Annotated in this window: 53 protein-coding genes and 3 pseudogenes (2 of these 56 only partly in view); 29 read left to right on the top strand and 27 right to left on the bottom strand. The window is 72.5% G+C overall.

The window, feature by feature from the left end:
• A protein-coding gene (locus KIF24_RS07615; protein WP_221083429.1) for a hypothetical protein crosses the window boundary here: on the bottom strand, positions 1–92 show its 5' end (the start). Its footprint begins 364 nt before the window's first position; the window shows 92 of its 456 coding nt (coding positions 1–92); the start codon lies at positions 90–92; its stop codon lies beyond the left edge, outside the window.
• 152 nt (positions 93–244) lie between these two features.
• Here KIF24_RS07615 and KIF24_RS07620 point away from each other — a divergent pair, with 152 nt between their 5' ends.
• The 9 genes from KIF24_RS07620 (at position 245) to KIF24_RS07660 (ending at position 7,061) form a co-directional block, all read left to right on the top strand.
• Positions 245–646: a transcriptional regulator gene (locus KIF24_RS07620; protein ID WP_221083430.1), complete on the top strand. Its 402-nt coding sequence runs from the start codon at positions 245–247 to the stop codon at positions 644–646.
• A 275-nt stretch (positions 647–921) separates the two neighbouring features.
• Positions 922–2,544 (top strand): cell division protein FtsK, encoded by a 1,623-nt coding sequence (locus KIF24_RS07625; RefSeq protein ID WP_407939897.1) that lies wholly within the window; start codon positions 922–924, stop codon positions 2,542–2,544.
• Positions 2,541–2,795, top strand: a complete 255-nt coding sequence (locus KIF24_RS07630; protein ID WP_221083431.1) for a hypothetical protein — start codon at positions 2,541–2,543, stop codon at positions 2,793–2,795. The genes KIF24_RS07625 and KIF24_RS07630 overlap by 4 nt, the downstream gene beginning before the upstream one ends.
• Before the next feature lie 5 nt (positions 2,796–2,800).
• Entirely contained in the window at positions 2,801–2,992 is a 192-nt protein-coding gene (locus KIF24_RS07635) for a hypothetical protein (RefSeq protein ID WP_221083432.1), read from the top strand.
• Positions 2,989–3,525, top strand: a complete 537-nt coding sequence (locus tag KIF24_RS07640) for a DUF2637 domain-containing protein (protein ID WP_221083433.1) — start codon at positions 2,989–2,991, stop codon at positions 3,523–3,525. The genes KIF24_RS07635 and KIF24_RS07640 overlap by 4 nt, the downstream gene beginning before the upstream one ends.
• Entirely contained in the window at positions 3,522–5,273 is a 1,752-nt protein-coding gene (locus KIF24_RS07645; RefSeq protein ID WP_221083434.1) for a replication initiator, read from the top strand. The genes KIF24_RS07640 and KIF24_RS07645 overlap by 4 nt, the downstream gene beginning before the upstream one ends.
• A complete protein-coding gene (locus KIF24_RS07650) occupies positions 5,273–5,455 on the top strand; it encodes a helix-turn-helix domain-containing protein (RefSeq protein WP_221083435.1) in 183 nt (60 codons plus the stop codon). The genes KIF24_RS07645 and KIF24_RS07650 overlap by 1 nt, the downstream gene beginning before the upstream one ends.
• Positions 5,455–6,672 carry a tyrosine-type recombinase/integrase gene (locus KIF24_RS07655; protein WP_221083436.1) on the top strand — a complete coding sequence of 406 codons (1,218 nt, stop codon included), beginning with the start codon at positions 5,455–5,457 and terminating at the stop codon, positions 6,670–6,672. Before KIF24_RS07650 ends, KIF24_RS07655 begins: the two co-directional genes overlap by 1 nt.
• A gap of 50 nt (positions 6,673–6,722) precedes the next feature.
• Positions 6,723–7,061 (top strand): immunity 51 family protein, encoded by a 339-nt coding sequence (locus KIF24_RS07660; RefSeq protein WP_221083437.1) that lies wholly within the window; start codon positions 6,723–6,725, stop codon positions 7,059–7,061.
• A 1,058-nt stretch (positions 7,062–8,119) separates the two neighbouring features.
• Here the strand turns inward: KIF24_RS07660 and KIF24_RS07665 are convergent.
• Complete coding sequence (locus KIF24_RS07665; RefSeq protein WP_221083438.1) at positions 8,120–8,491, bottom strand: hypothetical protein; 372 nt, start codon at positions 8,489–8,491, stop codon at positions 8,120–8,122.
• A gap of 155 nt (positions 8,492–8,646) precedes the next feature.
• Between KIF24_RS07665 and KIF24_RS07670 the strand changes: the two genes are divergently transcribed.
• On the top strand, positions 8,647–9,132 hold the full coding sequence (locus KIF24_RS07670; protein ID WP_221087238.1) for a DinB family protein: 486 nt from the start codon (positions 8,647–8,649) through the stop codon (positions 9,130–9,132).
• Between the two features lie 23 nt (positions 9,133–9,155).
• Here KIF24_RS07670 and KIF24_RS07675 read toward each other — a convergent pair whose 3' ends face one another.
• The 3 genes from KIF24_RS07675 to KIF24_RS07685 form a co-directional block, all read right to left on the bottom strand.
• Positions 9,156–9,626, bottom strand: a complete 471-nt coding sequence (locus KIF24_RS07675; protein ID WP_221083439.1) for a roadblock/LC7 domain-containing protein — start codon at positions 9,624–9,626, stop codon at positions 9,156–9,158.
• On the bottom strand, positions 9,623–9,994 hold the full coding sequence (locus KIF24_RS07680) for a hypothetical protein (protein WP_221083440.1): 372 nt from the start codon (positions 9,992–9,994) through the stop codon (positions 9,623–9,625). Before KIF24_RS07680 ends, KIF24_RS07675 begins: the two co-directional genes overlap by 4 nt.
• A 293-nt stretch (positions 9,995–10,287) precedes the next feature.
• Positions 10,288–10,797, bottom strand: a complete 510-nt coding sequence (locus KIF24_RS07685; RefSeq protein WP_221083441.1) for an NUDIX hydrolase — start codon at positions 10,795–10,797, stop codon at positions 10,288–10,290.
• Positions 10,798–10,959: 162 nt separating this feature from the next.
• Here KIF24_RS07685 and KIF24_RS07690 point away from each other — a divergent pair, with 162 nt between their 5' ends.
• The 4 genes and pseudogenes from KIF24_RS07690 to npdG all read left to right on the top strand — a co-directional run bounded on the left by KIF24_RS07690 (position 10,960) and on the right by npdG (position 13,409).
• A complete protein-coding gene (locus KIF24_RS07690) occupies positions 10,960–11,160 on the top strand; it encodes a hypothetical protein (RefSeq protein ID WP_230415366.1) in 201 nt (66 codons plus the stop codon).
• 79 nt (positions 11,161–11,239) lie between these two features.
• Positions 11,240–12,088 (top strand): histone, encoded by an 849-nt coding sequence (locus tag KIF24_RS07695; RefSeq protein WP_221083442.1) that lies wholly within the window; start codon positions 11,240–11,242, stop codon positions 12,086–12,088.
• Between the two features lie 69 nt (positions 12,089–12,157).
• Positions 12,158–12,604: pseudogene (locus tag KIF24_RS07700) on the top strand (RNB domain-containing ribonuclease); the annotation flags it as partial.
• A gap of 106 nt (positions 12,605–12,710) precedes the next feature.
• Entirely contained in the window at positions 12,711–13,409 is a 699-nt protein-coding gene (gene npdG / locus KIF24_RS07705) for an NADPH-dependent F420 reductase (protein WP_221083443.1), read from the top strand.
• A 140-nt stretch (positions 13,410–13,549) separates the two neighbouring features.
• On the opposite strand, the gene KIF24_RS07710 is transcribed toward npdG, so the two are convergent.
• The 3 genes from KIF24_RS07710 to KIF24_RS07720 all read right to left on the bottom strand — a co-directional run bounded on the left by KIF24_RS07710 (position 13,550) and on the right by KIF24_RS07720 (position 17,426).
• Positions 13,550–14,062 carry a hypothetical protein gene (locus tag KIF24_RS07710; RefSeq protein ID WP_221083444.1) on the bottom strand — a complete coding sequence of 171 codons (513 nt, stop codon included), beginning with the start codon at positions 14,060–14,062 and terminating at the stop codon, positions 13,550–13,552.
• Between the two features lie 571 nt (positions 14,063–14,633).
• Positions 14,634–15,479: a 3-methyl-2-oxobutanoate hydroxymethyltransferase gene (gene panB / locus KIF24_RS07715; protein ID WP_221083445.1), complete on the bottom strand. Its 846-nt coding sequence runs from the start codon at positions 15,477–15,479 to the stop codon at positions 14,634–14,636.
• 126 nt (positions 15,480–15,605) lie between these two features.
• Positions 15,606–17,426, bottom strand: a complete 1,821-nt coding sequence (locus KIF24_RS07720; RefSeq protein ID WP_221083446.1) for an NAD+ synthase — start codon at positions 17,424–17,426, stop codon at positions 15,606–15,608.
• A 255-nt stretch (positions 17,427–17,681) separates the two neighbouring features.
• On the opposite strand from KIF24_RS07720, the gene glnA (KIF24_RS07725) reads away from it, so the two are divergent.
• A complete protein-coding gene (glnA, locus tag KIF24_RS07725; RefSeq protein ID WP_221083447.1) occupies positions 17,682–19,031 on the top strand; it encodes a type I glutamate--ammonia ligase in 1,350 nt (449 codons plus the stop codon).
• Positions 19,032–19,134: 103 nt separating this feature from the next.
• Positions 19,135–19,560 (top strand): DUF350 domain-containing protein, encoded by a 426-nt coding sequence (locus tag KIF24_RS07730; protein WP_221083448.1) that lies wholly within the window; start codon positions 19,135–19,137, stop codon positions 19,558–19,560.
• Positions 19,561–19,693: 133 nt separating this feature from the next.
• Here the strand turns inward: KIF24_RS07730 and KIF24_RS07735 are convergent, their stop codons facing one another.
• Positions 19,694–20,218 (bottom strand): hypothetical protein, encoded by a 525-nt coding sequence (locus KIF24_RS07735; RefSeq protein ID WP_221083449.1) that lies wholly within the window; start codon positions 20,216–20,218, stop codon positions 19,694–19,696.
• Positions 20,219–20,391: 173 nt separating this feature from the next.
• Positions 20,392–21,267 carry a S66 peptidase family protein gene (locus KIF24_RS07740; protein WP_221087240.1) on the bottom strand — a complete coding sequence of 292 codons (876 nt, stop codon included), beginning with the start codon at positions 21,265–21,267 and terminating at the stop codon, positions 20,392–20,394.
• Positions 21,268–21,402: 135 nt separating this feature from the next.
• On the opposite strand from KIF24_RS07740, the gene KIF24_RS07745 reads away from it, so the two are divergent.
• From KIF24_RS07745 to mptB (KIF24_RS07765), 5 genes and pseudogenes are all read left to right on the top strand, one after another.
• Positions 21,403–22,173 carry a type 1 glutamine amidotransferase gene (locus KIF24_RS07745; protein WP_221083450.1) on the top strand — a complete coding sequence of 257 codons (771 nt, stop codon included), beginning with the start codon at positions 21,403–21,405 and terminating at the stop codon, positions 22,171–22,173.
• Positions 22,173–25,312, top strand: a pseudogene (locus KIF24_RS07750) (bifunctional [glutamine synthetase] adenylyltransferase/[glutamine synthetase]-adenylyl-L-tyrosine phosphorylase). Before KIF24_RS07745 ends, KIF24_RS07750 begins: the two are co-directional and overlap by 1 nt.
• A 143-nt stretch (positions 25,313–25,455) precedes the next feature.
• Positions 25,456–26,994, top strand: coding sequence for a hypothetical protein (locus tag KIF24_RS07755; protein ID WP_221083451.1), 1,539 nt, complete (start codon positions 25,456–25,458; stop codon positions 26,992–26,994).
• A gap of 107 nt (positions 26,995–27,101) precedes the next feature.
• Positions 27,102–28,511, top strand: a complete 1,410-nt coding sequence (mptB, locus tag KIF24_RS07760; protein WP_221083452.1) for a polyprenol phosphomannose-dependent alpha 1,6 mannosyltransferase MptB — start codon at positions 27,102–27,104, stop codon at positions 28,509–28,511.
• A 149-nt stretch (positions 28,512–28,660) separates the two neighbouring features.
• A complete protein-coding gene (gene mptB, locus KIF24_RS07765) occupies positions 28,661–30,097 on the top strand; it encodes a polyprenol phosphomannose-dependent alpha 1,6 mannosyltransferase MptB (RefSeq protein ID WP_331461353.1) in 1,437 nt (478 codons plus the stop codon).
• A 185-nt stretch (positions 30,098–30,282) separates the two neighbouring features.
• Here mptB (KIF24_RS07765) and KIF24_RS07770 read toward each other — a convergent pair whose 3' ends face one another.
• The 3 genes from KIF24_RS07770 to glnA (KIF24_RS07780) all read right to left on the bottom strand — a co-directional run bounded on the left by KIF24_RS07770 (position 30,283) and on the right by glnA (KIF24_RS07780) (position 33,178).
• Positions 30,283–31,293 (bottom strand): hypothetical protein, encoded by a 1,011-nt coding sequence (locus tag KIF24_RS07770; protein WP_221083454.1) that lies wholly within the window; start codon positions 31,291–31,293, stop codon positions 30,283–30,285.
• Positions 31,220–31,648 carry a PadR family transcriptional regulator gene (locus tag KIF24_RS07775; protein WP_221083455.1) on the bottom strand — a complete coding sequence of 143 codons (429 nt, stop codon included), beginning with the start codon at positions 31,646–31,648 and terminating at the stop codon, positions 31,220–31,222. Before KIF24_RS07775 ends, KIF24_RS07770 begins: the two co-directional genes overlap by 74 nt.
• Positions 31,649–31,753: 105 nt before the next feature.
• A complete protein-coding gene (gene glnA, locus KIF24_RS07780; RefSeq protein WP_221083456.1) occupies positions 31,754–33,178 on the bottom strand; it encodes a type I glutamate--ammonia ligase in 1,425 nt (474 codons plus the stop codon).
• 382 nt (positions 33,179–33,560) lie between these two features.
• Here glnA (KIF24_RS07780) and KIF24_RS07785 point away from each other — a divergent pair, with 382 nt between their 5' ends.
• Entirely contained in the window at positions 33,561–33,953 is a 393-nt protein-coding gene (locus KIF24_RS07785; protein ID WP_221083457.1) for an RDD family protein, read from the top strand.
• A 16-nt stretch (positions 33,954–33,969) separates the two neighbouring features.
• Here the strand turns inward: KIF24_RS07785 and KIF24_RS07790 are convergent, their stop codons facing one another.
• The gene (locus KIF24_RS07790) at positions 33,970–34,659 is read right to left on the bottom strand and encodes a DUF4191 domain-containing protein (RefSeq protein WP_221083458.1); all 690 of its coding nucleotides are present in this window, start codon (positions 34,657–34,659) and stop codon (positions 33,970–33,972) included.
• Between the two features lie 206 nt (positions 34,660–34,865).
• Here KIF24_RS07790 and KIF24_RS07795 point away from each other — a divergent pair, with 206 nt between their 5' ends.
• The 3 genes from KIF24_RS07795 to KIF24_RS32335 all read left to right on the top strand — a co-directional run bounded on the left by KIF24_RS07795 (position 34,866) and on the right by KIF24_RS32335 (position 38,080).
• Positions 34,866–35,012 carry a hypothetical protein gene (locus KIF24_RS07795; RefSeq protein WP_221083459.1) on the top strand — a complete coding sequence of 49 codons (147 nt, stop codon included), beginning with the start codon at positions 34,866–34,868 and terminating at the stop codon, positions 35,010–35,012.
• 147 nt (positions 35,013–35,159) lie between these two features.
• Positions 35,160–37,271: an ATP-binding protein gene (locus tag KIF24_RS07800; protein WP_331461035.1), complete on the top strand. Its 2,112-nt coding sequence runs from the start codon at positions 35,160–35,162 to the stop codon at positions 37,269–37,271.
• Positions 37,181–38,080 carry a helix-turn-helix transcriptional regulator gene (locus KIF24_RS32335; protein ID WP_331461036.1) on the top strand — a complete coding sequence of 300 codons (900 nt, stop codon included), beginning with the start codon at positions 37,181–37,183 and terminating at the stop codon, positions 38,078–38,080. The genes KIF24_RS07800 and KIF24_RS32335 overlap by 91 nt, the downstream gene beginning before the upstream one ends.
• Here KIF24_RS32335 and lipA read toward each other — a convergent pair.
• Positions 38,066–39,115, bottom strand: a complete 1,050-nt coding sequence (gene lipA, locus KIF24_RS07805; RefSeq protein WP_221083460.1) for a lipoyl synthase — start codon at positions 39,113–39,115, stop codon at positions 38,066–38,068. The genes KIF24_RS32335 and lipA overlap by 15 nt on opposite strands.
• A gap of 427 nt (positions 39,116–39,542) precedes the next feature.
• On the opposite strand from lipA, the gene aspS reads away from it, so the two are divergent.
• Positions 39,543–40,829, top strand: coding sequence for an aspartate--tRNA(Asn) ligase (gene aspS / locus KIF24_RS07810; protein WP_221083461.1), 1,287 nt, complete (start codon positions 39,543–39,545; stop codon positions 40,827–40,829).
• A gap of 11 nt (positions 40,830–40,840) precedes the next feature.
• Here aspS and KIF24_RS07815 read toward each other — a convergent pair whose 3' ends face one another.
• From KIF24_RS07815 to KIF24_RS07835, 5 genes are all read right to left on the bottom strand, one after another.
• The gene (locus KIF24_RS07815) at positions 40,841–41,476 is read right to left on the bottom strand and encodes a TetR/AcrR family transcriptional regulator (RefSeq protein ID WP_221083462.1); all 636 of its coding nucleotides are present in this window, start codon (positions 41,474–41,476) and stop codon (positions 40,841–40,843) included.
• A gap of 17 nt (positions 41,477–41,493) precedes the next feature.
• Positions 41,494–42,168, bottom strand: coding sequence for a DUF4166 domain-containing protein (locus KIF24_RS07820; protein ID WP_221083463.1), 675 nt, complete (start codon positions 42,166–42,168; stop codon positions 41,494–41,496).
• Positions 42,165–42,869: an SRPBCC family protein gene (locus KIF24_RS07825; RefSeq protein ID WP_221083464.1), complete on the bottom strand. Its 705-nt coding sequence runs from the start codon at positions 42,867–42,869 to the stop codon at positions 42,165–42,167. Before KIF24_RS07825 ends, KIF24_RS07820 begins: the two co-directional genes overlap by 4 nt.
• 80 nt (positions 42,870–42,949) lie before the next feature.
• Positions 42,950–43,591, bottom strand: coding sequence for a lipoyl(octanoyl) transferase LipB (gene lipB, locus KIF24_RS07830; RefSeq protein WP_221083465.1), 642 nt, complete (start codon positions 43,589–43,591; stop codon positions 42,950–42,952).
• A gap of 106 nt (positions 43,592–43,697) precedes the next feature.
• The gene (locus KIF24_RS07835) at positions 43,698–45,515 is read right to left on the bottom strand and encodes a DUF2079 domain-containing protein (RefSeq protein ID WP_221083466.1); all 1,818 of its coding nucleotides are present in this window, start codon (positions 45,513–45,515) and stop codon (positions 43,698–43,700) included.
• 183 nt (positions 45,516–45,698) lie between these two features.
• On the opposite strand from KIF24_RS07835, the gene KIF24_RS07840 reads away from it, so the two are divergent.
• Complete coding sequence (locus KIF24_RS07840) at positions 45,699–46,943, top strand: extracellular catalytic domain type 1 short-chain-length polyhydroxyalkanoate depolymerase (protein WP_221083467.1); 1,245 nt, start codon at positions 45,699–45,701, stop codon at positions 46,941–46,943.
• Positions 46,944–47,068: 125 nt separating this feature from the next.
• Here KIF24_RS07840 and KIF24_RS07845 read toward each other — a convergent pair whose 3' ends face one another.
• Genes KIF24_RS07845 through KIF24_RS07860 form a run of 4 tightly spaced genes read right to left on the bottom strand, consistent with a single transcriptional unit; the run spans position 47,069 to position 50,398 of the window.
• A complete protein-coding gene (locus tag KIF24_RS07845; RefSeq protein ID WP_221083468.1) occupies positions 47,069–47,968 on the bottom strand; it encodes a TIGR01777 family oxidoreductase in 900 nt (299 codons plus the stop codon).
• Between the two features lie 47 nt (positions 47,969–48,015).
• Positions 48,016–48,447: a PIN domain-containing protein gene (locus KIF24_RS07850; RefSeq protein ID WP_221083469.1), complete on the bottom strand. Its 432-nt coding sequence runs from the start codon at positions 48,445–48,447 to the stop codon at positions 48,016–48,018.
• Positions 48,448–48,450: 3 nt separating this feature from the next.
• On the bottom strand, positions 48,451–49,773 hold the full coding sequence (locus KIF24_RS07855; RefSeq protein WP_221083470.1) for a low temperature requirement protein A: 1,323 nt from the start codon (positions 49,771–49,773) through the stop codon (positions 48,451–48,453).
• Between the two features lie 46 nt (positions 49,774–49,819).
• The gene (locus KIF24_RS07860; RefSeq protein ID WP_331461037.1) at positions 49,820–50,398 is read right to left on the bottom strand and encodes a TetR/AcrR family transcriptional regulator; all 579 of its coding nucleotides are present in this window, start codon (positions 50,396–50,398) and stop codon (positions 49,820–49,822) included.
• Positions 50,399–50,534: 136 nt separating this feature from the next.
• Here KIF24_RS07860 and KIF24_RS07865 point away from each other — a divergent pair, with 136 nt between their 5' ends.
• A complete protein-coding gene (locus tag KIF24_RS07865) occupies positions 50,535–51,479 on the top strand; it encodes an SDR family NAD(P)-dependent oxidoreductase (RefSeq protein ID WP_221083472.1) in 945 nt (314 codons plus the stop codon).
• Positions 51,480–51,600: 121 nt separating this feature from the next.
• Here the strand turns inward: KIF24_RS07865 and sucB are convergent.
• Positions 51,601–53,420 (bottom strand): annotated as a pseudogene (gene sucB / locus KIF24_RS07870) (2-oxoglutarate dehydrogenase, E2 component, dihydrolipoamide succinyltransferase).
• A 72-nt stretch (positions 53,421–53,492) separates the two neighbouring features.
• The gene (lpdA, locus tag KIF24_RS07875; protein ID WP_221083473.1) at positions 53,493–54,884 is read right to left on the bottom strand and encodes a dihydrolipoyl dehydrogenase; all 1,392 of its coding nucleotides are present in this window, start codon (positions 54,882–54,884) and stop codon (positions 53,493–53,495) included.
• A gap of 179 nt (positions 54,885–55,063) precedes the next feature.
• Here lpdA and KIF24_RS07880 point away from each other — a divergent pair, with 179 nt between their 5' ends.
• Positions 55,064–55,393, top strand: a complete 330-nt coding sequence (locus tag KIF24_RS07880; protein ID WP_221087241.1) for a hypothetical protein — start codon at positions 55,064–55,066, stop codon at positions 55,391–55,393.
• 120 nt (positions 55,394–55,513) lie between these two features.
• On the opposite strand, the gene KIF24_RS07885 is transcribed toward KIF24_RS07880, so the two are convergent.
• A protein-coding gene (locus KIF24_RS07885) for a leucyl aminopeptidase (RefSeq protein ID WP_221083474.1) crosses the window boundary here: on the bottom strand, positions 55,514–56,169 show its 3' portion. It continues 916 nt past the right edge of the window; the window shows 656 of its 1,572 coding nt (coding positions 917–1,572); the start codon falls outside the window, past its right edge; its stop codon occupies positions 55,514–55,516.

Consider the following 56,169-nt stretch of genomic DNA (forward strand, 5'->3'; position numbering starts at 1 on the left):
CCCAGCGCTTCGACGGTGGCGTCATCGACCCCCGCCGGCCGGGAGTGTTCCTCGTCAGTTGATGCGTCATGACCTGGCATAGCTGCCGACATACCCCCAAACCGGGGCCATAACAAGTCGCGCCGCATCGCCGACTTCCCGGTCCATGCCGCCGGTGCTCGCCGAAACTTGTTGACTTGTCTGCCAAGTGCCGTCTACCTTGGACGCAGCTTGGCAGACAAGTCAACAACCTGGAGGGTGAGCTATGGCTCTGCGTGGCGGTACGAGGTTCGCCGTGCGTTGTGAGGACGTGTTCCCGGCGGGGTGCGCGTTGGTGCCCGAGTCGCTGGGTGAGGTGGAGGACTACGACGAGAAGACGGGTCGACGTAGCCCGGCCAAGGACAAGCTGACCGGTCAGCGGGTGTGGCAGGTCCGGGTAATGGACCTTGACCCTGAGCTGGGGAAACGGTCCCGGGAGACGACGGTGAAGATTTCGGCTGACTACCAGCCGGTGCCGCCGACGGGTGCGCCGTTCGAGGCGGTGGAGTTCGAGGGCATGACGGTCACGCCGTACGTGGCGAACAACGGCCGGATGGCGTACTCGCTGCGGGCGACCGCGCTGCGGGCTCCGGCGGGTGTGGCTGGCAACAAGAAGGCGGCGGCGTAGTCGCTGTGAAGGTGGGCGGGGCTGTCTGATCTTGGCGGACGGCAGCCCCGCCCTTCTCTGTCTCTTCCCCCTGCTCGTAGCGAGAGAGGTAGTGACGTGTCCAAGGGTAGGCGTCGGGCCGGCCATGGCTGGCCCCGGTGTGGCGTGTGTCAGGTCCGGTTCGATCCGGGCACGGGTGCCGACGGTCGATGTGACGGCTGTGTCGGGCAACTCGTGCTTCCGTTCCCTCCGGTCCGTGATGCGGCGGGCCGGTTCGTGTCGCTGCGGGGTGCCAAATGATTCGGCGGCCTCGCGGTGAGGTGGTGATGACCTCGGCCGGGGATCTGTTGGTGGTCCGGCCGAAGCGGTTCGTGTTGCCGGTCTGGGCGGTGGTGCTCGGGCTGGTGCTGCGCTGGTCCGGGCGGGCTATCTGGTGGTGCCTGCGGCATCCGGTGGCCACCGGCTCGGCGCTGCTGGCGCTGTGGCTGTACGTCGAGTTCGGCTTGTTCGGGCTGGTGGTGCCGCTGGTGCTGGGGTCGGCGGCCTCGGCGGTGTGGCGGTGGCGGGACGAGTCGTCCTGGTGGACCTGGTTGGCGGGTCCGCTGCTCGGGTCGTTCCGGCGGGTGTTCGTCTACCGGCGGGTGTGGCGTGAGGCCATGACGCTGTGCGGGCTCGCCGAGACGTACGACCATCGGCCGGTTCTGCCGCAGCTGCTGCGGGTGCGCTCGGATCAGGCGCTAGACGTGCTGACCGTCCGCATGGTGCGGGGCCAGACGCCGGAGCAGTTCCAGGCGGTCAGCGCCAACCTGGCGTATGCGTTCGGCCGGCGGCACGTCCGGGTCTACTCCGAGCGTCCCGGTGATCCGCCGATCCGGACCGGTCACGCTGCCTGGCTGCTGCGGCTCGTTGACCGGCTGCGCTACCGGGACCGGCCGACGGTGGTCTACCTGGCCCTGGTGCGTACTGATGCGCTGCGTACCGTGGTGCCGCCGTTCCCGGTGCCGGCGGTGCCGGACTTCACCGCGCTGCCCCTGGCTCGGCGGGAGGACCTGCGGACCTGGTCGCTGCACCTGCTCGCCACGCACGTCCTCGTCGGTGGCGCCACCCGCTCCGGCAAGGGCTCGGTGCTCTGGTCGCTCGTCCGGGTCCTCGGCGGCGGGATCGCCTCCGGTCTGGTGCGGCTCTGGGTGATCGACCCCAAGGGCGGGATGGAGTTCGCGCTCGGGCGTCCGATGTTCGCCCGGTTCGCCTGCAAGTCGTTCGAGGCCATGGCCGACCTCCTCGACGAGGCCGTCACCGTCCTGCGCGAGCGTCAGACCCGGCTTGCCGGCACGGTGCGGGTGCACACGCCGACTGAGGCTGACCCGTTGGTCGTGGTCGTCGTCGACGAGATGGCCGCGCTGACGGCGTATCTGCAAGATGTCGAGCTGCGCAAGCGCATCGCGTCCTCGCTGGGGCTGCTGCTGTCTCAGGGTGCCGGCGTCGGCGTCCTGGTGGTGGCCGCGTTGCAGGACCCGCGTAAGGAGGTGCTGCCGTTCCGGGACCTCTTCCCGACCCGCATCGCGCTCGGCCTGACCGAGGCGTCACAGGTCGACATGGTGCTTGGTGACGGTGCCCGCAACCGGGGCGCTCTTGCCGACCAGATGCCCCGATGGGCCAAGGGCGTCGGGTACGTGATCCTCGACGGCACTCCCGACCCGATGCGGGTCCGGTTCTCGTACGTCAGCGACGACGACATTCGCGACATGGCGCGGCAGTACCCGGCTCCGGCCGACGCGGCGGACATCCTCGCCCAGGTCGGCCGGGAAACCGCCACCGAACCGGCCCGGCCTCCGCTGCCGCGTAAGCCGTCCGGCCCGCTGCTGCCCGAATCGCTGCGCAATCTGCTCGACCGAGACAGCGGGGGTGGGGCGCGGTGACCGCCACTCCGACCGGCCGGCGCTTCTACCGGCTGCGTACCCCCGAACCGGTCACCGCCGTCTCCGTGCGCGTCGACCCGGACCGACCCGACCCGTACCCGGTCTATCTCGCCGTCGGAGCGGGCCGGCGCCGCATGTCCCTGACCCCCGACGAGGCGTGGGCGCTGTGGCGCTGCCTCTCCGAAGCCGTCGCCTCCCTCGGAACCCCGCCCGACTACATCCGCACCGACATCCGACCGGCCAGGAGGTAACCGCCGTGACCCCCCTCACCCGCATCATCAACCGGCTCCGGCGTCCACTGCGCATCCGGCTCGTCGGCCCCTCCGACCAGACCGCCGCCGCCCTGCACGGCGTGGCGCACATGGTCAACCGCCGCCTCGACATGGACGGCCGGCGCATCCGCATCGACCTGACCATCCGCGAGAAGCCGTTGGAGGAGTGGCGATGACTCACCGCACCGAATCCGCGGTACGCCTGGTGATCCTGCTCGCCATCGGCACCATGGCCGGCGCTGCGGCCTTCACCCACGTGCATGACCTGTCTGTTGCCCACGGCCAGCCGCACTGGATCGGCTGGGCCAACGCCGTAGCGGTAGAGCTGATGGCGATCTACCTCGGCCTGGAGCTACGCGCCCGCCGTCGCACCGGCCGCCCCGTCGGCCTGGTCGGCGCGCTCCTGGTGGCGTTCGCGCTGCTGTCCCTCGCGGCCCAGGTAGCGGGAGCCGAACCGTCGGTGTGGGGCTGGATCGTGGCGGCGGTGCCCTCGCTGGCGTTCCTCGCGCTGGTCAAGGTCGTCCTCTCCAACGCCCCGGTCACCCGGCCCGCCGTCGACCAGCCGACCGCGCACCAGACCGAGGAACCGGAGCCGGCCATCGATGTCGAACCGGTCCACCCGGTTGAGCCGGCGGCTGTCGTCCCGGCGGTGGTGCCGCCCCGTGTCGTTCAGCCCAACCGGCCGCACGTCGTCGGGATCATCCGATGACCGCTGCCACCCTGCCCGGCCTCGAACCCGCCCCGACCCCGGCTGCACCACCTCGGCCGGGGTCGCGGGCGGCCCGCATGGCGTTGCCCCGCTCGGTTGACGTGCTCAAAGAGATCGCGGCCGAGTACGGCGTCTGCGTGCGTCCGCTCGCCATGCGCCGCACCGATCTGAACACCGGGCTGACCGAGGTCATCGACCTGCCCTGCGGCGCGACGCGGGAAGACAAGTGTGGGCCGTGCGCGAAGAAGAACCGCCGGCTGCGGCAGGCGCAGATTCGGGAGGGCTGGCACCGCGACGACGAGCCGCTACCGCCACCGGAGCCGGCGACCGAGGAACAGAAGGCGTTGGTCCTGCTGCGCGGGCATCTGGAGTTCTCCCGTGACGAGGCGTCCCGGGAGAGCCAGTGGGACCAGGTCACCGACCTCGACGAGGCGATCCTGGAAGTGGAAGAGGCGATCGCGGCCGAAGGGCTCCGGGGCCGCGTCGCACCGCCGCACTCGACCGGCGACGACGACCAGGACGACGACGACACCGGCCGGCGCCGCAAGCGTTCCACCCGGCGGCGACAGGATGCCCCGGAACTGCCTCGGCGCACGGTCGAGCGGCGCACGGTCGGCAAGACCTACACCGCGCCGGACGGGTCGATCTACCGGCCGTCGATGTGGCTGACCCTCACCCTGGACTCCTACGGCCCGGTCCGCCCTGACGGCACCCCGGTCAACCCGGATCGGTACGACTACCGCCGCGCCGCCTGGGACGCCGTCCACTTCCCCCGGCTCCTCGATCGGTTCTGGCAGAACCTGCGCCGCTGTGAGGGCTGGAACGTCCAGTACGCGGGCTGCGTCGAGCCGCAACGACGTCTCGCCCCACACGCGCACTTCGCCATCCGGGGCACCATCCCACGGGACGTGCTGCGCACCGTGGCGGCGGCGACCTATCACCAGGTGTGGTGGCCCTCGGTCGATGTCCAGCGGTACACCCTCGACCGGCTGCCGGTCTGGGACGAGCAGGCTTCGGCGTGGGTCGACCCGGACACCTGCGAGCCGCTGACCACCTGGACGGAAGCCCTCGACGACATCGACGAAGACCCGGACTCGGAACCGGCGCACGTGGTGCGTTTCGGCTCCCAGGTCGACGCCCGGGGTGTCATGCCCGGCACCGAGGACGCCGAGCGGACCATCCGCTACGTCACGAAGTACATCACCAAGCACACCGGCGACTGCCACAAGGCGACCACCGACCGGCAGCGCAAGCACCTCGACCGGCTCTGGCAGCAACTCCAGGTGACCCCGTGTACCGAACGCTGCGCGAACTGGCTGCTCTATGGGGTCCAGCCGCGTAAGGCGAACGCGAAGCTCAAGCCGGGCCGGTGCAAGGGCAAGGTCCACCAGCGGGACACCCTCGGCATCGGCGGCCGGCGCATCCTCATCTCCCGCGACTGGTCCGGGAAGACGCTCTCCGACCACAAGCACGACGTGCGGGCCTGGGTGCGGGCGTTGCTCGGCGTGACCGTCGGCCTGGATGGCGTCGACGACCAGGGCGCCACCGTCGAACCGCTCCGGCACGCCTGGGAACTCGCCCGACCCGACGACCCCGACGTGGGGCCGCTGTCCCATCGGCTGCTGCGGGCGATCGGCGAACGTGCCCGCTGGCGCTCCGAACTCCTCGCCGCGAAGGACCGGGCCGCGCAGCTCGCCGAGACCGAGTCGATGACGGGACCGGACGGCACGACGGGGGAGGGGCTGTGATGGCGGGCAACGATGGGCTCTGGACGATCCGGGACGTGGCGGCGTACCTGCGGGTGCCGACCGAGACGCTGTACCGCTGGCGCAAGGTCAAGTACGGTCCGCCGGCGGCCCGGGTCGGTCGACACCTGCGGTACGAGCCGGAAGCGGTCCGATCGTGGTTACGTGAGCAGGCGGCGGCCTGATGGCACACATCGAGGATCGCTGGTACAAGACGCTGCGTCACCCGGGCGGGCGACGGGAACGGGTCAAGACGGAACTGTTCGGCAAGGGCCTGCGCTACCGGGTGCGGTACATCGGCCCGGACGGCAAGGAACGCAAGAAGTCGTTCCCTGACCGCGCCAAGCGAGAGGCTGAGGCGTTCCTCGTCTCGACCGAGTCGGACAAGCTGCGCGGCTCGTACGTCGACCCGGTCGCAGGCCGGATGACCTTCGCGGAGTACGCCGAAACCTGGCTCCGTACGCGCTCGTTCGACGAGTCGACCCGGGAGAGCACCGAGTTCCGGGTACGCAAGCACCTGCTGCCGTTCTTCGGCTCTCAGAAGTTGGCCGAGATCAAGCCGGGCCACATCCGGGAGTGGGACGCGGGCATGGTCGGCAAGCTGGCCCCGGCGACTCGGGCCGTGGTCTTCGCCCACCTGCGGACCATCCTCGGCGCGGCCGTCGACGACGAGCGGATCGCCAAGAATCCGTGTTCGGCAAAGTCGGTCAAGCCACCGCGACCGGTGCAGCGCCGCGTGGTGCCCTGGCGGTACGAACAGGTTTCGGCAATCCGCGGTGGGCTCGCCCAGCGGTACCGTGCGATGGTCGACCTGGGCGCCGGCTGCGGTCTGCGGCAGGGGGAGATCCTGGGGCTCGGCGTCGATGATGTCGACCTCGATGCAGGCTGGGTGCACGTCTCGCGTCAGGTAAAGCTCGTCCGGTCCCGGCTCGTCTTCGGGCTACCCAAGAACGACCGTGACCGTCGGGTGCCGCTGCCTGACTCCGTCGCCCAGGTGCTGCGCCAGCACATGAAGGACTGCGACCCGGTGACGCTCACGCTGCCGTGGGAGAACCCGGCCGACGAGGAGCGGGTCACGGTGCCGCTGCTGTTCACCACCACCCGCCGGGGTGCGATCAACCGGCGCACCTTCGACAACAAGAGTTGGCGGCCCGCTGTCGTGGCGGCCGGCATCACGCCGACCCGGTCCACCGGGATGCACGCGCTTCGCCACTTCTACGCCTCGTCGCTGCTCGACGCGGGGGAGAGCATCAAGGCGCTCGCGTCGTACCTCGGCCACGCCGACCCCGGCTTCACGCTCCGCGTCTACACCCATCTGATGCCGGCCAGCGAGGAACGCACCAGGCAGGCTATTGACAGCCTGTTCGATCCTGCGGCTGGCGAACCAGGGCTGAGCGCGTGACGACGACTCCGGATCTTGCCCCGACCACCGAGCGGTGCCAGGCTTCCCAGATGACCTTGCTTAGCCTGATCGAGACGACTTCAGGGCAGTATTCGTTGCTGCTGGAGGCGGGGACCACGCCGGTTGACGACCTGATTCGAGAGCTTGATCACGAGCCCAACGGGTACTTCTGGGAAGGCGTCGCACAAGTTCTCGTGAGCACCGAGGCCCCGACGCTTGAAGGCCGGTTCGCCTATGACCCCGAGGCTGGCATGTTCTGCGCCTACGGGACCGATCGGAGCGCGCTGGAAGATCTGGCAGCCCGGATGAACGTGGTCGTGACCGATGGCGAACGCTTGCGGCGGCTGGTCTCGGAGGCCAAAGCGAGCGGGTTCGAGTTCGACGACTGACAGCCAGCTCAGCCGGCGGCGTGCCACGCACCCGCAGAGCCCGAACGCCCTGGCGACGCCCTGAGCAGGCTTACGAAAGACGGAACGCCTGCTCAGGGTGCGTGCAAACTCCATAATCCGGCGTACAGGTCGACTCGTCCGTCGCCCACCAGCTCAGAGCCCCGATCAAGGCTCTGAGCTGGTCCTATGTTCGGGTGTCGGTGGTCGTTCTTGGTCAACACTGGCCGGCATTTGACGCTCTGAGGACGTCCGGACGTTCTGGGTACGCCGGTCCGTGGTCGTTCACAGGTGCTCGCCGGCTTGGCTGCTCGCCGGCCCTGGAGCCTCTGCTGCCTTGGCCCCGCCTGCCGCAGTGTCTCGTCCTGGAGGTGTCCGTTCGGACTACTGCCAGACTGGATCTTGGTGGGTACCCCGCCCGTGCGGTGCATGAATGTTTCCCCTCTGGGTTCTCTTGCTGACACTTGAGGAAACACCGCTGTGGCCCCCGGCGCCGGGGCCTCTTACATGGCTTGATGACATGGCGGTGGGCTTCCGTAGTCCGGTTGCGGGAAGGAGCGGTCGCCGATGCCTAGCGAGGGAGCCCCATGACGACCTACCGGCGTCGTAGGCATTGGAGACGTGGCCACTGGGTCAATGACCACCGCGTCAATCGCTCCCGCTCCACTGCACGCTCCCGGCCGAGTTCCGCCCCGACCGTAACGGGCGGAGTGGGCTGTCTGTGGATTGTCGCGGCCATGATCGCGATCCCGTTCGTTGCCATCTACTGGATCGTGAAGGCGTACATCAAGTGGCCAGCCGCGCGGGTCGTCCTTTTCACCATCATGTGTATCGACACCGTCGTAGCGGGCGTGGGTGCGGCGTCGCAGGATGCCGAGATGTGGCCGGCCGCAGCACTCTTCGCGGTGATTAGCGCGCTGATGGGCTGGCACGTGTGGCACACGTTTGCTCGTCGTCGAAAGAATGCAGAGGGCGTGGCGACTGTCGAAGCGCCCCCGGTTCCACGGGGCTTGGACCGGGCCAAGCGGACGCCGAGGGCGTGGGATCGGTGCCGGGGCGACTCACGTGCCGTGCGGGAACCATTGTCGAGACGATGCGGGCAGCAGCAACAAGCCGACAACGGCAGCGAAGGCCACCATTCGTAACACCGTCCATGCGTGGATATCGGGGAGTTCCACCAAGGCGTACGCGATGTTGAAAGCGGCGAAGCCGGCCGTCGTGGTCCGGGCTCGCCCGACCTGGTGCCACAAGCCGTACGTGAGGGCCAGCGAGAGAAGGATCAGTCCCACGGCGAAGATTGTCGCCCTTGGCTCGGTGGCCCTGGGGGCGGTGCTCGTCTTGATCTGGGCCGCCTGGATGACGTTGCCTAGCAGGAAGATGATCGCGGCGGCGACGACCGGGGTGGGAACGCGTCGTCGACCCTGATCGATCATCGGCACATGGTAGGTGTGGATCGCTCGGGTCGACCAGGCGTGATCGACGGATCGCGCGGGGCGCGCCGGTGGCGGCTCGCGGGGCAGCGGGGTGGGTGGGCTGCCGTTAGGGTCCGGGGATGATGGAGAGCCGCCCCGACCATGTGGTCACGGCGATGATGGCGAGCACGGGCGACGAACGTGCCGTGCTCGACGCGTTTCTCGATTTTCATCGCGCCGTGCTGCTCGGGAAGCTGCGGGGGATCTCCGAGGCCGACGCTGCCCGGCGACTGGTGCCGTCGGCAACCACCCTCGCCGGCCTGGTCAAGCACCTCACGATCGTTGAGCGGAACTGGTTCCGGTGTCTGCTCGCGCCCGGCCCGGGGGACGTCTATCTCACCTCCGAGGAGGACGCCACGGCCAGCTTCGCGTTGGCTGAGGGTGACACCGTCGAGCGGTTGACGGCGGCGTACGAGTCGGAATGCGCCCGGTCGCGGGAGGTGGCGGCCCGGTTCGACCTCGACCATGTGGTGCCTCACCCGCAGCTCGGGGAGGTTTCGTTGCGCTGGATCCTGGTGCACCTGATCGAGGAGACGGCCCGGCACGTAGGCCATGCCGATATTCTCCGCGAACTGACCGACGGCTCGACGGGCGCCATCTGACCGAGGTTCCGGCGACTCGCGGATCAGGCGGGGGCGAGGAGTTTGGCGAGACGTTCGGCCACCGGCGGGGCGTGCAGGTGCAGGCGGGCGACGTTGATGGCGTCGGCGCCGACCACCGAGAGCAGCGCGTGCGGGCCGACCGCGTACACGGCGAAGTAGCCGGCCTCGTTGCGGACGGTGGACTGGCGGAATTCGCCCTGGCCGAGGCGGAGGCTGACCTGCCGGCCGAGGCCGAAGGTCGCCGCCGCCATCGCGGCTAGGTCGTCCGGGTCCAGGGTGTCGGGCACGTCGTGCGCGATGAGCAGGCCGTCGACCCCGCCGAGGACACTTCCCTGCACCCCGGGAATCTGTAGTCGCAGCTCGTGCAGTTCGGTGCCGATCGCCGGGTACGGCAGCGACGGGTCACCGGCCAGCGACGGGGGAAGCCTGACCGGTGGCGGTAGGTTCGGCTGCTGCGCGGTACGGCGGGGGAGGAAGGTGTCGCCGGTGCTCACAGTTCCAGCTGCTCCTCGATGCTGCGCAGCCGGTGCCGGGCGAGCGCCAGGTTGGACCGGGTCTTGCTGAGCATGAGGTAGAGGAACAGCCCCTTGCCGTTGGAGCCGTTGAGCGGCCGGATGATGTGGTACTGGCTGCCGAGGGTGATCAGCATGTCCTCGATGTCGTCGTTCAGCTTCAGCATCTCGATGGTGCGCATCTTGGCGCGTACCACGTCGGTGTTGCCGGCGGCGGCGACGGTGAGGTCGATCTCCGGCGTGCCGCCGGCCACGCCGAGGGTCATCCCGCTGGTGTAGTCGACGAGCGCGATGCCGATCGCGCCGTCGATCGTCATGGCGTCCTTAAGGGCGGAATCCAGGTTGGCCACGTGCCTCTCCAGGGTCAACTGACGGAGAAATCTCGGACGAGAGTTGCACAGGCAACCTGCTGTCCGCACCTTGTGTAGCGCGATCAGGCTGAGCGGGCCACGGTGGGTGACCACCGAGGCGGCCGAGAAACGCCGCTGCGGTTGATGTCTCGCGGACGTGTCCGTCTGCTAACCGTTCCTCAGCGGCAGAGCGAGCTGGCAGCCTCAGCGATCCCGCCGGGTGCGCCCCGCGCAGCTCGTCGCCGAGCAGATCGCCGGCGACCGCGACCAACTCGGTCAGGTACCGCCGCGGCTCATCCCTGCTCCAGTTCTCCGGGCTCGCCCCACGGCATCCCGGCGGGCAGGAAGAACGCCGAGGTCTCGGCGCCGAGGGCATGCCGGATGACCAGCCGGGCGTGCTCGTCGAGCTCGGGCAGCCGGCTGGGCGGGAACCATCGCACGTCCAACGACTCGTCGTCGTTGACCCGTGCCTCGCCACCGAGTAGGCGGCAGTGGAAGCCCAGGTTGAGATATTCGCAGTGATCCCCGTTGGGGTACGTGTGCGGGTGCGACACCGCACTACTGAGCCGCAGGGGTTCGACCTCCAGCCCGGTCTCCTCCAGCACCTCGCGGACGACCGCGGTGGCCGGCTGCTCGCCCGGCTCGACGAAGCCGCTCACCACGGACCATCGCCCGTCGTCGGCGCGCTGGGCGAGCAGTAGTTCGCCCGCGTCGTTGCGGACGACCGCGCTCACGCTCGGTAGCCAGAGCAGGTCATGGCCGACGTGCTTGCGCATCCGCAGGATGTAGTCCGGTACGCCCATCCGGCGACCTTAGCCGCCGGTGATCACCGCTGCACATCCGGCCGGGCGGGTCTGATTCCGCAGTTCAGGCCCGCCGGCCGGGGAGCACGTCTACTGTGGAAGTGCCTGGTGACTTGCGGTGTTCCGGTGGCGGGCGGTCGTTTCCCGGTGCACAGTGATCCCATGAGCGACAGCGGACGTGGACGCTACTACTGGTGTACGCGACACCACCGGGTCGAGACCGACGCCGACGTGTGCCCGGCCCGGCACGTTCTCGGACCGTACGCCTCAGCCGCCGACGCGGAGAACGCCCTGCAACAGGTGCGGGAGCGCAACGAAGCGTGGGAGGCCGAGGACGACCGTTGGGCCGGGGAGGACAGGTAGACGCCGCGGGAACGCCTCCCGCGTCGAGGTACGGCGTGCGTCGCGAGGGCGGCGGCACGTCCCCAAGGAGGGAACCGAGATGGCCGAAGCGCAACAGGCCACCCGCCCGGCCGCGAAACGTACGCCCGCGAGGAAGACCGCCGCGACGGAACGCACCGCGGGCCTCGCCCGTACCCCGTCCACCCGGCGCGCCAACGGCACCGCCCCGGCGTCCAGGGCGAGTTCGTCGGCGCGGAAGAGCACCACCGCTGAGAAGGTAGCGACGCGGAGGGCAGCGACGAAGAAGGCGGCGCCCGCGAAGAAGACGGTGTCGGCGAAGGCCGCACCGGCGAAGAAGGCGGCCTCGACGTCGGCGCGGACCGCCACCGGTGCCCGCCGGACCACCACGGCGGCGAAGGCGCCCGCGAAGAAGGCGGCGACCGCGCGGACCACGGCGGCGAAGGCGCCCGCGAAGAAGGCGGCTACCGCGCGGACCACGGCGGCGAAGGCGCCCGCGAAGAAGGCGGCGACCGCGCGGACCACGGCGGCGAAGGCGTCCGCGAAGAAGGCCGCCCCGGCGCGCAAGGCCGCCCCCGCGAAGAAGGCGACGAGCGCACGGAGCACGTCGCCCGCGCGCAAGGCGCCGGCGAACAAGGCGACCTCGGCGGCGCAGAAGGCGGCGGCGCGGAAGACCTCTACGGCGTCGGCCCGGAAGACGGCGGCGAAGGCGCCCGCGAAGAAGGCCGCGGCGAAGAAGGCGCCCGCGAAGAAGGCGCCCGCGAAGAAGGCCGTCGCGAAGAAGGCGCCCGCGAAGAAGGCCGTCGCGAAGAAGGCGCCCGCGAAGAAGGCCGTCGCGAAGAAGGCGCCCGCGAAGAAGGCCGTCGCCAGGAGTACGGGGCGCGCGGCTTCGGCCGGGCGGGCTGGCGCCGCGCGGAAGGCGGCCGGCTGACCCGGCGTACGCCGAACGGCCGTCGCCCGGGGGAGGGCGAAGCGCGCGGGGCGCCGTCAGGATTGACCCATGGTCATCCGACGCGCCGTCGGACCCCGCATCGACTTCGGCGCGTTGCGCCGTGAGCTGGGACTGCCCGTGGCCTATCCGGAGGCGGCGCAGCAGGAGGCCGACGTGGCCGCCGCCGCGCCGCCCCGGCCGGGCGTCGACCGGGCGGCCGTGCTGTGGACCATCGACCTGGACGCCGACGCGGGTCGGCTGCCGGCGCCGATCACCCTGCTGCCCGAGATCGGCGCCCTGCTTCCCGCCCGGGGGCTGCGTCGGTGAGCGATCAACCTGCCGATCCCCGAGCAGGACGTGGCGGCCGATGGCGACGGGTGGCGGCTGGTGCTGCGGGCGCCGGTGCCGATGGAGGAGCACAATGCGCAGATCTCGCTGCTCACCGGGATGGCCGCCGCCGACCTGATGCTGGCGGGCGCGCTCGCGGCCTGGTTTCGGCTGCGGACGGGGCGCCCGCTCGGATCCTGTCGGGCTGAACCGTTTGCGCCATCACCTGGGCAGCGTGGTTTGTCACAGCCCCGGTCGCTGCTGCCGGGCCAGCGCATTTGGAAGGATGACGACCATGGCATACGACGCGAGTGCGCTGCCCGACGTGTCCGGGCTCACCATCGGCATCATCGGTGGCACCGGGGATCAGGGTCGGGGGCTCGCCTACCGGTTGGCCCGAGCCGGTCAGGCGGTGCTGATCGGCTCCCGTTCGGCCGGGCGGGCGGCCGAGTCGGCCGGCGAGATCGCCGCGCTGCCCGGAGTGTCGGGCGTCGGCAGCGTCACCGGGGCCGACAACGACGAGGTGGCCCGCCGCAGCGACGTCGTGATCATCGCAGTGCCCTGGGACGGGCACGCCGCCACCGTCGGCGCGCTCGCCGAACCGCTCGCCGGCAAGATCGTCATCGACTGCGTCAACCCGCTCGGCTTCGACAAGCAGGGCCCGTACGCGTTGCCCGTGCCCGAGGGCAGCGCCGTCCAACAGGCCGCCGCGCTGCTGCCCGACTCCCGCGTCTGCGCGGCGTTCAACCACGTCAGCGCCCCGCTGCTGGCCGACCCGGAGATCGACCGGATCGAGCTGGACGTGCTGATCTGCACGGAGGAGCGGGAACTGGTCGGCATCGTCGGTGCGCTCGCCGCCCGCATCCCCGGCATGCGTGGCGTCTACGCCGGCCGGCTGCGCAACGCCCACCAGATCGAGGCGTTCACCGCCAACCTGATCGCCATCAACAAGCGCTACAAGGCACACGCCGGCGTCCGCATCACCGACCTCTGAGACACCTTGCCGGCTCCTCGGGGCCGCTGGGATTCGGGTAGACGGGTGGCGGATCGGACGATGCGTCGCTGAGGCCACGGCGTTTCCGGTCCGCCGGGCTCGACGGTTGAGCGGGACGGGTCGGGTGGCCGCGTTGCCGGTCAGAAGGTGACGCTGACGCCGGCCTTCTTGCATGCGGCGGTGAGTTCCGCGCCGGCCTTCTCGAAGACGGGGTTGTCCGCCGCCGTCGCCGGATCCGCGGCCGCTGCCGCCCGGCCGGCCTCCGTGCTGAACTTCCCGAGGGTGGCGGCCACCCTGCTGTCGCCGCTGCCGGTGGCGGCCAGCATCACCAGTTTCTCCTCCAGCCCGGCCAAGGCCTCCTTGAACGCGGCCGGCGACGGATCACCGCCGGACTGCAGGGCCTCGACCAGGGCAGCCTTCATCTCGTCACTGGCCTTCTTCGCCGCCTGGCAGAGCTTCTTGTCCCCCACCACGTCGGCCGCGCTGGCCGTCGACGGCGGCGCGGTGTCCGGCGCAGCCGACGCAGGGGCGGTCGGCGCGGTGGCGGACGGCGACGATTCGGCGGTGGTGGAGCCCTCGTCACCGCTGCAGGCCGTGATGGCGAGCAGCGAGGCGCAGGTCAGGGCGACAGCAGAAGTACGAAAGCGACTCACGGTCGTACACCTTAGCTGTCTACGCTGGATCGTGCTTCCCGGCGGCGGCCCTGTTGCCGGTGCCAACCGAGCGACCCGCCCGGCACCACCGCTTCCAGCCCTCCGCTCGACGGCCGGGCGCCGGAGGCCGAGGCGGCAGGCGCCGCCCGTGACCGGCACCTGACCCTTTCCGACCTGCGCGACGGCCGTACCCGGCTGGCCGGCAGCCTCGACGCCGAGACCGCGGCGCCCCGACGGACGACGGACGTCCGTGCGTCCTCCGGGCAGACCCGCAGCCCAGACGCACCCGCCTTGCACCGGCCGGGCCTGAGGGCCTGAGGGCCTGGACCCGGGACCTGGTGTCGGGACTCCATCGGTAGCGTCGCCGGCCTGCCGGCCGCCTCCTTCCTCGCCGACATCCGCAACTCCTACGACGCCATGGCGCAGGAGTACGCGGCCATGCTCCATGAAGGGCTGAACGAACGGGCTCGACCGGGAATGCCGCCACCTCCGCCGTCGCCCGCTGTCCGCCGTCACCCGGCGGCTGGCCGTCACTCGCGGACCGTCGGCGCGGGCTGGGTGGACGGACTGGTCAGAAGGTGTGTTCGGCGGCGGGGAACTGGCCGCCGCGGACCTCGTCGGCGAAGCGGTGGGTCGCCTCGCCGAGCACCTGCGCCAGGTCCGCGTAGCGCTTCACGAAGCGTGGCGCCCTGCCGGTACGCAGGCCGGCCATGTCCTGCCAGACCAGCACCTGGGCGTCGGTCTCCGGGCCGGCGCCGATCCCCACCGTGGGGATCGGCAGTTCGGCGGTGATCCGCTTGGCGATCTCGCCGGGCACCATTTCGAGCACCACCGCGAAGGCGCCGGCCTCGCCGACCGCCCGGGCGTCGGCCAGCACCTCGTCGGCGGCCTCGCCGCGGCCCTGTACCCGGTAGCCGCCGATGGTGTGCTCGCGCTGCGGGGTGAACCCGACGTGCGCCATCACCGGGATGCCGGCGCCGACGATCGCCTCGATCTGCGCGGCGCAGCGCCGGCCACCCTCCAGTTTCACCGCGTGGCAGCCGCCTTCCTTCATGAACCGGACGGCGGTGCGCAGCGCCTGGGTCGGACCCTCCTCGTACGAGCCGAACGGCAGGTCGCCCACGACCAGCGTGTGCCGGGTGGCTCGGACGACCGCCCGCACCAGCGGCAGCAGTTCCTCGGCGGTCACCGGCAGCGTCGTCTCGTAGCCGAACACGTTGTTCGCCGCCGAGTCGCCGACAAGCAGCACCGGTATGCCGGCGGCGTCGAAGATCGAGGCCGTGTACTGGTCGTACGAGGTGAGCATCGACCATTTTTCGCCGCGCTCCTTGGCGGCGAGCAGGTCGCGGGTGCGGACCCGGCGGGTGGCCGGGCCGCCGTAGAGGGCGGTCACCTCGGCCGGAGTGGATTCCACCATGATCTTCTCCTTCCTCGAGGCCGCGTACGCGGTCCCCGGGTTCTGCCGCGATCGTCGCACCGCCGGCCCCGGTCGCGGCAGGGCGCAGTGGAGGATGTCACTGTGGTCGGGCTGCCCGGCGCCCGGTCAGCCGTCCTCGCGCCAGCGGTTGGTGATCGGCAGCCGCCGGTCCCGTCCGAACGCCTTCATCGAGATTTTCGTGCCGGGAGCGGACTGGCGCCGCTTGTACTCGGCGGTATCCACCATCCGCAGCACCTTGTCCACCACGGCCGGGTCGTGGCCCGAGGCGACCAGGCCGTCACGGCCGAGGTCGCCGTCGATGTAGCCGATCAGGATCGGGTCGAGCACGTCGTAGTCGGGCAGCGAGTCGCTGTCGAGCTGCCCCGGGCTCAGCTCGGCGCTTGGTGGCTTGCCGATCGAGTTCTCCGGGATCGGCGCCGTCCCGCCCACCCGGGCCGCCTCGGCGTTGCGCCACTTGGCCAGCCGCCAGACCAGCGTCTTCCACACGTCCTTGATCGGATTGAAGCCGCCGACCGAGTCGCCGTACAGGGTCGAGTAGCCGACCGCCAGTTCGCTCTTGTTGCCGGTGGTCAGCACCAGGTGGCCCTCCTGGTTCGACAGGGCCATCAGGATGACGCCGCGTACCCGGGCCTGGAGGTTCTCCACCGCCACCCCGGACAGCGACATGTTCGCCAGGAAGGTGTCCACCATCGGCTGGATCGGCTCGACCCGGTAGTCCAGGTCGGTGCGTTTGGCCAGGTCGGCCGCGTCAAAACGGCTGTGCTCCGAGGAATGCTGGCTGGGCATGGAGACCCCGACCACCCGGTCGCCGCCGAGCGCGTCCACCGCGATGGCCGCGACCACCGCCGAGTCGATGCCGCCGGAGAGCCCGAGCACCACCGAGGGGAAACGGTTCTTGTCGACGTAGTCGCGTAGCCCGAGCACGAGCGCCTGCCACACCTCGGCCTCGTCGGCGACCGGCTCGATGATCCCGCCGGTCGCCGCCGGGCCCGCGGGTGCCGGCGGGATGTCGTCGACGGTACGGCGCACCACCCGCAACCCGTCGGCAAGCTCTGCCCCGTCGGCAAGCGTCGCTCCCTCGGCACGTTCTGCCCCCGCCGCCCCGGCTCCGGCGCGCCGGGCCCCGCCGTGCTCGGCCACGGCGGGCAGGTCCACGTCGTGTACGAGCAGGTGCTCGACGAACTGCGGCGCCCGGGCCAGCAGCGTCCCGTCGGCCGAAACGATCATCGAGTCGCCCTCGAAGACCAGTTCGTCCTGACCGCCGGTCATGTTGACGTACGCGATGGTGGCGCCGGCCTCGGCGGCCCGCCGGCGAACCACCGGCAGCCGCAGGTCGTCCTTGTTCAGCTCGTACGGCGAGCCGTTGATGTTGACCACCAGCCCCACCCCGGCCTGGCGGGCGGCGGCGAAGGGGCCGCCGGCCTGCCACAGGTCCTCGCAGATCGTCAGCGCCACGTCCACGCCGCCGAGCCGGACCACGGTCAGCATGTCGCCGGGCAGGAAGTAGCGGTCCTCGTCGAAGACCCCGTAGTTGGGCAGGTGGTGCTTGAAGTAGGTGGCCACCACCTCGCCGCGGTGCAGCAGCGCGGCGGCGTTGCGCGCGCCCCGTCCCGGCTCGGCGTCCGCGCTGACCTGTGGCGGGCCGTCGGCGTCGAGGTAGCCGACCACGACGGGCAGCTCACCCAGCCCGTCGGCGGCGAGGTCTGTGGCCAGCCGATCGAGCGCCGCCTTCGACGCGGCGACGAAGGAGCGCCGGAAGACCAGATCCTCCACCGGGTAGCCGGTCAGCATCATCTCCGGGAACAGGACCAACTGGGCGCCGGAGCCGGCGGCCCGGCGGGTCCACCGGCGCACCAGGGCGGCGTTGCCGGTGAGGTCGCCGACGCTGGGGTTGACCTGGCACAGGGCGAGACGCAGGGTGGGCATGCCCTCATCTTGCCCGAGCGGCGCGGGGTCGACACGTGGGCGGCCGACAGCGCCGGGCCGGGGCGGGGGCTGCCGGGGCGGGACCGGGGCTGCCGGACCGCCGGTCGGGAGCGGGAGACCGCCGGTCGGGACTGGACGGGACGCGACGGCGGCGGTTCGGTTAACGTCTGCGTAATCGGGTCGGTGGAGACTGGTCGGTCAGGTCGGGTGAAGCCCGGTCGAAGGCGGACAAGAGTGTCGCGGAAGGTTGGGGAAGTGGACCGTCAGCAGGAGTTCGTCCTCCGTACGCTGGAAGAGCGGGACATCCGCTTCGTCCGGCTGTGGTTCACCGATGTGCTCGGCACGCTCAAGAGCGTCTCCGTCGCCCCGGCCGAGCTGGAGGCCGCCTTCGAGGAGGGTATCGGCTTCGACGGTTCGGCGATCGAGGGCTTCGCCCGGGTCTTCGAGTCGGACATGGTCGCCATGCCCGACCCGACCACCTTCCAGGTCTTCCCCTTCGAGGGTGGGGTCAGTGGCGAGAGTGCCCGGATGTTCTGCGACATCCTGCTCCCGGACGGCGGTCCTTCCTGGGCCGACCCGCGGCACGTGCTGCGCCGGGCGCTGTCCCGGGCCGCGGAGAAGGGTTTCACCTTCTACACCCACCCCGAGATCGAGTTCTTCCTGCTGGAGAACGGGCCGCTGGACGGCACGGTGCCCGTGCCGGTGGACACCGGCGGCTACTTCGAGCACACCACCCACGCGGTGGCGCGGGACTTCCGCCGCCAGGCGGTGCTGTCGCTGGAGCGGATCGGCATCTCGGTCGAGTTCAGCCACCACGAGGTCGCCCCCGGCCAGCAGGAGATCGACCTGCGCTACGCCGACGCGCTGACCACCGCCGACAACATCATGACCTTCCGGCACGTGGTCAAGGAGGTGGCGCTCTCCACCGGGGTGCAGGCCACCTTCATGCCCAAGCCCTTCACCGACCAGCCGGGCAGCGGGATGCACACCCACCTGTCGCTGTTCGAGGGGGAACGCAACGCGTTCCACGACGCCGGTGACCCGATGAAGATCTCCAAGGTGGCGCGGGCGTTCATCGCCGGCCTGCTGGCCCACGCCCGGGAGTACACGGCGGTCACCAACCAGTGGGTGAACTCGTACAAGCGGCTCTTCCCGCAGGCCCTGCCGGACCGGGTGACCGAGAGTCCCGCGTACGTCTGCTGGGGTCACCTGAACCGCTCCGCGCTGGTCCGCGTCCCGGCGTACGGCAAGCCGAACTCGGCCCGGGTGGAGGTCCGTTCGCCCGACTCGGCCGCCAACCCGTACCTCGCCTTCGCGGTGCTGCTCGGTGCCGGGATGAAGGGCATCGAGGAGGGGTACGAGCTGCCACCCGGCGCCGAGGACGACGTGTGGGCGCTGACCAGCGCCGAACGGCGGGCGATGGGGTACGAACCGCTGCCGGAGAACCTCGCCGAGGCGATCGACGTGATGGCCGGTTCGGAACTGGTCGCCGAGGTGCTCGGCGAGCATGTCTTCGACTTCTTCCTGCGCAACAAGCGCGCCGAGTGGGAGCAGTACCGCCGCGAGGTCACCCCGTACGAGCGCCAGCGCTACCTGTCGCTGTAGCCGCCGCTGCTCGACCGGGCCGCCCGACGTTGCGCGTTGCCGATATCGTCTCGATCACCGTGCCGGCGCCCCGCCGGCCGGAGACTTCCCGGGGAGGCAGTCGGTGCTGGAGGATCTGCTCAGCGGTGCCTGGCAGAGTGTCGTGTACGGGGTCGTCGGGGTCGGGCTGATGGCGGCCGGCTTCGTGCTGGTCGACCTGCTCACCCCCGGCAAGTTGCGGGACTTGATCTGGGTACGCCGCAACTCGAACGCCGGCCTGTTGCTCGCCGCCAACCAGCTCGGCGTCGCCGGGATCGTGTTCACCGCGATCCTGACCAGCTACAGCGACTTCGCCAAGGGGCTGGCCTCGACGGTGATCTTCGGGCTGGTGGGTCTGGCCATCATGGCGCTGGCCTTCTTCGTGCTGGACCTGATCACCCCGGGCAAGCTCGGTGAGGTCGTCTGCTCCGAGGAGCCGCACCCGGTGGCCCGGGTCAGCGCCGCCAGCCACTTCGGTGCCGCGCTGATCGTCTGCGCCTGCATCGCCTGATCCGGCCACCGGTGGGCCGCACGACCACCGCGAGGCTGGTGGCATCCGGCGGCGACTGATGTCACCCGGGCGGAGACCCGCCCGGGTGACATCACGCCGGGCCGTCAGCCTGCCGCGGCGGTACGGCGCGGCGTCACTTGCCGGCGGTGTCGCCCTGAGCGCGACCACCCCAGCCGCCCGGACCGCCGAGGACACCGGCCTCCGCCGCGGCGGTGATGGCGTCGGCCTGCTCCTGGGTGAGCTTGCCGTCCTCGACCGCCTGCGCGAGCCGCTCGGCCAGCGCCTCCTTGCGCTCCTCGGCGGAGGCGCCCGGCCTGCGGTCGCCGGTGCCACCCTCGGCGCCGCCGCGGCCACGGTGGCCCGCGCCGCCGTCCGGGCGGCCCTGCGGCTGGTGCTGCTCGCGGAGCTTCTCCAGCGCCTCGGTCACCTGCTCGGTGGGCACGCCCAGCTCCTCGGCCAGCGCCTCGGCGAATGCCTGCCGCTGCTGCCCGCGCTCCGGTCGCGGGTCGTCCTGCCGCTGGTCCGTCGCGCTGGCGCTGGCGCTCGGGGTGGCCCTGTCGTCGGCGAGCGCCACGGTGGGAGCGGCGATCCCCACGCCGAGCACACCCGCCGCGGCCAGGCCGGCCAGCAGGTGCTTCTTCGAAATCGTGCGGGACATCGGTCCTCCAACTCGTCGGTGATGCGATGACGTCACCGACAGTGACTGCTCCGGCTGGGCGAGAACCATGGCGAAACTGTCAACGGGCTGGCAATCCCACCGCCGAGTTGGCTGAACCGGCCGTCCCGGCCGGTCGGGGGCGCGACGGTGGTGAGCCGCGGGCCGCCGGCGGGTCAACGGACGGCGGGGGCGGCCGTCAGGATCCCGGCGTCGGCGTCGAGGGTGGCCACGGTGCCGACCGGGACGCTGAGCTGACCGGGACCGTGGCCGATCGGCAGGCCACCCAGCACCGGCACGCCCAGGTCGCCGAGACGCTCGGCGAGCACGTCGGCCACCCCGGTGTCCCAGCCGTCGGCGCAGTCGGTGAACTGCCCCACCGCCACGGCGGCCAGGCCGTCCAGCGCACCGGCGCGGCGCAGCTGGGTGAGCATCCGGTCGACCTTGTACGGCGGCTCCTGCACGTCCTCCAGCAGCAGCACCGCCCCGGTCAGGTCGGGCATGTCCGGGGTGCCCAGCGAGGCCACCACCAGGCAGAGGTTGCCGCCCAGCAGCCGGCCGGCGGCCCGCCCCGCGACGCGTACGCCGAAGGTCTCCTCGCCCTCGACGGCGCGCACGGTCACCGGCTCGGTGGTGGTCAGCGCCGCGTGCAGGGACTCCGCCGAGGCCAGCGGGGTCCGCTCGTCCCGCCAGGCCGCACCGGGCCCGTGCACCCCGGCCAGGCGGGCACCCCGCCACAGCGCCAGTTGCAGCGCGGTGATGTCGGAGAAACCGGCCACCACCTTCGGGTCGCGGCGGACCACGGCCATGTCGATCGCGTCCACCACCCGCTGCGCCCCGTAACCGCCGCGGGTGCAGATCACCCCGCGCACCCGCGGGTCGGCGAAGGCCGTGTTCAGGTCGGCCGCCCGCAGCGCGTCCGAGCCGGCAAGATAACCCTGCCGGGCGTACGCGTTGGGCGCGAGGACCGGCCGCAGGCCCCAGCCGGTGAGCAGCTCGACGCCCCGGGCCACCCGCTCGGGTCGGGTCGGCCCCGACGGCGACACCAGCATCACCGTGTCGCCGGGGCGCAACGCCGGCGGGCGTACGACGTCGTCGGGCGCGGTGGGTGCGGTGGGTGCGGACACAGCGGCAGAGCCTAGTCCCGCGCGCCGCCCCCGGCGGCGAGACCGGATAGCCTCGACGGCGTGGCAACTGCGTTGGTGATCGAGAACGACCCGACCGACGACGCACGCCGGCTGGGGGAGTGGCTGACCGAGGCCGGGTTGGAGCTGTCGGTGGTCCGCCCGCACGCGGGTGAGGCGCTCCCCGCCGACCTCGACGGGTACGCCGCCCTGGTGGTGCTCGGCGGCGACCAGCAGGCATACCCGCGGCCCGACGGGGCGCCGGGGGCATCCTGGTTCCCGGCGGTGGAGGGGCTGCTGCGCAAGGCGGTCCGGCACCGGGTGCCGACCCTGGCTGTCTGTCTCGGCGCGCAACTGCTCGCCACCGCCCACGCCGGCACTGTCGAGCGCAGCCCGTCCGGGCCGGAGGCCGGCCCCGCCGTGGTCGGCCGGCGCGACGCCGCCGGGGCCGACCCGCTCTTCCGGTTCGTCCCGCTGATCCCCGACGTGCTCCAGTGGCACGCCGACGAGATCACCGAGTTGCCGGTCGGCGCCATCCTGCTGGCCGCCTCGACCCGCTACCCGCACCAGGCGTTCCGCCTCGGCGACCGGGCCTGGGGCCTCCAGTTCCACATCGAGTGCGACACCGCGATGATCGCCGAGTGGGCGGCCGACTCGGCGCTGCTCGCCGAGCTGGGCTACGACCCACGGCTGGTGGTCTCCGCCTGCGACGCGGTGATGGCCGACGTCGAGGAGGTCTGGCAGCCGTTCGCCGCCCGGTTCGCCGCGCTGGCCCTCGGCGAGCTGGACGACGACAGCGGGTCGCGCCGCAGCCTGCCGCTGCTCGGGCACTGATGGGCCGGCAGACCAGCGCCACGGGCCGGCTCGCCCGCTACGGCTTCGGGATGGCCGACGACCACGCCGGTGCCCGGGCCGCCGACCTGCTCGGGCCGGACGGCCTCGACCTGTGGCGGCCACAGACCCAGGAACCCACGGACGAGCGGGCCCAGGAGCTGCTCACCGCGCTGTCCCGGGGCGCCGACCCGGATCTGGCGCTGCGCCAGCTGCACCGCCTGGTCGAGGCCGAGCGGCGCACGGCAGCGGGCACGAACGGCGGCACGGGCGCGAAGGTGCGGCAGCGCGGCGCCGGGCCGGGTCGCGTCACGGCGGCCGGCGCGGGCGGCGGTGGCGGTGAGGTGGCTGCGCCGGCGGTCGGTGGCGGCACCGGCGGCATCGGCGCGGGCTCGACGGTCCTCGCCGCCCTGCACGACGACCCGGGCTGCGCCGCCGGCTGATCGCCGTGCTGGGCGCCTCCGCGGCGCTGGGCGACCACCTGGTGGCCAACCCCGGCCAGTGGCCGGTGCTGCGCACCGAGCCGGACGGCCTTGCGCCCACCGCCGACGGCCGGCTCGACCTGACCGGCGAGGGCAACCCGGTCGTGGTGTTGCGCCGGGCGTACCGGCTGGCGCTGCTGCGGATCGTGGCGGCCGACCTGACCGGCGGTCGTGGCCTGGAGCAGACGATGGCCGCGCTCTCGGCGTTGGCCGACGCCACCCTCTGCGCCGCGTACGCGATCGCCGTCGCCGAGCTGCCCGAGGGCACCCGGGAACCGCGACTGGCAGTGGTCGCGATGGGCAAGTGCGGCGGCGGCGAACTCAACTACGTCTCCGACGTCGACGTGATCTTCGTGGCTGCCGAGGACGACGACCTGACCACCGCCACCACCGTGGCCACCCGGCTGATCCACATCTGCGGGCTGGTCGCCTGGCCGGTCGACGCGGCGCTGCGCCCCGAGGGCAACCGGGGGCCGCTGGTGCGGACGCTGGCCAGCCACCTGGCCTACTACCGGCGCTGGGCCCGCACCTGGGAGTTCCAGGCACTGCTCAAGGCCCGTCCGGCCGCCGGTGACCTGGCGCTCGGCCAGGAGTGGATCGACGCGCTGGCCCCGCTGCTCTGGCAGGCCGCCGAGCGCCCGGAGGCGGTCGAGGACGTCCGGGCGATGCGCCGGAAGATCATCGACAGCATCCCGCCGAAGGAGCAGGAACGCGAGATCAAGCGCGGCCCCGGCGGGCTGCGCGACATCGAGTTCGCGGTGCAGCTGCTGCAACTGGTGCACGGCCGCGGCGACGAGGCGTTGCGCGCACCCGGCACCATCCCCGCCCTGCGGGCGCTGGTCACCGGCGGCTACGTCGGCCGGGCCGACGGCGAGGCGCTGCTGCGCGGCTACCGCTTCCTGCGCAGCATCGAGCACCGACTGCAACTGCAGGGCCTGCGGCGGACCCACACGGTGCCGACCGAGCCGGGGCCGCTGCGCTGGCTGGCGACCTCCCTCGGCTACACGGCCGCCCCCGGGCGCAGCGCCGTCGAGGGGTTCCGCGCCGAGTGGGTCACCCACGCCACCGAGGTACGCCGGCTGCACGCCAAACTGCTCTACCGGCCGCTGCTGGAGTCGGTGGCCCGGGTGCCGGCCGACGGCCTGCGGCTGACCCCGGAGGCGGCCCGCAACCGCCTGGAGATCCTCGGCTTCGCCGACCCGGCCGGGGCCCTGCGTCACCTGCAGGCCCTCACCGGCGGGGTGAGCCGCACCGCCGCCATCCAACGCACCCTGCTGCCGGTCCTGCTCAGCGAGTTCGCCGACGCCCCCGAGCCGGACCGGGGGCTGCTCAACTACCGCCAGGTCTCCGACTCCCTCGGCAGCACCCCCTGGTATCTGCGGCTGCTGCGCGACTCCGGGCCGGTGGCCCGCCGGCTGGCCCGGGTGCTCTCCTCCTCCCGGTACGTCGCCGACCTGCTGAGCCGGGAGCCGGAGGCGCTGCGGCTGCTGGCCGAGGAGAGCGAGCTGAGCCCACGGCCACGCGAGGTGCTCTGCGACGGCTTCGCCGCCGCCGCGGCCCGGCACGGCGACCCGGTGCAGGCGATCCGCGCCGTGCGGGCGCTGCGCCGCCGGGAACTGCTCCGCCTGGCCTGCACCGACGTGCTCAGCCGCGCCGGGTCGCTCGCCCCGTCCCGCGCCGACAGCGCCAGACCCGCGCCCGGCCTGGTCGACATCACGGCGGTCGGCACCGCGCTCTCCGCGGTCACCGACGCGACCCTCGCCGCCGCGCTGCGCACCGCCCGCGCCGCCGTGCCGGCCATGCCCGGCCTGAGGTTCGCGGTGATCGGGGTGGGCCGCCTCGGCGGGTACGAGTCGAACTACCTCTCCGACGCCGACGTGCTCTTCGTCTACGAGCCGCCGGAGGGCGCCAGCGAGAGCGCGGCCAGCGCCGCCGCCCACGCCGTCGCCGAGGAGCTGCGCCGGCTGCTGGGCATGCCGGCGCCCGACCCGGCACTCGGCGTCGACGCCGACCTGCGCCCGGAGGGCCGGCAGGGGCCGCTGGTCCGCAGCATCGCCGCCTACCAGCAGTACTACGCCCGCTGGTCGCGGGTGTGGGAGGCGCAGGCGCTGCTACGCGCCCGGTGCGTCTGCGGCGACGCCGACCTGGGCACCCGGTTCGAGCAGATGGTCGACCCGGTCCGGTACCCGGCCGACGGGCTGACCCGGGAACAGATCATCGAGATCCGCCGGATCAAGGTGCGGGTGGAGACCGAGCGGCTGCCCCGGGGCGCCGACCCGGCCACCCACACCAAGCTGGGGCGCGGCGGCCTGGCCGACGTCGAGTGGGCGGTGCAGCTGCTCCAGCTGCGGCACGCGGGGGCGCACCCCGAGCTGCGCGGCACGCGTACCGTCGACGCGCTCGCCGCCGCCCGCGACGCGGGCCTGGTCGACCCGGCGGACGCCGAGGCGATGACGGCCGGCTGGACGCTCGCCGCGCAGGTACGCAACGCGCTGATGCTGGTCCGGGGCCGCGCCGGCGACCAACTGCCCCGGCACGGCGTGGCACTGGCCGGCGTGGTCCGGCTGCTCGGCCGCGACGACCCGGGCGAGTTCCTCGACGAGTACCTGCGCACCGGCCGCCGCTCCCGCGCCGCCACCGAACGCGTCCTGGGTATGTAGGCGACGAGGCCCGACCCGCCACCCGGGCCCGTCCCCCGGCGTGGTAGGACTGCCCGGTGTCGACATCGACCCACGCTGCCAGCCGGAACGGGCGTGGCGCCGGGCTTGCGCCAGCCGCCGGAGCGCCGGCGCCGGCATACCCCGTGCTCGGTGCGCTGGTGGTGTCGCTGCTGCTGTCGACCGCGTTCCTGCTGGCACCGCCGATGGGGACCGACCTCTCCGCGCAGGTGGCGCGCGCGGGTTTCGCCGACCGCAACGGCCTCGCCCCGCTGGACTTCTCCTGGTACGGCGGCGTCAACCAGTTCGGGTACAGCCTCTACACCCAGACGCTCGGTGGGCTCGTGGGGGTGCGCACGGTCGGTGCGGTGGCGGCGGTCGTCGCGGCCGTGGCGCTGGCCTGGCTGCTGGCGGTCACGGACGCCCGTCGGCCGCTGCTCGGCAGCGTGCTGGGTGCGGTCGTCCTCGTCGGGAACCTGGCCAGCGGCCGGATCACCTTCGCCGTCGGGCTGATGTGGGCCCTGCTCGCGCTCTGCGCGGTGGCCAGGTCGCGAGGACCGGGTTGGTGGTGGCTGCCGGCGGCCGGCGTTGCGGCGGTGCTCGCGACGGCCGCCAGCCCGGTCGCCGGCCTCTTCACCGGCCTCGCCGGAGGCGCGCTGCTGGTCCTCGACATCTGGCGGGAGCGGCGGCCCGGCGGCGGCGCCCTGGTCCTCTGCCTGGCGCCGCTGGTGACGGTGGCCCCGATGGCGGTGCTCTTCGGCAACGGCGGCCGGCAGCCGTTCGGCGCGGAGTCGCTGCGGATCAACCTTGCCCTGGCCGTGGTGGTGCTCGCGCTCGTACCGGTGCGGGCGCTGCGGATCGGCGCCGCACTCACCGCGCTGCTGCTGGTGGCGGCCTACCACCTACCCAGCCCGATCGGCTCGAACGCCCTGCGCCTGCCGATGCTCTTCGCCCTGCCGGTCATCGCGGCATATGTCGTGCTGCGTCGGCGGTGGCTGGTCGTGCTGCTCGTCGTGCTGTTCTGGTGGCAGTCCCCGGTGATGACCAACGACATCGCCCGCCGCGGGGCGGCGCCGGCGGACGACGCCTTCTACCGGCCGCTGCTCGACGAACTGGACCAGCGGGCGCCGGTGGGTCGGATCGAGGTGGTGCCGCTGCGCGATCACTGGGAGAGCGTGTACGTGGCGCAGGCCGCCCCGCTGGCGCGGGGGTGGGAGCGTCAGGTCGACGTCGGGCGCAACGCCCTGTTCTACGGCGACGGGCTGGACGCGGAACGGTATGGCGACTGGCTACGGCGCAACGCCGTCAGCTACGTGGCCGTGGCGCCCGACGCGGCGCTCGACCGGTACGGGCGGGACGAGGCGACGCTCGTCCTCGCCGGCCAGCCGTACCTGCGGGAGATCGGCCGACCCGGACAGTGGCGCCTCTACGAGGTGCTGGACCCGGAACCACTGGTCTCCCCGCCGGCCCGGCTGGTCGACTCGGACGACGCGGGCGTGCGCCTCACGGTCGACGCGCCGGCCGACGTCACCGTCCGGGTCCGCTGGTCCCGCTGGCTGTCGCTGGCCGAGGGAGACGGCTGCCTGCGTCCCGGCGCGGACGACTGGGCCACGGTCCGGGTGCGGACGCCGGGCACCTTCCAGGTCACCAGCAGCCTGAATCCGGTGGCCCACTGCCAACGCTGACCAGCGGTGCGTCCGGGGCCGGTTGGTGGCCGCGAACGCACGGTCCGGAGCCGACCCGCGCCTGCCCACCTCCGTTCCGCGATCACGGTACTGGCAGCATGTCGGGCGTGTCCCATCACCTCGTGCGCTGGACCGGACTGGCCGGTTCGATCATGCTCGCCGTGGCCGCGTTCCTCGGCGGTGCCCTGCCCGACGGAGACCTGCGGCCCAACCCGGTCAAGATCTGGTTGGGCCCGAACGGGCCGCTGATCCTCGGGCTGTGGCTGGTCGGCACCGCCGCCATGGCCGCCGCCTGGTGGGTGCTGCGTGACCGGGTGCCGTCGGCGCGCTGGGCCCTGGTCACCGCCGGGCTGTGGATTCTGCCGTTGGTGTTCACGCCGCCGCTGGGCAGCCGGGACGCGTACGCGTACTCCTGTCAGGGGGCGAGCTTCTCGGCCGGCATCAGCCCGTACGAATACGGCGTCTCCACTCTGCCCTGTCCCTGGTTGGACACGATGTCGCACATCTGGCGGGACACTCCGGCGCCGTACGGTCCGCTGTTCGTGGTGCTCTCCGGCGCGGTGGTCGCCGCGACCGGTTCGCTGCTCGGCAGCATCGCGCTGTTCCGGGTGATCGCGGTGGCCGGCGTGGCGCTGGCGGCGGCCTGCCTGCCGGTGCTGGCCCGTCGCTGCGGTGTGCCGGTGGGCCGGGCGCTCTGGCTGGCCCTGGCCAGCCCGCTGGTGGGGGTGCATCTGGTCTCCGGCGTGCACAACGACGCGCTGATGATCGGGCTGATGGTGGCCGGGTTGGCCGTGGTGGTCAGCCGGCCGGGCCGGCCCTGGCCGCTGCTGGCCGGCGGGGTGGTGCTCGGCATGGCCGCCGGGATCAAGGTGACGGTGCTGGTGGTGGTCCCGTTCGCGGCGCTCGCCGCGATAGCCGGCGGGTTCTCCCTGCGCGCGCTGCTGCGCGACGGTACGCCGGTGGTCGGTGGGGCGGTGGCCACGCTGCTCGGCGTGATGTTCGCCGCCGGGCTGGACTTCGGCTGGATCACCGGACTGTCGCACGGCAACGACGTGATCGCCTGGACGTCGCCGCCGACCGCCGTCGGGCAGACCGTCGGCTACCTGGTGCTGCCGTTCGGCCTGCACATCGACGCGCTGCCGGTGACCCGCGGCATCGCCGTGGGGGTGCTGGCGGGGGTGCTGGTGTGGCTGTGGTTCCGGGCGCGCACCCGTGACCCGCTGTGGCACGCCGCGCTGGCGTTGACCGCGACGGTGGCGCTGGCCCCGCTCTTCCACCCCTGGTACTGGTTCTGGCCGCTGGCCCTGCTCGCGGCCACCGCCAGGCGCACCTGGTGGTTCAGCGTGGTGACGGTCGTCTCGTCGTTCCTGGTGTTGGCCGACGGGACGGGGCTGGCCCGCTACACCAAGACGGCCGGTGCGCCGCTGATGACGCTGTTGGTGATCGTGGTGACCGTGCGCTTGGTACGGTCGGCCCGAGCGGCCCGAGCGGCCCGCAGCCCGGTTCCCGTCGACTGAGGAGAGGTACGCCGGTGACCGATCCCGGCGCCCGTCCCGAGGCCGGTGCCCGGCAAGCCCGCGCGGCCGGCCCCGGCGCCCGGCCCGCCCCGGCGCCCGGCCCGCGGCCACCTGCTCGCGGGTCGCCCGGTACGCCGGGCTGGGGAGCGGTGCTGCTGGCGGTTGCCGGGTACGTCGGTGGTGCGCTGCCCGGCGCCACCGCCACCCGGGTCTGGCACTCCGGCGCCGGAGCGCTGACCGTGGTGCTGTGGCTGGTCGGCACCGCCGCCATGGTGGGCGCCTGGTGGGTGCTGCGCGACGGAGCGCCGTCGACCCGCTGGGCGTACGCCACCGCCGGGCTGTGGACGCTGCCCCTGCTGGTGACCGCCCCGCTGGGCAGCCGGGACGTGTACTCGTACGCCTGTCAAGGCTGGGTGTACGCGGACGGCGGCGACCCGTACGCCAGCGGGGTGGCCGCGGCCGGCTGCCCCTGGGTGGCGGCGGTCGCGCCGGTCTGGCGGGACACCCCGGCCCCGTACGGCCCGTTCTTCGTGCTGCTCGCCGCGCTGGCCGTGCTGCTCGGCGGCGGACTGGTCGGCACGGTGGTGCTGCTGCGGGTGCTGGCGGTGGCGGGGCTGCTGGCGGCGGCGTGCTGCCTGCCCGGCCTGGCCCGGGCGGCGGGGGTACCGCCCCGGCGGGCGGCCTGGCTGGTGCTAGCCTGCCCGCTGGTCGGCGTGCACCTGGTGGCCGGCGCGCACAACGACGCGGTGATGCTCGGCCTGCTGCTGGGCGGTCTGCTGCTGGTCCAGCGTGCGACCCGACCGGCCGCACCCGGTGCGACGGCCGGCGCGCTGGTGATGGCCGGGGTGCTGCTCGGGCTGGCGGTGTCGGTGAAGGCGACAGCCGGGGTGGTGCTGCCGTTCGCGGCGCTGGCCGCGGTGCGCGGTCGGCTCACCCCAGCCGCGCTGCTGCGCGACGGTGGCACGCTCGCCGCCGGGGTGCTCGGCGGGCTGGTGGGCAGTTCGCTGCTGTCCGGTCTCGGGCTCGGCTGGCTCGGCGGGCTGGGTCGCAGCGGCGACACCGAACAGTGGACCTCGCCGCCGACCGCCGCCGGCATGGTCGTCGACTACGTCGGTGAGCTGCTCGGCCGGCAACCCGCCGCGGTGCCGGTGACCCGCGTCTCCGGGCTGATCCTGCTCGCCGTCCTGCTGGTGCTGCTGTGGTGGCGGGCCTGGTCGGCGCTGCGCGACAGGGACGGCTCGGCGGAGTCGGACCGCACCCGGGTGGCGCTGTTCGGCGCGGGGCTGGCGTTGTCGCTCACCGTCGCCCTGGCTCCGGTGTTCCACCCCTGGTACGCGACCTGGCCGCTGGCCCTGCTCGCGGTGACGGCCGCGCGGATCGCCTGGTTCGTGGTGCCCTGCGCGGTGGCGGCCTTCCTCGCGTTGCCGGACGGCACCAACCTGGCCCGGCTGGTGAAGGCGCCCGGCGCGGTGGCGATGACCGTGCTGATGGTCGCCGTGGCGGTCTGGGCACTGCCCCGCCTCCGCCACCCGCCGCAGCGCTCCCCCCAGTCCTCCGGCGGTGCAACGACGCCGAACCGGCCGTGACCACCTGGCCGGCCGACGGCCACCTCGGACGCGCTCCGCCATCCCGGCCAGCGACTCCGGCGGGCGCTGCGCGATCTGTGGCAGCTCAGCTGCTGCTACCCCGGCGTGTCGGCCACCTGCACTGCCACGGATCGGGGCAAGCGGCTCGGCGGACCGGGGTGGGTTGGGGTGGGCGGGGGTGGTGGTCAGCGGTGGGCGCCGCAGGTGGGGCAGGGCCTGGTGGGGCGGGGGTCGGTGGAGTGGGGGTCGGTGGAGTGGGTGGGGACTCGGCGGCGCAGCGCGACGGCCGCTGGCAGCACGGTCGGACCGAGCATGGCGACGACGAGTGCGGTGGTGACCAGGGTCGGATAGGTGGGCCGTGGGGCGCCGCCGAGCCCGTCGACCATGCCGGCCAGGATGTGCACGCTCAGCAGGCCGATCGGGGTGAGCAGGGCGGCCAACGCCCAGGTGCCTCGCCCATCCCGCTTGATGGCCAGCCCGACCGTGAGCAGTACCGCGACCGCCAGTAGCACCGCGCCAGCCGCCGTTAGGAGCTGCTCGACGCCTCCGCGGTCCGCGCCCCAGTAGGCGACGTTCTCGTCCGCCCACGCGACCATGCCGCCGGCGACCGCCGCGGTGATGGGTAGGGCTCGGATCGGCAGCGGCAGGTGGTCGGCGACCGCCAGCGCCAACACGCCGAGGGCGACCTGCGGCACCAGTACCAGCAATGGTGGTCGGAGGGAGCCGGCGATCACGCTCAGCACCGGCACCGCAGCGGTCGCCAGCACTGCCAGAGCGATCGCCGACCGGCTGGGGCGGCCCGGGGTGACGGCCACGAGGAGCGCGGCGATCAGCCAGCCGAACCACGCGACGACACCAGCCGAGACGAACGGCCCAAAGCTTGGTCGTAGGCCCCACTCGGTGGGCGGCGACTGCTGCTCGACGATCATCCAGAAGCCGGCGAGGAAGGTGGCGGTGGCCAGGGCGAGCAGCCCGGCGAGGCGTACCCCGGGGATCAGGTCGGTGGCGCCGGCGGACCGCAGCCGCTGACGGAGGCCGCCGCGCACGAGGTCGGCGGCGTCCGACGGGGAGGGCCAGCGCCGTCCGCCGTCGGCGAGGTCGAGGTACGTCCCGACGATCTCGTCACCCCGGTCGCGGCGGTAGTCGGCCGGGTACGCCAGCAGCAGTCGCCGGTAGCGGCGCTCCAGCGCGGTCATGCCAGGCCCTCGGCGGTACGGGGGCGAGTCGGCGCGCCGAGCGGGCGCGCAGCCGGGCGCTCGCCGCCTCGACGTTGCGTCGCAGCCGTTCGGTCTCGGCGGTGAGGGTGGCGTCGCCGCCGGGGGAGAGGCGGTAGTAGCGGCGCAGCCGACCGTCGACGGTCTCCTCCCGGTCGAGTTCGACCAGGCCGGCGTCGGTGAGCCGGTCCAGCGCGCCGTAGAGGGTGCCGGGGCGCAGCGACAGCCGCCCGTCGGAGAGGGCGGCGACCTCGCCGATGATCGCGTAGCCGTGCATCGGCTCGCGGGCGAGCGCGGTGAGGATCAGGAACGTCGGTTCCCGCAGCGGTGTGTCCACGCCCTCAATATATCGGACGCGAAGGTATCGGGGAGACCCCGCCGACCCACAAACCACCGGGCCGGCCCGCGATCGCGGAGCCGGCCCGGCCGGTGTGCAGATGGCTCAGCAGTCGTAGTACATCGCGAACTCGTGCGGGGTCGGGCGCAGACGCACCGGGTCGACCTCGTTGGCCCGCTTCCAGTCCACCCAGGTCGAGATCAGGTCCGGCGTGAAGACGTCGCCGTCGAGCAGGTAGTCGTGGTCGGCCTCGAGCGAGTCGAGCACTGCCGGCAGCGAGCCCGGCACCTGCTTGACGTCGCCCCACTCCTCCGGCGGGAGGTCGTAGAGGTCCTTGTCGATCGGCGTCGGCGGCTCCATCTTGCTCTTGATGCCGTCCAGGCCGGCCATCAGCATCGCCGAGAAGGCGAGGTAGACGTTGGCCGACGGGTCCGGCACCCGGAACTCGACCCGCTTGGCCTTGGCGTTGCTGCCGGTGACCGGGATGCGGGTGCAGGCGGAGCGGTTGCGCTGCGAGTAGACCAGGTTGACCGGCGCCTCGTAGCCGGGCACCAGGCGGCGGTACGAGTTGACCGTCGGGTTGGTGAAGGCCAGCAGCGACGGCGCGTGGTGCAGCAGGCCGCCGATGTACCAGCGGGCGGTGTCGGAGAGGCCGGCGTAGCCGGTCTCGTCGTAGAACAGCGGCTCGCCGCCCAGCCAGAGGCTCTGGTGGGTGTGCATGCCGGAGCCGTTGTCGCCGAAGAGCGGCTTCGGCATGAAGGTCGCCGTCTTGCCGGCGGCCCACGCGGTGTTCTTCACGATGTACTTGAAGAGTTGCAGCTGGTCACCCGCGTGCAGCAGGGTGGAGAACTTGTAGTTGATCTCCGCCTGGCCGGCGGTGCCGACCTCGTGGTGCGAGCGCTCGACGGTGAAGCCGGTGTCGATCAGCTTGCGGACGATCTGGTCGCGCAGGTCGGCGTAGTGGTCGACCGGCGGCACCGGGAAGTAGCCGCCCTTGTAGGCGGTCTTGTAGCCGCGGTTGCCGCCCTCCTCCTCCCGGCCGGTGTTCCAGGCGCCCTCGATCGAGTCGATGTAGTAGAAGGCCTGGTTGGCGGAGGTCTCGTGGCGGATCGAGTCGAAGATGTAGAACTCCGCCTCGGGGCCGAAGTACGCGGTGTCCGCGATGCCGCTGGCGGCCAGGAATGCCTCGGCCTTCTTCGCCACGTTCCGCGGGTCGCGCGAGTATGCCTCGCGGGTGAACGGGTCGTGGATGAAGAAGTTCAGCGCGAGGGTCTTCTGCGCGCGGAACGGGTCGATGAAGGCGGTCGCGACGTCCGGGAGCAGGAGCATGTCCGACTCGTGGATCGCCTGGAAGCTCCGGATCGACGAACCGTCGAAGGCGAGGCCGTTGGTGAAGAAGTCGTCGTCGACGGACTCCACCGGCAGGTTGAAGTGCTGCATGACGCCGGGCAGGTCACAGAAACGTACGTCGACGAACTTCACGTCCTCGTTCTTGAGGTAACGCAGGAGTTCCTCGGGATTGGCGAACACTCGTCCTCCTGGCACGTCCACGGGTAGCTAGGCTCCTGGCGACGCTATGGCCGGCGGGTTGCCCTGCCATGTCTCCAGTGTTTCTGCCGTGTTACGTCCCTCGTGAAAGGTCGCCCCGGCGCCCGTTCCGGACACCGGAGCCCGAGGAACTGGTCCGACTGGTGCCAGTGTAGTGACACTTGGCGTCATTGGTCCTTTTCGGCGCCCGCGCGCGTGCCGCAAGTCGGCTGGGTCCGGGCTGAGGGCTGGCTCCCGGCTGAGGGCTGGGTCTGGGTCTGGGCTGAGGGCTGGAGGGCGGCTGAGGGCTGGGGAGTTGGGCGTCAGTGCCGCTCGTCGGGGTTGGGCCCGGTGTGGCCGGCGGCGCTGTCTAGGCTTGCCCGTTGTGACCGCCCAGCCGCACCCTGCGCCACCACCCGCCGCAGACCCCGAATTCACTCCGGCCGACCTGAACCGGCGGTTCGGGGCGCTGGTCATCGACTGGATTCTCTGTCTGCTCGCGTCGGGCCTGTTCGCCAGCCCCACCCGGGACGCCTGGGCGCCCGTGGTCGTGCTGATCGTGGCGTACGGCTTCTTCCTGGGCCTGTTCGCCCAGACCCCCGGCATGTACCTGACCCGGATCCGCTGCGTCGACTGGACCGACGGCGGCCGGATCGGCCTGCTCCGCGCCCTGCTGCGCGGCGTACTGCTGGCCCTGGTCGTCCCCGCGCTGCTGATGGACCACCACCGCCGCGGCCTCCACGACCGCCTGACCGGCTCAGTAACCACCCCCACCTGACCCCCCACCCAAGGGGTTAGCGGCCGCGGGACTGGCGGAAGGCGCTGCGGGGTGGGCGGAGGTTCTTCGGGATGGCGCCCTTGGGCATCTGGGGACGGGCGGTGAGCGCCTTGAGGCGCTTGTCCAGGGAGTTGACGTCCTTGCCGCTGAGGTTGCGCGGCAGCCGCATCAACGTCATCCGCAGCTTGCGGATCGGCAGCTCGCCCTCGGCCTGCCCGATGACGTAGTCGTAGAGCGGGGCGTTGCCGATCACCTTCGCGAGCCGGCGCTTCTCCTGGCCGAGCAGCCCGCGTACCCGCTGTGGGTCCCCCTCGGCCAGCAGGATCACGCCGGGCCGGCCGATGACCAGGTGCACCATGTCCATCTGGGTGGTCGAGCTGACCGCGGGTGAGACCCGCCAGTCGCCCCGTACGTTCTCCATGATCTGCGCGGCGGCGCCCGGCTGGCCCTCGGCGGCGTTCATCATCGCCCGGTTGGACCGGAGGTTGAGCACGATCAGCAGGAAGAGTAGGGCGAACAGGATGCCCAACGGCAACCACAGCCAGCCCCAGAGCATGACCGCGACCACGGTCAGCGCGAGCGGGATCAGCACCGCGCCAGTGGCCATCGGCGCGAACCACCTGTCCTGCTTGGCGGTGAACCGGAACACCAACCCGATCTGCTTCAGCCGCTGGCCGAACGAGACCTTCTCCTGGGGCTTTGCCATGGCGTCGAGTCTAGTGGTCGCCCGCTGCGGCGTTGATCCGCGCCCGGTCCTCGGCCGGCTGAGTACCTTACGTCGCCTCAGCGCTTCGTACGGTCGGGTGTAAGGCGGGCGAGCGGGCACAGATCAGGCGGTGACCTCATGCCCCGTCGGCACCTTCGCGAGCAGAGTCGGAGTCACCGGATGACGACGACCCACAGGAGCCCGACATGTTCAGCAACGACGCCAACTTCCTCCTCGCCCACCACCGCACGCACTCCGCCGAACTGCGCGCCGAGGCCGCGCGCGACCGGCTCGCCCGGACGCTGCCCCGCCGCTCGGCACGAGGCTGGCTGAGCCGCCGCCGTGAGCGATAAGGAAGGGCCCCTTCTTATCGCCTGGAGTAGAGGAAGGGCCCCCTGTTAACAACTCCCGCTGGGCGGGGCGGTGGCGACTCCGCCCAGCCCGACAGCGGCCCGGTCGGCGGGGACGGCACGGCGACCGGGCGTGGCATGCTCGGTGCCGTGAATCCCCGTACCCGCAGCACCGTGCTCGTCGGCCGACAGAGTGAGCTGACCCGGCTGGGTGAGGCGCTGGCCCGCACCCGCGCCGGGGAACCCGCCACCGTCCTGGTCGGTGGCGAGGCCGGGGTCGGCAAGACCCGGCTGCTGGAGGAGTTCGGCCGGTCCGCGGGTGACAGCGCCCGGGTGCTGGTCGGCCAGTGCCTCGAACTCGGTGAGGCCGGCCTGCCGTTCGCCCCGTTCGCCGCGGCGCTGCGCGCGGTGCTGCGCCGCGACGGTGTCGGCGTCTTCGACGGGTACGAGGCCGAGTTCGCCCGCCTGCTACCGGAGCTGGCCCGGGTGTCTCCCGGTGCCGCCACGCCCGCCGCCGCCCTCTCGGACGCCCCGCGCGGCTACCTGTTCGACCTGGTCGCCCAGCTGTTCGGTCGGCTCGCCGCCGCGCAGCCGCTGGTGCTGGTGATCGAGGATCTGCACTGGGCCGACCGGTCGACCCGCGACCTGATCGGCTTCCTGGTGCGCGCTGCCCGCACCGGCCGCCTGCTGTTGGTCTGCACCTACCGCACCGACGAGCTGCACCGGGGCCACCCGCTGCGGCCCTTCCTGGCCGAGTTGGACCGGGACCGGGGTGTCGACCGGATCGAGCTGGCCCGGCTGGACCGGGACGGCACCGGTGCGGTGCTCGCCGGGCTGCTCGGCGCCGAGCCCGGGGCGCGGGCGGTCGACGACATCCACGACCGTACCCAGGGCAACCCGCTGTTCATCGAGGAGCTGGCCGCGGCCGGCAGCCCGATCGGCTGCGCCGCCCTGCCGGACACCCTGCGCGACCTGCTGCTCGCCCGGGTGGACCGGCTGCCCGAGCCGGCCCAGCGGGTGCTGCGGATCGCGGCGGCCGGCGGCAACCGGCTGGCCCACCCACTGCTCGCCGAGGTCGCCGGACTGCCCGAGCCGGAGCTGGACGACGCCCTGCGGGCCGCCGTCACCGCCCAACTGCTGGTCGCCGACCCGGACGGCGACTACGAGTTCCAGCACGCGCTGGTCCGCGAGGCCGTCCACGACGAGCTGCTGCCCGGCGAGCACGCCCGGCTGCACGCCCGCTTCGCCGCCGCCGTCGAGGCCCAGCCGCATCTCGTCGCCGCCGGCCGGGCGCCGGCCGAGATCGCCCACCACTGGTACGCCGCCCACGACCATCCCCGAGCACTGGTGACCGCCCGGGTGGCCGCCTGCGCCGCCGGCGACCGGTACGCGTACGCGGAGCAGAGCCGGCTGCTGGAGCGGGTGCTGGAGCTGTGGGAACTGGTGCCCGACGCGGCCGACCGGCTCGGCATGGACCACCTGGCGGTGCTGGAGGAGACGCTCGCCGCGGCGACCATCGCCGGCGACTACCAGCGCGCGTTGACCCTGACCCGGGCCGCGTTGGCCGAGGTGGACAGCGCGGCGCAGCCGCTGCGCGGGCGCGGCTGCTGGGCCGCCGCGGCCGGCTGCTGGCCATGCTCGGCAAGAGCGACGGCGCGGCCGAGCTTCGCGAGGCGTACCGGCTCGTGTCGGGGGTGCCGGACGGCCCGGAGCGGCTGCGGCTGCTCGCCGACCTCGCCGACCACCTGGCCCGCATCGACCACGACGACGGGGCCAGGATCGCCGCCGAGGTGGTGGCGGCGGCGCAGGCTGCCGGCACCGACGGTGCGCTGCTGCCGGTGCAGCTCGCGGTGCTGCGGCGTCGGGACGGCGCACCGGATCTCGGGCTCGCCGAGCTACGCCGGTGCGAGGCGCTGGCCCGCGCCGCCGGAGAGGCACCCGCGCTGGTCAGTGCGCTGGTACACATCTCCGATCTGCTCTTCGAACTGGGCCGCTACGAGGAGTCGGCGCAGGCCGCCGCCGACGGGGTCACCGAGGCACGCCGGGTCGGCATCAGCCGTTCCACCGGTGCGTACCTGCTCTCCAACCGGGCGGAGGCGCTGCTGGCGCTGGGCCGCTGGACGGAGGCCGACCAGGTGTGCGCCGAGGCGGCCCGCCTCGACCCGCCCGGCGTGTCGGGGCTGCACTGGCTGCAACTGCGGGCGGTGCTGCGGCTGGCCCAGGGCCATCCCCGTGCCGACGAGACGGTCGGCCGGGCGTTGAGTTTCCTGACCAAGCCGTACCTGCATCCACACAACCGGCTCCCGCTGCACCAGTTGCGCCTGGCTGCGGCGCTGGTCGCCGACGATCGGGACGAGGCCCGCAGGGCCGCCCAGGTGAGCCTGACCGATCCGGCGGTCGCCTACTATCCCCGCTACGGCTGGCCGCTGCTCGCCGCCCAGGCCCAGGTCGCCCGGCACACCGGCGACGAGGCTCTCGCCGCCGGGGTCGCCGCGCTGGCCGGCACCGTGACGGCCCGGTTTCCGGCCGAGCTTGCGTACGCCGCAGAGGTCGCGGCCACGGTGGCCCCCGGCGCCGATCCACTCGGCGCCGCGCGGGCGGCGGTCGCGGCCTGGCGGACGGCCGGCCAACCGGGCGAGCTGGCGCGAACGCTGCTGGCCTACGCCGAGACGGCGGCCGGTGCCGGAGAACGGGACGAGGTGGTGGCGGCGGTGACCGAGGCGACCGCGCTCGCCGACGGACTCGGCGCGACCCGGCTCGCCGAGCGGGCCGCCACCCTGGCCCGGCGGGTCGGGCTACGCGGCGCGGGCCGGGGCCGCCCGGGCGCCGAGCTGCTGACCGAGCGGGAACGGGAGGTGCTGCGGCTGGTCGCCGAGGGGCACAGCAACAGCCGCATCGCCGAGCAGTTGTTCATCTCGCCCAAGACGGCCAGCGTGCACGTCTCCCGGATCATCGCGAAGCTGGACGTGACCAACCGGGTCGAGGCCGCCGCGGTGGCGCACCGCCTGAACCTGCTCAGCAACCCCGGGCCCGATCGCGGACCGGACCGGGTGGGGTCAGCGGGTGGCTAGCGGGGCGGCGTCGCGGGCGGCGCGGGCCTGCTGGTAGAGGCGGCCGGCGCGGTACGACGAGCGCACCAGCGGGCCGCTCATCACCCCGGCGAAGCCGATCTCCTCGGCCTCGGCGCTCAGCTCGACGAACTCCTCCGGCTTGACCCAACGCTCCACCGGGTGGTGCCGGGGGGAGGGGCGGAGGTACTGCGTGATGGTGATCAGCTCGCAGCCGGCAGCGTGCAGGTCACGCAGTGCCTGGGAGATCTCGGCCCGCTCCTCGCCGAGGCCCAGGATCAGGTTGCTCTTGGTCACCAGGCCGGCCTCGCGGGCCTGAGTGATGACGTCCAGTGAGCGCTCGTAGCGGAACGCCGGCCGGATCCGCTTGAAGATCCGCGGCACCGTCTCGACATTGTGCGCGAGCACCTCCGGCCGGGCGCCGAAGACCTCGGCGAGCTGCTCGGGAACAGCGTTGAAGTCGGGGATCAGCAACTCGACGCCGCAGCCGGGCTGGAGGGCGTGGATCTGCCGGACGGTCTCGGCGTAGAGCCAGGCGCCGCCGTCGGGCAGGTCGTCGCGGGCGACGCCGGTGATGGTGGCGTACCGCAGCCCCATGGACACCACCGACTCGGCCACCCGGCGCGGCTCGTCGGCGTCGAACTCGGCCGGCTTGCCGGTGTCGATCTGGCAGAAGTCGCAGCGGCGGGTGCACTGGTCACCGCCGATGAGGAAGGTGGCCTCGCGGTCCTCCCAACATTCGTAGATGTTGGGGCAGCCGGCCTCCTGGCACACGGTGTGCAACCCCTCGCGGGCGACCAGCCCGCGCAGCTGCGTGTACTCCGGGCCCATCTTGGCCTTGACCTTGATCCACGGGGGTTTGCGCTCGATCGGCGTCTCGGCGTTGCGGGCCTCGATCCGCAGCAGCCGCCGCCCCTCCGGTGCGGGCGTCGCGGTACGCGCGGCCTGGCCGGTCGTCGGCGCGGAGTGCTCGATCGTCACAAAAACGAGCCTACGCCGGGTGGGGGCGGTCGATGAACGGCGGGCGACGGCGGTCACCCCGGAAATGCTGTGACGCCGGACACCGGGGGTGGAAAAAACCCGTAACACACCGACCGGATGGGGTGCTAGCGTGCCCCGCACGAAGCGACGACGGAGCCGAGTAGCGCCCCGACCGCCAGTTGAAGAGAGCCGCCGGTTGCTGTGAGGCGGTCTGGCACCGGGCCGCGAAGACCCTCCCGAGCTGCGGGAAGAACAGCGTGCGGCGTGTTCACGCCCGGTCGCCGGCCGGGACGTGCACGCGGCACGTCCAGTAGAGCCCGCCCGGCTGGCCCCGGTGAAAAGGCGGCGAACGAGGCCCCCGCCGGCGCGGGGGCGAAGGTGTGGTGGCACCGCGAGGTTCCCGCTCGCCCACACCTCCCGGGGCTGAGACGACGCGCTCGCACCCGAGAGGCGAGGCGTCGCGACCGACCGAGGAGCAGCCACCGTGCAACGCATCCTGTCCGACCAACTCGTCCCGCAGACCGGCCGTACCGTCCGCATCGCGGGCTGGGTGCACCGCCGCCGGCTGCTCAAGTCGGTGGCCTTCCTGATCGTCCGGGACGCCGCCGGCCTCGCCCAGGTGGTGGTCACCGACCCGGCGGTCCGCGCGGCGGTCGAGGCGCTGCCCGAGGAGACCGTCGTCGAGGTGCAGGCCACGGTGGTCGCGAACGCCGCGGCGCCCGCCGGGGTCGAGCTGGCCGACCCGGTGGTACGCCCACTCGGCCCACCCGCCGTACCGCCCCCGTTCGACCTCTACCGGCCGGCGCTCACCGCGGGCCTGCCCACCCAGCTGGACAACGCACCCGTCGCGCTGCGGCACCCGAGCCGGTCGGCCGCGCTGCGGATCTCGGCGGCGGCGGTGGCCGGCTTCCGGGCCGCCCTCGACACCCGGCGGTTCGTGGAGATCCACACGCCGAAGGTGGTCGCCTCGTCGACCGAGAGCGGCGCCGACGTGTTCGCGCTGGACTGGTTCGGGCGGCCCGCGTACCTGGCCCAGTCACCGCAGTTCTACAAGCAGCTCATGGTCGGCGTCTTCGAACGGGTCTACGAGGTCGGGCCGGTGTTCCGGGCCGAGCCGCACGACACCGTGCGGCACCTGGCGCAGTACACCTCGCTCGACGCGGAGCTGGGCTTCGTCACCGACCACCGGGACGTGATGGCGGTGCTGCGGGACACCCTCGCCGGGATGCTCGACGCGGTCGGCGGCCGGGCCGGCGCGGCGTTGACCGCGCTCGGGGCACACCTGCCGGCCGTGCCGGCGCGGATTCCGGCGGTGCACTTCGCCGACGCGCTGCGGATCGCCGGGGCACCCGCCGACGAACCGGACCTGGCTCCCGCCCACGAGCGTGCGCTCGGCGAGTGGGCACGGCGCGAACACGGCTCCGACTTCCTCTTCGTCACCGGGTACCCGATGGCCAAGCGGCCGTTCTACACCCACCCGGACCCGGCCCGGCCGGGTTACTCCAACGGCTTCGACCTGATCTTCCGGGGCCTGGAGCTGGTCACCGGCGGGCAGCGGCTGCACCGGCACGCCGACTACCTGGCCGCGCTGGCCGCCCGTGGTGAGCCGGTCGAGCCGTACGCCGGGTACGTCGAGGCGTTCCGGCACGGCATGCCACCGCACGGCGGCTTCGCCATCGGCCTGGAACGCTTCGTCGTCCGGCTGGTCGGCGCGGCCAACGTCCGCGAGGTCACCGCGTTCCCGCGCGACCTGCACCGCCTGACCCCGTAACCCCCGCGAGGTCAGGTCCGGGGCGGTCGGGGAAGGTTGCCTAGTCTGGCGCGGACGGCGCGACGGGCGAGTGGGCCGAGGTCGTCGACCACCTCGACCAGGACGGCCAGCCGTTCCAGCGCGTCGAACGCGGACCGCGCGCCGGCCGGGTCGACCCCGTCGAAGAGTTCCAGGCCGACGAAGGCGGCGGAGATCGCCCGGGCCAGCCCGCCGGGGTCGGCGACGGCGGCGACCGGTGAGCCGTCGAGCAGCCGGTGCAGCACCGCCTCGATCTCCACCGTCCAGAGCCCCAGCGCCGCCGCCGTGGGCTCGGCGAGCCGCGGGTCGCTCTGGGCGCCGGCGAGCAGCTGGGCCAGCACCGCGACATTGCCCTCGGCCCGTTCCCGCTCGTGCAGGGCGCGCCCGAGGTCGAGCAGCTCGCGTAGCGACGTCACCTCGGCGAAGCGGGCGCGGTAGACCCCGACCCGGGCCGCCGTGGCGCTCCGGCAGGCCGCGGTCAGCAGGTCGTCCACGCTGCCGAAGTGGTAGAAGACCAGTGCCTGGTTGACCCCGGCGGCGGCGGCGATGGTGCGGGCCGACACGCCGGCGATGCCGTGCTCACGGATCGCGGCGAGGGCTCCCTCGATCAGCTTGTCGCGGGTGGTCATGGGTTCCTCCGGTCTCCCTACTCCCGGGGATTCTCCCGTAGCGGCCGGACGGCGGCGGGCACCGGTGCCCGGTCCGGCCGCACGTAGCGGACCGTGAAGCTGCCCGTGTAGCCGAACAGCGGGCCGAACCGGCGACTGGTCACCGCCACGTCGATGCCGAACCGTCCGTCCCGCTCGTCGTACCACTCCCGGACCCGTGCGTCGCCGGTCAGCAGCGCGGGGCAGGCCCGGCCGCTCGGGAAACGTTGGGGCCCGCTGCGGATGGTCAGTGCCCCGGTGTGGTCGACGGCGAGGTGCAGGTCGACCGCGAGGTGCTGGTGCGTACCGAGGTAGTCGACCAGGACGCCGCGGTGGGCGCTCCACACCATCGTGGCGTCGAAGCGCCGCCGCCGGTGCGGGGCGACCTGGAAGGTCCGGACGAAGGTCAGCGTGGGACGACCGTACGAGTCGGCGTAGGCGTAGTTCTCGATGGTGAACGGCACGCACCGGCCGGTCTCCGGAAACAGGATGTGCCGCAGCGCGCCCAGGTGCAGCAACGGCGCCGTCAAGGCGGTACCGCGCCAGACGCGGTCCATCACCCCGCTGCCCACGCAGCCCAGGTCGGGCTCGCCGTCCACCGCGAAGCGGCGGCGCAACCGCGGGTGCAGGCGGTCGAAGTCGGCACCGAGGGCGTGCTGGAAGACGGACGTCACAGCCGCTCCAGAGGGGCGGGCGGCCGGGCGGCGAGGTGGTCCGGCGGGCGGCGCCGGCACCGGCGGGCGGCCGGCGTCCGCGGATGCGGGGGCGCCAGGCCGGCGCCCGCGGCGGCGGCGACCAGCGTGAGCGTCGCGGGTACGCGGCCGGCGGTGCCGGCGGCTCCGGTGGCCACCACCACCGCGCCCAGCCGTAGCAGGATCTCCCGCACGGCGTTGGCCCGGGCGCGTTCCGGCGGTACGCCGTGCGCCAGCCAGAGCCGCAACCGGTCGAAGGACCACGCGGTGGCCCACCCGAACAGGGGACGGAACGCCAGGTCGACCAGCCGCCCGAGCGCTCCCCACCGGGGTTCGTAGGAGTAACCGGTGAGGAACCGTACGCCCTGCGGACCCGGCAGGTAACGCCAGTAACCGGAGCCGGTGGCGATCAGCGAGCGCGGGTCGTCCGAGCCGAACCGCAGCGCCGAGGTGCGGCCGCCGTCCGGTCGGCCGCGCTCACCGGCGTGCACGCCCCAGCCGTGCGCGGTGAGGCCGGGGAACACCGTGGTGGCGTACCGGAATCGGGCCGGTGCGGTGCCGGGCACCGGATCTATCCGGCCGAAGCGGGCGTCCCACCGGCGGTGCTCCCCGGGCCGCTGGGTCGCTCGCCAGACATGCTCCAGCGGTGCGTCGATGAGCGTCTCGACGTAGATCTGCCGCATGTCCACCCCCGTTTTGAGCGACCGCTCAACGGAGCATATAGCTAGTTGAGCAGTTGCTCAAGAGGGTGGTGGGGCGGCGGTCAGACCTCGACGAGGGTCGGCAGGTGGCGCTCGACGACCGGGAGCACGTCGGCCACCGCGACCGGGCGGCCCAGTTCCGCGGTGAGCGAGGTGACGCCGGCGTCGGAGATGCCGCACGGCACGATCCGGTCGAAGTAGGTCAGGTCGCAGTCGCAGTTGATGGCGAAGCCGTGCAGCGTGACGCCTCGGGCGACGCGGATGCCGATGGCGGCCACCTTGCGCTCCGGCCCCCGGTCGTCGGCCGGCACCCAGACCCCGCTGCGGCCCTCGACCCGGCCCGCGGCGAGGCCGAAGTCGGCGCACACGTCGATCAGCAACCGCTCGACCCGCCGCACGTACGCGACCACGTCGACCGGGTCCGGCAGGCGCAGGATCGGGTAGCCCACCAGCTGTCCGGGACCGTGCCAGGTGATCTTGCCGCCGCGGTCCACGTCGACCACCGGCGTCCCGTCGACCGGACGGTCCCACGGTTCGGTGCGCTTGCCGGCGGTGTAGACGCTCGGATGCTCCAGCAGCAGCACGGTGTCGCCGCGCTCGGCGGCGACGATCGCCTCGTGCAGACGGCGCTGCTCGTCCCAGGCGGCGGTGTAGCCGAGGACGCCGGCGCGGACGGCCGTCAGGCCGGAGGTCGTGGCGGTCACGCGACCCAGCCTAGCCCCGTACCGGCCGGTCATCCGCCGTGAGCCGGCTCACCGCCACACCCGCCCGGCCTGCTCGGCTCGGCCCGGCCTGCTCGGTTCGGCCCGGTCAGTCCTGCCGGACCCGCCAGACCCAGACGTCCTCGACGCGTTCCGGCTCGCCCAGCAGCATGACCAAGGTCCGCCGGATGGCCTCCTCGTCGACCGCCCACTTGGCGCCGTGCACGGCGTCCGCGAGCACCACCGCCTCGATCCGCCAGTGCGCCAGGTCCGCCCGCACCTCCTCGCGGGTGCCCTCGGTGACGATCGGCGGCAGGCCGGTGCGGGCGGCCTGGTCCAGCAGCGCGCCGAAGGGGCGCGGCACCGGCCCGATCCGGCCCCGGTCCTCGGGACCGCCCGGGCCGAGGAAGAAGCCGGACGGGATGGCGAACTCGCCCTGCCCGCTCGCCAGCGCGTGCGCCTGCCAGCGCTGGCCGTCGGGATAGACGTCCAGGGTGAGTGGCGCCGGGGTCAGCACGCCGCCCGGGGAGACGTACCCGCGCCAGGCCCCGGAGGTGATGAAGCGCGGGATCGGCTCGCGTTCGCTGGTCAGCAGCGGCGTCGGGAACAGCGGCACCAGCGCCACGGCGAAGCCCACCGTCCAGGCCACCGCCGCCGCCCGGGACGGCGGACACCGGCGGAGTTGGTCCACCGCGTACGCCAGCAGCAGGCCGATCACCGGGGTCACCGCCAGCGCGAACCGGGCCGGCAGCGCGGCGTTCACCACCGGCAGGTGGCCGAGCAGGTCGAACGGCATCGGCAGGTCGGTCCGGTCGCCGTCGACCTTGGCCACCGGGCCGAAGGAGAGCGCGGCGAAGACCACCGCGACGACCCCGAGCGCCCACAGGGTCGCCCGTCGGCCCGCGTCGGCGTGCCGCCACAGCAGCACGAGACAACCGACGGCGAGCAACAGCAGCGGCAGCCCGAGGAAGGAGTTCTCCTCGGTGGGGTTCGGCGCCAGCGAGGTGCCGAAACCCGCCTCGCCGGCCAGCGAGCGGCGCGGGTACGCGACGTACGCGGCGATGTCCTCGGAGTGGATCACCGCGTCGAAGCCGGTGCCGTGGAACCGCTGCGGCCCGGCGAAGTGCAGCCAGAGCGGATAGGCCAGCAGCGCCCCGGCGACCACCGCGGTCGCCACCAGCCCGCGCAGGAACGACGGCAGTACGGCCCGCGCCTCGGCGCGGTTGGTGGGGTGCGACGCCCAGACGGCGACGAAGAGGCCGAGCGCCAGCGCGGTGAAGAACAGGCCCTCCGCGGCGATCGAGAAGGCGATCGCCACGAGTACCCCGAGGACCGCGCCGTCGCGTAACCAGTGGCCCGGTCGGCGCAGCGCGAACAGCCGCCACACCAGCAGCGGCACCAGCCAGCCGGCGGTCCAGTTCAGGTGGGCGTTGGCGTGCGAGACCATGCCGGGGGAGAAGCCGATGAACAACCCGCCCACCGCGGCGGCGAGCGGGCTGCGGACCAGGTGCCGGGAGAGCAGCCAGTACCAGGCCACGGCGGTCGCGGCCAGGTTGAGGGTGAGGACCACCAGGAAGGTGGCCGGCGGGCCGATCAGGTACGTCAGCGGGGCGAAGACCACCGCGTACACGGTGATCGAGGTGTTGACCGCGAGGTTCACCCCGTCCGGGACGTTGATCAGGTAGGTGAAGAGCGGATTCTCCCCGTGGGACACCGCGTGGCCGCCGAAGGCGAGCAGCCACTCGAACAGTGCCTGGTCGCTGGAGTTGACCGTGATGGCGCGACCGTTCGGGTCGATCCACAGCCCGCTGGTCACCCAGCCGGCCAGTGCCAGCGCGACCAACGCCACGATCAGGTCGGCCCGGCGGTCACGGGTGACGCGTGGCGGCGAGGCGGGCGCGGACGCCAGGGACGGAGAGGTGGGCACCTAGCGGACGTTACCAACCGCATGCGGACACGCCGGTCAGACCCGGCAGCTCCGGTGGGATCGGGTGGGCCACACCCGGGCATCGACGAATGTGTGCGAGCTCGCCATGTCACAGGTGTGACACATCTGCGTAATGTCGCGGCAATTATCGGTGATCCAGCTCACAACTTCCTGGAGGTCCCCGTGCGCCGCACTCGCACCATCCACGGCCGGCTGGCCGGTGCGCTGGCCGGGCTGGTCCTGGCCGCCGCCGCGCTGGTGGCCGCCGCCGCACCCGCCCAGGCCGCGTCCCTGACCCAGGTCAGCGGCTTCGGTTCCAACCCCGGCAACCTCACCATGTACGCCTACCGGCCGGACAACCTGCCGTCGGGCGCACCCGCCGTGGTGCTGCTGCACGGCTGCACCCAGAACGCCGCCGGATACTTCGCGAACTCCGGCTGGCAGAAGTACGCCGACCAGTGGAAGTTCACCGTCATCGTGCCTCAGCAGCCCTCGGCCAACCAGGCCCTGAGCTGCTTCAACTGGTTCGGCGAGCAGGACATCCGGCGTGGTTCCGGCGAGGCGCTGTCGATCAAGCAGATGGTCGACCACGCGAAGAGCAACTACGGCACCAACCCGGGCCGGGTCTTCGTCAGCGGGCTCTCCGCCGGCGGCGCGATGAGCGCGGTCATGCTCGCGACCTACCCCGACGTCTTCGCCGCCGGCTCGATCATCGCCGGGATCCCGTACCGCTGCTCGCCGCCGGCGTCGACCAGCATCTGCCAGTACAGCGGGGTGGACAAGACCCCGGCCGCCTGGGGCGACCTGGTGCGCAACGCCCACCCCGGCTACGGCGGCCCCTATCCCCGGGTCGCCATCTGGCACGGCACCTCCGACTACACCGTGGTGCCGGCCAACGCCGTCGAGTCGCGGGACCAGTGGACCAACGCCCGGGGCGTCTCACCGACCCCGACCAGCACCAGCTCGCTGCCGGGCAACACCAGCCTGGAGGTGTACGGCAACGACGACGTGCGCCTGTACCGGGTCTCCGGCATGGGCCACGGCACCCCGATCGACCCGGGGTCGGGTGCCGACCAGTGCGGCGCCGTCGCGTCGTACTTCCTGGACACCATCTGCTCGACCTACCGCGACGCGCTCTTCTTCGGCCTCGACGGCGGCGGTGTGACGCCGACGCCCACGCCCACCACGTCCCCGAGCCCCACGCCCAGCCCCACCGCGTCACCCAGCCCCACCGCGTCACCCAGCCCCACCGGCACCCCGACCTGCATCACCGCCAGCAACTACGCCCACGTGAGCGCGGGCCGCGCCTACCACTCCGGCGGCTACGCCTACGCCAACGGCTCCAACCAGCGCATGGGCCTCTACAACGTCTTCTACACCACCGCCCTGCGCCAGACCGCCCCCAACCACTGGACCATCGGCTGCTAACCCCCACCCACCCCCACCCCTCCCGTGTTGATCATGAAGTTAGCGGGGTTTTCGATCTCCAAACGGCCCGCTAACTTCATGATCAACCTGAGGGGCGGGGTGGGAGAGTGGGGTGGGGGTGGGGGTTAGTTGTGGAGGGCGGCGTGGAGGGCGGTGGGGAGGTCTGGGTGGCGGAAGGTGAAGGCGGCGCGGTTGAGGACGCCGGGCAGCACGCGGGTGCTGGTGAGGGCCTCTTGGGCGAAGCCGCCGAGGGCCACCTTGAGGGCCAGCGCCGGGATCGGGATCACCGCCGGGCGGTGCAGTTGCCGGGCCAGCTCGCGGGTGAACTCCGCGTTCGTGACCGGTGCCGGGCCGACCACGTTCACCGGGCCGGCGAGGTCGGCCCGGGCGAGCAGGAACGCGGCGGCGTCGAGCCAGTCGGTCATCGAGATCCACGGGAGCCACTGCCGTCCACTGCCGAGCCGGCCGGCGAGGCCGAGCCTGAACGGCAGCAACTGCGGCTTGAGCAAGCCCCCGTCGCGGTGTAGCGGCAGTCCGGTGCGCAGCCGCACCACCCGTACCCCGGCGTCCTCGGCCGGCCGGGTCGCCGCCTCCCACACCCGGGCCACGTCGGCGAGGAAGCCCTCGCCGGCCGGCGCCTCCTCCTCGACCACCCGGTCGCCGGTGTTGCCGTACCAGCCGATCGCCGAGGAGTTCAGCAGCACCTCGGGCCGGTCGGCGGCCGGCAACCCGGCGATGGTGGTGGACAGGGTGCTTGTGGAGTCCACCCGGCTGGACCGGATCAGCTGTTTGTACCGGTCGTTCCAGCGCCGGTCGCCGACCCCGGCGCCGGCCAGGTTGACCACCGCGTCGGCCTCGGCGACCAGTGCCGGATCCAGCTGTGCCGCCGACGGTGACCACCGCCGCTCGTCGGCGGCGCGTGGCGGCCGTCGCACCAGCCGGGTCACCTGGTGTCCGTCGGCGGCGAGCAGGTCGACCAGCCGGGTGCCGAGGAAGCCGGACGCGCCGGCCATGAGGATCCGCATGCCTACATCTTCGGGTACGCGGGACGGCCCGGCTCCGTCGAGTCGGGTTACGCCCCGCGCCGGCCCCGCCCGGCCACGTTCGCGGACACCCGTGCCGGGTCAGCCGACCAGTCCGGGTCGTGCGCCACCCGATGGAGAGTGCTGGGTGGGTATCGACCGTCCGGATCGGTGCTGTAGAGCGCCAGGCGGTTGGCGTGGGCCACCGAAGCGATCATCAGGTCGGCGATCCGGCGACGAGTGGTGCGGCCGATGGCCAGGACCGCGCCGGTGATCAGGCCGAAGGCGCGGGCCGCTTCGGCGTCGAAGGGCAGCGGATCGAAAGTCGCCTCGGTGTGTTGCAGGACGCTGGTTCGTCGGGCCCGCCCGACAGGGTCGTCGGCACGTGAACGAGTCTCCGCGTTCCACGCTGCGCATGATTGACCCGGAGTCGTTGCGCAGCTCTCGCTGCGTGATTTCCCGGTGAGCGTGTTCTGGGACAACCGTCAGGTGGTGCCGGGGGGTTGGCCGTGCCAGCGGGCGCGGTAGGCGGCCTCGTGGGCCTCGTGGGCGGTGCGCTCGGCGAAGACCAACGCACGCAGTGCGTGCCGGGCCTCGGACATCAGCACCACCTCGGCGGTGACCAGACCGACACAGATCGCGGTGAGCAGGCCGAGGGCGGCGAGGCCGGGCAGCGGCATGGCGACCGGGATGCCGACGGCGAGCACGACCAGGGTGCCGACCCGCAACCAGGACACCGTGTGCAGGGTGCGCAGCTGGAACAGCATGTTACCGACCAGGTACAGCATGACCCCGCCGAACAGCATCGGCACGTCCGGGCTGTGCGCCGGCTCGGTCACCGGTACGCCGGGCTCGGCGACGTCGTGCACGATGCCCTCGGCGCCGAGGGCGAACAGGATGATCCCGGCGATCATCGGCAGGTAGAGGTAGGCGTAGGCGTCGCGGGCCATCAGCACCCGGCGGGGGCCGAGGGTGGCGTGCAGGGCTATCCGGGCGGCCGGGCCGATCAGGTCGTAGTGCACCCACCAGAGGGCGGCGGTGAAGACGATGCCGAGCACGGCGGCCGTCACCCCGGGCCAGGTGGGCGCCTGGCCGAGCAGGTTGCTGCCGACGCCGACGGAGATCACCGACTCGCCCAGCGCGATGATCAGGATGAGGTCGTACCGCTCGGTCCAGTGCTCCGCCGAGGTGACCTCCCAGCCCCAGGTCCGGGCGAGCAGTCCGGTGCCGTACTGGAGCAGGACGACGGTCACCCAGAGTGCGTCCCGGACCAACGCGGCCATCTCGGTGTTGGGGATCTGTGCGGGCAACAGCGCGGCGACCAGCAGCAGGACGGTGCTCAGGCCCAGCTCGGGGGCGTACCGGAGCAGTTGCCGGCGCTCCACCGGGTTGTCGCGGACGATGTGCAGGAACAGCGTCAGATGCACGGCGCGGATGACCACGTAGCTGACCGCCACCACGACCGGACCGGCCTCGCTTCTGTGGTCCATGAACGCCTGCGGCAGGGCGAGGGCGAAGGAGAACAGCGCGGCCATCCCGGCCACCATCAGCACCGGCACGAAGCCCTCGCCGATGCGGACCCGGGTCGCCACCACGGTGTGCACCACCCAGCACCACCAGAGCACGGCGAGCACGAGCAGGGCGTGCAGCAGTTGCCGGCCATCGATGTTCGCGGCGGTGGCCCGGGTGATGATGAAGAACGAGAAGACGAAGACCAGATCGAAGAAGATCTCGAACCTGTCGACCCGGGCACCGGGCGCGATGGTGACGGCCGGCCCCAACCGACCCTGCCAGCCGCTGTCGCCCACCGCCTGAGTCTGGCAGCGGCCACCCGGGCGCGAGGCCGGTTCGGGCTCAGCTCCGCGGGCGGTACCGCAGGCCGTCCATCAGCAGGTCGAGCAGGCGTTGTGCCTGGTCACGCTGCTCGCGTCCACCGGCGGCCAGGGAGAGCCCGCTGAGCCCGACCAGTACGTCGGCGGGGTCGACGTCCGACCGGAGGGTGCCGGCCGCCGCGCCCGCGGCCAGCAGTCGGGCGACGGCCGCGCGGAGCCGGTCCCGGCTCTGCGCGAACGGGTTCGTCCCGGCGGCGATCACCAGGCGCAGGGCGTCGGCCATCTCCCGCTTGGTGGCGAGGTAGTCGACGAAGTGGTCCATCCAGGCCCGGGTCGCCGCCTCGGCCGGCAGCCGGCCGAGCAGCTCGCCGGCCGAGTCGCAGAGCTTTTCCAGCTCGTTGTGGTAGGCCGCGGCCACCAACGCCTCCCGGCTGGGAAAGTGCCGGTAGAGCGTGCCGATCCCCACCCCGGCGTCCCGGGCGATCTGTTCCAGGGTTACCTCGGCGCCAGCCTGGGAAAACGCCCGGACGGCCGCCTCCAGCAGCCGCTGGCGGTTGCGCAGCGCGTCGGCACGCAACGGTCGGGAAGCCTGCTCCGGCACGTCTCCTCCTGCAACTCGGCCCCGCCCGGGTGGTAACCGGAGGATCCTCCGGTTAGCCTGGAACGTAACGGAGGAGCCTCCGCTTCTTATCGTAGCGGCGGGTCTGCCCGCCGCGCCTCGCAGACAAGGATGGATCATGACCATCGGCACCCCGGTCAGCACCCCGTTCACCGCGACATCCACCGCGCTGGAGGTCGTCGAGGGCATCGACCTCACCGGACGACGGGCCGTCGTCACCGGCGGCGGATCGGGCATCGGCGTCGAGACCGCCCGGGCGCTCGCCGCCGCCGGCGCCGAGGTCACCCTCGCCGTTCGCAAGCCCGAGCAGGGGGCGAAGGCCGCCACCGACATCATCGGTACGACCGGCAACGACCGGGTCGGCGTGGCGGGACTCGACCTGGACGACCTGACCTCGGTCGCCGCCTTCGTGGCGGCCTGGGACGGGCCGCTGCACATCCTGGTCAACAACGCCGGGATCATGGCCTCACCCGAGATGCGCACCGCGCAGGGCTGGGAGATGCAGTTCGCCACCAACCACCTCGGGCACTTCGCGCTCGCCACCGGGCTGCGCCCGGCACTCGTCGCGGCGCGGGGTGCCCGGATCGTCTCGGTCAGCTCGTCGGCGCACCTGCGCTCGCCGGTCGTCTTCGACGACATCCACTTCGAGCGGCGGGACTACGAGCCGTGGTCGGCGTACGGGCAGTCCAAGACCGCCAACGTGCTGTTCGCGGTCGAGGCGACCCGGCGCTGGGCGGACGACGGCATCCTGGTCAACGCGCTGCACCCGGGCAGCATCCAGACCAACCTCCAGCGGTATGTGACCGAGGAGGAACTGGCCCGGCTGCGTGCCCAGACCGGCCCGGCCGAGCCATCGTGGAAGAGCCCGGAGCAAGGGGCCGCGACCTCGGTCCTGGTAGCCACCTCGCCGTTGCTCGACGGCCTCGGCGGGCGCTACTTCGAGGACTGCCAGCAGGCCGGCCCGCACCAGCCGGGCACCCGCACCGGCGTGGCCGAGTACGCCCTCGACCCGTCGACCGCCGAGCACCTCTGGCGGGTCACCCAGCAAACCCTAACCGCCTAACCCCCACCCACCCCACCCACCCCGACCCGCCGCGTTGATCATGAGGTTAGCGGTTGATTTTGAGATCGATAACGCCGCTAACCTCATGATCAATCCGCGGGGTCGGGGTGGGGGTGGGGGGTTATAGGCCCAGTTCGGGTTCGAAGTTGCCGGCTTCCAGCCGCTCCTTGACTGCGGTCAGGAAGCGGGCCGCGTCGGCACCGTCGATCAGCCGGTGGTCGTACGACAGGGCCAGGTAGACCATCTGGCGTACCGCGATGACCTCGCCCAGCTCCGGGTCGTTCACCACGACCGGGCGCTTGACCACCGCACCCGTGCCGAGCATCGCCGACTGCGGCGACGGGATGATCGGGGTGTCGAAGAGGGCACCCCGGCTGCCGGTGTTGGTCAGCGTGAAGGTCGCACCGGCGATCTCGTCCGGGCTGATCTTGTTGGTCCGGGTCCGCTCGGCCAGGTCGGCGACCCGCTTGGCGATGCCGCCCAGGTTGAGGTCACCGGCGTTGTGGATGACCGGCACCAGCAGGCCCCGCTCGGTGTCCACCGCGATGCCGAGGTTCTCGGCGTCCGGGTAGGTGATCGTCTGAGCGTCCAGGTCCATGGTGGCCTGGAGGATCGGGTACCGCTGGAGCGCCTCGATGGCCGCGAGAGCGAAGAACGGCAGGAACGACAGCTTGACGCCGTGCCGCTGCAGGAACGAGTCCTTGGCCTGCGCCCGCAGCTTGGCGACCTTGGTGACGTCCACCTCGACCACGGTGGTGAGCTGCGCCATCTCGTGCAGCGACGACAGCATCCGCTTGGCGATCGCCGCGCGGATGCGGGGCAGCTTCTCGGTGGTGCCACGCTTGGCGCTCGGCTGCGGCTTCTCGGCGGTCCGGGCCGGGGCCGCCGCAGCGGCCGGCTGCCGCGCCGGAGCCGGAGCGGCCTTGGCCGCCCTGGCCTTCTCGGCCGCGTCCAGCACGTCCTGCTTGCGGATCCGGCCGCCGACGCCGGTGCCGTTGACCGAGGCCAGATCCACGTTGTGCTCGCCGGCCAGCTTGCGGACCAGCGGGGTGACGTACCCGGCCGCCTGCTCGCCACCGTTGGACGGCGCCGCGCGCTGCGGGTGGGGGCCGGTGGCGTAGCGGCCCGCTCGGCCTTGGCCGGCTCCGGCGAGGTCTCGGCCTCCGCGGCGGGCTCGTTGTACGACATGCCCGGCGTCGGCTCGGACACCTGCGGCTCGGGCGTCGGCTCGGGCTTGGCCGCCGCCTTCGGCTCGGGCTTGGCCTCCGGCTCCGGCGTGGGCGCCGGCTTCGCCTCGGCCGGTGCGCCGCCGGCGGCACCGACCACGGCCAGCGTGGCACCGACCTCGGCGGTCTCGTCCTCAGCGACCTTGATCTCCAGGACGGTCCCGGCCACCGGCGAGGGGATCTCCGTGTCGACCTTGTCGGTGGAGACCTCCAGCAGTGGCTCGTCGACCTCGACGGTCTCGCCGACCTGCTTGAGCCAGCGGGTGACCGTACCCTCGGTGACGCTCTCGCCGAGGGCCGGCATCTGCACCGGGGTGCCCTCGCCCGACGCCGCCGGGGCGGCTTGGGCCGGCTGCCCGGCCGGCTCCTCGACGGCCGGCTGCTCCGCCTCGGCCTGCGGCTCCTCGGCCGCCTCGGCGGCCTGCTCCGCGAGGGCCTCCTGCTGCTGCGGGGCGGCCTCGCCGCCGGCCGACTCGCCCTCGCCGGAGATCACCGCCAGCTCGCTGCCGACCTCGGCCGTCTCGTCCTCGCCCACCACGATCCGGGTCAGCACGCCGGCCGCGGGGGACGGGATCTCGGTGTCGACCTTGTCGGTGGAGACCTCGAGCAGCGGCTCGTCGACCTCGACGGTCTCACCCTCCTGCTTGAGCCAGCGCGTGACGGTGCCCTCGGTGACGCTCTCGCCGAGCCGGGGCATGGTGACCGATACCGGCATGTTCTCCAGACTCCTTCATTTCCCTGGTGGGGGGATCATCGCCCGTCGCCGGACGCCGCGGGTACGTCGTGGTCAGGCGTGCGCGTGCAGCGGCTTGCCGGCGAGGGCGAGGTGCGCCTCGCCCAGGGCCTCGTTCTGCGTCGGGTGGGCATGCACGAGCTGCGCCACCTCGCCCGGGTACGCCTCCCAGTTGTAGATCAGTTGCGCCTCGCCGATCAGCTCGCCGACCCGGGCGCCGACCATGTGCACGCCGACCACGGGCCCGTCGGAGACCCGGACCAGCTTCACGAAGCCGGCCGTCCTGAGGATCTGGCTCTTGCCGTTGCCGCCGAGGTTGTAGTTGTAGGTCTTGACCTTGTCGGCACCGTACTGCTCCTTGGCCTTCGCCTCGGTGAGGCCGACGGAGGCCAGTTCCGGGTCGCAGTAGGTCACCCGGGGGATGCCCGCCTCGTCGATCACCGCGGGGCTCTGGCCGGCGATCTCCTCGGCCACGAAGATGCCCTGCTGGAAGCCGCGGTGGGCGAGTTGGAGGCCGGGCACGATGTCGCCCACGGCGTAGACGTTCGGCACGCCGGTGCGCAGCCGCTCGTCGGTCAGCACGTAGCCGCGGTCCATCTTCACCCCCTGCTCCTCGTAACCGAGGCCGGCGGTGTTCGGGCCGCGGCCCACGGCGACCAGCAGCAGCTCGGCCTCGACGGTCTCGCCGCCGGCGATGGTCACCTTGACGCCGCTGTCGGTCTTCTCGACCTTCTCGAACGGCTTGCCGACCTTGAAGTTGATCTTCCGCTTGCGGAACGCCCGCTCCAGCGCCTTCGACGACTCCTCGTCCTCGGCGGCGACCAGCCGGGGCAGCGCCTCGATGATGGTCACGTCCACCCCGAAGGACTTCCAGACGCTGGCGAACTCGACGCCGATCACGCCGCCGCCGAGCACGATCGCCGAGGAGGGAACCCGGTCCAGGGTCAGGGCGTGGTCACTGGTGATCACCCGCTCGCCGTCGACCTCCAGGCCGGGCAGGCTCTTGGCGTACGAGCCGGAGGCCAGCACCACGTTGCGGCCGGTGTAGCGCTTGCCGTCCACCTCGACGGTGTCCGGACCGACCAACTTGCCGGCGCCCGCCACGAAGGTGATGCTCTTGGCGCCGCCGACCAGGCCCTGCAGGCCCTTGTAGAGGCGGGAGACGACGCCGTCCTTGTACGAGTTGACCGCCGCCATGTCGATGCCGACCAGCTCGGCCTTGACGCCGAACTGCTCCGACTCGCGGGTCTGGTCGGCGATCTCGGCGGCGTGCAGCAGCGCCTTGGTCGGGATGCAGCCGTTGTGCAGGCAGGTGCCGCCGAGCTTGCCCTTTTCGACCAGCGCCACGGAAAGGCCCAGTTGGGCGGCGCGCAGAGCGGTCGCGTAGCCGCCGCTGCCACCTCCGAGGATGACGATGTCGAAGGTTGCGTCGTTCGGCTCGCTCACGTCCAACTCCCAGGTCGCGTCGCTGCATCGGGGGTCACGGTGGGGTAACAGGGACACACCCCACCCCGGTCATCTTGTCACCACCGCGCGGCACCCGCGTACCGAGGTGCCCAACGACACGTTACGGCCACGTACCCTAGGCACTGCCTTCGATGACGGACGGATGGGGAGACGGCTCGGTGGGACTGTTCCGGCGACGCAAGCGGGTAGGCGCGGCCGACCCCGACCGTACGGCCAATCCTGCCGACCTGAAGCACCTGGAGAATTTCGTCCGCACCCGTCGGGGTGTCGAGGCGTTCATCGAACCCCGGACCACGGTCACCGAGACCACCGTCATCCTGATCGCCGACGACGGCGAGTGGACCCGGCGCCGCATCGACGGGCCGGACGGGGCGCGGCGTTTCGCGTACCGGCTGAGCATCCCCGTCTACGACGTCGCGCTGATGGGCTACCCGCAGCGGATGCGCGACTACAACGAGCGCCGCAAGCGCCGCCCCGAGCTGTACTGACCCGCCGCGCGCCCCCGCGCCGCGGGGAGACAGCAACTTCGGGGAAGTTGCTGTCTCCCCCGCGCCGGGAGGCAGCAACTTCCCCGAAACTGATCGGGTTTCGCGCGGGCTCGCGCGGGCTCAGCCGTTGGCGGCGACGTCGTCGATCAGGTGCAGCAGCGTACGGACCGGGACGCCGGTGCCGCCCTTGGTCCAGTAGCCGGTGGCCTCGCCCGGGTGGTACGACGGCCCGGCGATGTCGATGTGTGCCCAGGCGACGTCGTCGGTGACGAACTCGCGCAGGAAGACGCCGCCCTGCAACATGTGACCGGCACGGTCCATGCCCGCGTTGACCTGGGAGATGTCGGCCACGTCGGAGTCCATGCCCTTGCGCACGTCGTCCGGCAGCGGCATCGGCCAGGCCGGCTCGCCGACCGCGTCGCCGGCCGAGCGGACCCGCTCGCACAGTTCGGTGGTACCCATCACACCGGAGATCCGCTTGCCCAGCGACACGACCTGTCCGCCGGTGAGGGTGGAGGCCTCGAAGAGGTAGTCGCAGCCGTCCGCGCAGGCCCGCGCCATCGCGTCGCCGAGGACCATCCGGCCCTCGGCGTCGGTGTTGAGCACCTCCACCTTCTTGCCGTTGAACATGCTGACCACGTCGCCCGGCCGGTACGCGGACCCCGACGGCATGTTCTCCGCCATCGGCACGTACGCGGTCACCGCCACCGGCGGCTTCAGCTCGGCCACCGCCAGCATGGTGGCGGCCACCGCCGCCGCGCCGGCCATGTCGGACT

It is taken from the genome of Micromonospora tarapacensis (genome assembly GCF_019697375.1).
Lineage (GTDB): Bacteria > Actinomycetota > Actinomycetes > Mycobacteriales > Micromonosporaceae > Micromonospora > Micromonospora tarapacensis.

Excerpts from the sequence above, each read along its gene's own strand:
- KIF24_RS07670 (WP_221087238.1), top strand. The coding sequence starts at position 8,647 with ATGATGGCGAGCACGGGCGACGAACGTGCCGTGCTCGACGCGTTTCTC.
- KIF24_RS07865 (WP_221083472.1), top strand. The coding sequence starts at position 50,535 with ATGACCATCGGCACCCCGGTCAGCACCCCGTTCACCGCGACATCCACC.
- KIF24_RS07720 (WP_221083446.1), bottom strand. The coding sequence starts at position 17,426 with ATGCCCACCCTGCGTCTCGCCCTGTGCCAGGTCAACCCCAGCGTCGGC.
- KIF24_RS07625 (WP_407939897.1), top strand. The coding sequence starts at position 922 with ATGATTCGGCGGCCTCGCGGTGAGGTGGTGATGACCTCGGCCGGGGAT.
- KIF24_RS07650 (WP_221083435.1), top strand. The coding sequence starts at position 5,273 with ATGGCGGGCAACGATGGGCTCTGGACGATCCGGGACGTGGCGGCGTAC.
- KIF24_RS07740 (WP_221087240.1), bottom strand. The coding sequence starts at position 21,267 with ATGCTGGTGTCGCCGTCGGGGCCGACCCGACCCGAGCGGGTGGCCCGG.
- KIF24_RS07690 (WP_230415366.1), top strand. The coding sequence starts at position 10,960 with ATGAGCGACAGCGGACGTGGACGCTACTACTGGTGTACGCGACACCAC.
- KIF24_RS07685 (WP_221083441.1), bottom strand. The coding sequence starts at position 10,797 with ATGGGCGTACCGGACTACATCCTGCGGATGCGCAAGCACGTCGGCCAT.
- KIF24_RS07825 (WP_221083464.1), bottom strand. The coding sequence starts at position 42,869 with ATGCGGCAGATCTACGTCGAGACGCTCATCGACGCACCGCTGGAGCAT.
- KIF24_RS07620 (WP_221083430.1), top strand. The coding sequence starts at position 245 with ATGGCTCTGCGTGGCGGTACGAGGTTCGCCGTGCGTTGTGAGGACGTG.
- KIF24_RS07655 (WP_221083436.1), top strand. The coding sequence starts at position 5,455 with ATGGCACACATCGAGGATCGCTGGTACAAGACGCTGCGTCACCCGGGC.
- KIF24_RS07845 (WP_221083468.1), bottom strand. The coding sequence starts at position 47,968 with ATGCGGATCCTCATGGCCGGCGCGTCCGGCTTCCTCGGCACCCGGCTG.
- KIF24_RS07660 (WP_221083437.1), top strand. The coding sequence starts at position 6,723 with ATGACCTTGCTTAGCCTGATCGAGACGACTTCAGGGCAGTATTCGTTG.
- KIF24_RS07770 (WP_221083454.1), bottom strand. The coding sequence starts at position 31,293 with ATGACCGCGCTGGAGCGCCGCTACCGGCGACTGCTGCTGGCGTACCCG.
- KIF24_RS07795 (WP_221083459.1), top strand. The coding sequence starts at position 34,866 with ATGTTCAGCAACGACGCCAACTTCCTCCTCGCCCACCACCGCACGCAC.
- KIF24_RS07790 (WP_221083458.1), bottom strand. The coding sequence starts at position 34,659 with ATGGCAAAGCCCCAGGAGAAGGTCTCGTTCGGCCAGCGGCTGAAGCAG.
- KIF24_RS07735 (WP_221083449.1), bottom strand. The coding sequence starts at position 20,218 with ATGTCCCGCACGATTTCGAAGAAGCACCTGCTGGCCGGCCTGGCCGCG.
- KIF24_RS07645 (WP_221083434.1), top strand. The coding sequence starts at position 3,522 with ATGACCGCTGCCACCCTGCCCGGCCTCGAACCCGCCCCGACCCCGGCT.
- KIF24_RS07815 (WP_221083462.1), bottom strand. The coding sequence starts at position 41,476 with ATGACCACCCGCGACAAGCTGATCGAGGGAGCCCTCGCCGCGATCCGT.
- KIF24_RS07665 (WP_221083438.1), bottom strand. The coding sequence starts at position 8,491 with ATGATCGATCAGGGTCGACGACGCGTTCCCACCCCGGTCGTCGCCGCC.
- npdG (WP_221083443.1), top strand. The coding sequence starts at position 12,711 with ATGGCATACGACGCGAGTGCGCTGCCCGACGTGTCCGGGCTCACCATC.
- KIF24_RS07640 (WP_221083433.1), top strand. The coding sequence starts at position 2,989 with ATGACTCACCGCACCGAATCCGCGGTACGCCTGGTGATCCTGCTCGCC.
- KIF24_RS07695 (WP_221083442.1), top strand. The coding sequence starts at position 11,240 with ATGGCCGAAGCGCAACAGGCCACCCGCCCGGCCGCGAAACGTACGCCC.
- panB (WP_221083445.1), bottom strand. The coding sequence starts at position 15,479 with ATGGTGGAATCCACTCCGGCCGAGGTGACCGCCCTCTACGGCGGCCCG.